Genomic DNA, 57,671 nt, shown 5'->3' on the forward strand with positions numbered 1-57,671 from the left:
CCCGCCACGCGTCCTCCTCACGCCTGGTCCGCGCTCCTGATGCGCGGCCAGAACAAGACGCTCACTACTGGGATAGGCTCTTAGAACCACCCCGGTAGAGTATGCATCGCCTGCTGACCGCCGCTCAGCAGCCATCCGGCGACGCTCCCTGCCGGGATAGATACTGAATGGTTTAAAACAGGATCGCGCAGCAGCGGCACCGCCGGTGATGGCGGCGCGCCATTCAGGAGCGGGAACAGAGAACGTGGTTTTTAAATGATGCTTAAATGAAAACGATTGCATAATCAATTAGACCACTTGTGGACAGCGTGATATATTCCCACTCGGAAATAATTTCCATAAGGAAATATCTCCTGTCAAGCGGCTTGTTTTGCTTGGCATGAAGATATCGCCTCATGGGAAAACGCCGGTGCTTCCCGCCGTGGGGCGGGAAATCGGCTTATTTTGAGGGGAAACGATGAAAAAAAATAGAGTTGCAAGTTGGGCAAACATCTACTGGATGTTTGCCCTTCTTTGCGTGGTGGCGGGGGTTTTCAGCAGTCCCTCCGTCACAGCGGCCGAGGCCGTTTCACTTCCGGCGTCCAATCGCCTGAAGATCAACTTGGGCGCCACGCCGTGGCGTTACAACCTGACCGACGACCAGCCTGACAATTTTATCAAGCCGGACTTCGATGACTCCCAATGGCCCACCACCGGCATTCCGCATTCGCCGAATGAGTCGACCATGTTCACCAACTGGGAATCGGGCGGCGGCGCCGGCTTCATGCTGGGCCGTGTCTGGTACCGCAAGCATTTGACTATCGACAAGAAGTATATCGGCCGCAAGATACTGGTCGAGTTCGAAGGTTCGCATACCGGCGTGCAGGTGTATATCAATGGCCAGTTCATCAAGGGCGCCAGCGACCTGAATCCGAAGGCGACCCATGTGATCGGCTTCCTGCCGTTCGTGGTCGACTTGACGCCGTACCTGAAGTTCGACGGTAGCGACGTGCTCGCGGTCAAGACCGCCTCCAACGGCGATTTCTTCTCCAACCCTGATTTTGCCGGCGGTTACCGCTTCGGCCAGGGCGACACCGGTCTGTTCCGTCCGGTGTATATGTACATCACCGATCCGGTGCACATTCCGCAAAACGTTTATCCGACCTTGAAGACCTGGGGCACGTATGTGTCGACCCGTTCGGCCAACAGTGACTCGGCCGAGATTCACGTCGAAACCAATATCCTCAATGAAAGCGCGGTCGCGAAGAGCGTCACGCTGACCACGCAGATCCTGGATAAGGACGGCAAGATCGTTGCCCACTCGGAAACGACCAGGACGCTGGCGCCGAACGCTGGTCCTGGTTTGCAAGTCAATAAATACGAGCAAGAATTGACGGTCGATCATCCGACCTTGTGGTATCCGAACAATGTACCGGATCACGGTCCTTATATGTACCGCGTATTCCATATTGTCAGCATCGATGGCGCGATCGTCGACGCCACCGAAAGCCCGCTGGGCATCCGCATCATTACCTGGAACAACGATACGCCGATCATCAATGGCGTGGCGGTCAAATTCTGGGGCGCCTCGGGCCGCTACGACTACCCTGCACTGGGTACCGCGGTACCGGAAGAGCAGCAATGGCGCGACCTGCAATTGCTGGCCGCGGCCGGCGGTAACCTGTACCGTCCAGGCCATTCCTCGTCGAGCCAGGAATTCGTGGCCGCGGCCGATGCGCTGGGCGTCATGATCATGCAGCCTAGCGGCGACGGCGAAGATGGCTTCGACCAGAATTGCTACCCTGGCGACGCCGATTCGTGCCCGGCCAATGTGCGTTACAAACACGCGCTGAAAACCGAATTGCACCGCGAAATGGTGTACCGCGACCGTAACAATCCGTCGATCCTGGCATGGGAAGCCAATAACGGCATCATGAACCCGACGCTGGCGCAAAACCTGAAGGATATCAGCAACGGCTTGGAGCAAGTGCCGGCCAAGGACGATCTGCCGGCCGTATTGGCGCGTCCGCAAAGCAGCCGCGACGCCAAGCATCCTGAAAACGGCGACTTCCTCAGCTGCACCCGTCAAAGCTGCGAAATCAACCTGAAGCGCGACCATCCGGACATTCCAACCTGGAATGCCGAATCGTGGGGCGGCGGCGGTTTCCGTGGCGGTTACGACTATGAAATCAAATTCGTCGCCGAGTATCTGAAGGACTGGAGCGAAGGCGTGGCAGCCAAGGCCTTCGGCCTGGCCCAATGGTACCTCGCCGATACGCCGGGTGAAACCGGCGCGCATGCCGACGGCAGCGATCCGAAGCTGGTGCGCGGTATCGCCGATTCGATGCTGGACCAGAACCGTTTGCCGAAGCTGATGTATTACGCCTATCAGGCTTCGTGGACGCCGTTCGAAGTGAAACCGGTGGTCGCCCTGGCCAATAGCTGGAACCGCAGCGGCCAGGTGCGTGTCAACGTATTCAGCAACTGCCCGGCGGTGCGCCTGAAAGTCAACGGCGAGCAGCAAGGCGATATCCTGGTGCCGAACCCGATCGACTCGAAAGTCACCGACATCAGCCAGGACACCACCCAATTGCCGTTCCAGGCCCATTGGGATGGCGTGCAATGGAAAGAGGGCACCGTGACGGCGGAATGCCTGCCGAACGTCGACAAGTTCGCCCAGCCGGTCGCGATCGACCAGCGCACCACCGCCGGCCAGCCGGACCATCTGGAACTGATCGCCGAGCAAGGCTTGCAGCGTCCTGACGGCAGCCGCTTCCAGGTGACCGCCAACGGCAGCGACGCCGCTTTCATCACCGCCCGCGTGGTCGATGCCAACGGTATCGTGGTGCCAACCGCGACCAACAACATCACGTTCGCGGTCAGCGACCTTGGCAATTATCGCGGCGGCACGCAACAGCGCGTGACCTCGGCGGATGAACTGGCGCGCATCGGTTTCCTGACCGCGTCGCAAGCGGCCGAGATCAACGATGAAAAATCGACTTCGCCGACCCGCGAAGCGTCGATCCGCAAGATGATCAGCTACCACTCGCCAGACTCGCCTGAACTGGCGGCCGAAGCCGGCCTGCAACGCATCGCCGTGCGCAGCCGCTTCAAGGATGGTCAAGTGACGGTCAGCGCATCGTCGCCAGGCCTGGGCAGCGCCCAGACTACCTTCCAGATCGTGCCTGTACCGCTCGGCACGACCCAGGATGCGGCCGCGCCGGTCGTGGTGGTGCAACCTGCCGGTCAATTGATCAGCGCCGGAGAGCAAGCCACCTTCTCGGTCACCGCATCGGGCGCCGGCCCGCTGTCGTTCAAGTGGTATCGCGACAACGCCGAAATTCCTGGCGCCACCGGCAGCAGCTATGTCACGCCGGTCACCACGACCAATGACAATGGCAGCAGCTATAAAGTGTATGTGTCGAACAGCGTGGGCAATGTCTACTCGCAAGCGGCGACGCTGCAAGTAGTGCCGCCGGTGCCGGCATCGATCGCCACCGGTCCTAAAGCGTTGACCTTGCCGGTCGGCCGTACCGCCAAGTTTACGGTGACGGCTGAAGGCTCGCCGACGCTGCGTTATCAGTGGTACCGCAACGACCAGCTGATCGCCGGCGCGGAACAGAGCAGTTTCACCACTGCCCCTGTGACGCTCGACGATAACGGCGCGCAATACAGCGTGACGGTCAGTAACGCCTTGCTCACAGTCACTTCGCCGAAAGCCTTGCTGACGGTGGTGGCGGCGGTCAAGCCGGTATTTACCGAACAGCCAAGCAGCAAGATTGCGCAGATCGGCCAGTCGGTCAGCTTCAGCGCCACGGTAACCGGTTCCAAGCCGATGCATTTCGTCTGGAAAAATAACGGCAACGTGGTGGCGACGGCCGATGTCAATGTCGACAAGGATGACCCGACCGGCGACAAGCCGTCGACCAGCATCTTTACCATCAGCTCGGTGAAAAGCACCGACCTGGGCAACTACACGGTCGAGGTATCGAACGCGGGCAATGCCGCCAACGAAGTCCTGACCAGCAAAGTGGCCGCCTTGACGCAAGCTCCTCCGGGTGAAAATCTGGCGTTGCACAAGTTTGTCAGCGCGACCAGCTTCCAGGACAAGGATGGCATGCCTGCCTCGGCGCTGACCGATGGCGACACGCTGACCCGTTGGAGTTCCGATCAGAAAGATGGCGATACGGCCAGCGTGCTGCTCGACCTGGCGACCCCGGAAACCTTCAACCACATCCTGTTGCGCTGGGAAGCGGCATATGCCTCCGAGTACAAGATCGAAGTGTCGAACGCCAAGGACGACCCTAGCTCGTGGAAAGAGATTCATCACCCGGCCCAAGCCACTGGCGGCCTGGACGAGTTCACCTTCGAACCTGTCTCGGCGCGTTATGTGCGCCTGACCGGCATCAAGCGCGCCAGCGATTATGGTTATTCGCTGTTTGAAATCGAAGTCTACAATGTGCCTGGTTGCGGTCCGAACCAGCGCTACAACGTGCTCGACGCCGACAATGTGCTCGACAACGCCAGCGGCCTGACATGGCAGCGGCGGGTCTATGCGCTGCCGAACCAGGATGGACAAGCGCAATTTACCCAGCCTGTCGCGCAAGCGTATTGCCAGGCAAAAAACATGCGTTTGCCGACACCGGAAGAAGCATTGGCGATCAGCAAGTACAACACGGCAAGCTGCGCCTTCCCGGGCCAATGGAATACCTGGACCTCGAAACTGGTTGAAAACGACAACCAGTACGCGTACACCGTCGGTTCGGATGGCTTGCTGAGCCAAAGCCTGGCCACCAACGCGCCAGGCAAGGTATTGTGCGTCAGCGGCGAAAGTCTGGTGCAGGCGCCGGTATTGACCTTGCAACCCGTAAGCCAGACTGTTGCGGCAGGCGCGCAAGCGCACTTCTCGGCAGCGGCAAGCGGCAGCAATGTGATCTACAACTGGTTCCGCGATGGCGCCCTGGTGTCGACCAGCTCGCAGCCGCTCTACGATACCCCGCTCGCCAAGGCTGGCGACAATGGTTCGAAATACCAGGTCAAGGCCAGAAACGTCAGCGGCGAAGTCAGCAGCCAGATCGTCACCCTGTCGGTAGTCGGCGCGGTTGATCCGGGCAATGGCAACAACGGCAACAACGGTAACAATGGCAATAACCAGGCGCCTGCGCCTGTCATTACCAGCGCACCTGCCAGCCAGACGGTGGCACTGGGCGATGCCGCGCAGTTCACGGTCAAGGCGAACGGCAGCGGTACCCTGGCGTATCAATGGTATCGCGACGGCCAGCCATTGACCGGCGCCACCAGCGACAGCTACACCATTCCCGCGGTCACGCTGGATGACAATGGCGCCACCTTCACGGTGACCGTCACCACCAGTGCCGGCGGCAAGGCCAGCACCCAGCCTGCCACCTTGCTGGTGCAAGATGGCGCGCCGGCCGACGATGTCAACCTAGCGCTGAACAAGACCGTATTGACCAGTGCACCGGTCGAGAACGAGAACTTCGGCAAGGCGTCCAACGCTGTCGATGGCGATCCTGCGACCCGCTGGGCGTCGGACTTGCACAACGAGACTTCCTGGATCACGATCGACCTGGGTTCGCCGCAAGCGGTGACCAAGGTGGAACTGGACTGGGAAAACGCCTACGGCAAGCGCTACCTGATCCAGGTTTCGCAAGACGACAAGGCGTACCGCACCGTGTACACGCAAAATACCGGCCGTGGCGGCAATGAAGTGCTGTCCTTCCCGACCGAAACCGTGCGTTATGTGCGCATGCAAGGCGTACAACGCAACACCGACTACGGCTACTCGCTGTTCGAGTTCAAGGTGTTCGGTCCGAAGCTGGCGATTGTCGACCAGCCGAAGACCCAGACCGCGGTGGTTGGCCAGGTGGCCCACTTCGCTGTCAAGGCCAGCATTACCGACGGCGTGTCTTACCAGTGGTTCAAGGGGAATCAGCAAGTGCAGGTCACCAGCGATCCGGCGTATCAAACGCCGGCGTTGACCTTGGCTGACAGCGGCGCGTTGTACAGCGTCGTGGTGACCCAGGGCGAGCACTCGGCCAGCAGCACCAAGGCGTTGCTGACGGTGTTGCCGAACGCAAACACCCGTGCCAACCTGGCCCTGAACAAGCCGGTCACCAGCAGCGGCGCCGAAAACGACGGTTTTGCAGTGGACCGCAATGCGGTCGACGGCAATACCGACTCGCGCTGGTCGTCGAACTTTGACGACAATGCGTGGATCGCGGTCGACCTCGGCGCACCGGTGCCAGTGTCGCAAGTCGTGTTGAACTGGGAACGTGCATACGGCAGCCGCTATCTGATCCAGACCTCGCTTGACGGTCAGCAATGGAATCAGGCAGCCAAGCAGGACGACGGCAAGGGCGGCATCGAACAGCTGTCGTTCGCTACCACCACCGCACGTTTTGTCCGCATGCAAGGCGTACAACGTTCGTCGCAATACGGCTACTCGCTGTACGAGTTCGAAGTCTACGGTTCGGGCGACGTGCAAGTGCCGCCACCACCACCGCCGCCGCCAACGCCAACCCTGCCCGTGATCAGCGGACAGCCAGGCAACGTCAGCGTACTGGTGGGCCAGACCGCGCATTTTGCGGTCAGCGTCACGGGCGGCACGGCGCCGTTCAGCTATCAGTGGTACAAGCGCGGCCAGTTGATCGACGGTGCGGTTTCCGCCACCTACGATACGCCAGCCGCCGTGGCATCTGATGATGGCGCGACGTTCAGCGTGGTCGTGTCGGTCAAGGGCTTGACGGACACCGTGAAATCGAAAGAAGCCACGTTGACGGTCAATGCCGGCGGCGGCAATGGCGATTACACGATCTACCCGGGTTTCGTCGGCGTGGATCTGCAAAACAATACCGGCGGCGCATGGCGCGACGACCAGGTCTATATTGCCGTGATCGCCCGCAATCCTGCCAACGGCCATTTCTCGTATCTGAAACCGGATGGCACCATTGTCGAAGCGCAATTGACCGACAACGATGCTCCTGGCCATTTGACCAAGAACGGCCAGAACTACAGCAACTACTTCTTCACCTTGGCCCAGAGCAAAACGCTGAAATTGCCGAAGCTCGATTCAGGCCGTATTTTCGTGTCGATGGGTAGCCCGCTGTTCATCAAGATCCTCGCGGATGGCAATCAGCAAGTTGGTTTTGCCGGGCCGAATGTGTTGAACCCGACCGACCCGAATACCGACGTGTATTTCGATTGGTACGAGTTCAGCTACAACGACAACGGCTTGTGGACCAATACCACCCAGGTCGACCAGTTTGGTCTGCCGCTGCTGCAGGATGTGTACGGTTCCAACCGTACCTTCCATCAGCAAACCGGTATTACCGAAAGCCGCGCCTCGCTGTTTGATGCGTATCGCAAGGAAATGCCAGCCGAGTATCTGGTTGGCGAACAGTCCGGCTTCCGCATTTTGGCGCCGGCCAAGACCACCTTCGACGAAGGCCAGGTCAATGGCCATTACTTTGACGCGTATGTCGATCAAATCTGGGATTACTACCGTACCACCTCGTTGACGGTGCGTATCGGTGGCCAGAAATTTGTCGGCCGCGTCAATGGCGGCGACCAGTTTGTGTTTAACGAAGTCGACGCCAACACTGGCGCCGTCATCGGTACCGACACGTACGTGGTGGCTCGCAAACCAACCACCCAGGAAATCTTTGAAGGTAAAGGCGTCCTGGCCAGCGGCAACGATCACGAGAAGCAGATCGAAGCACAGCTGTGCGCGGCGTTCAATCGTCACGTGGCGGGCGATGCTGCGAATTGGGCTCAACCGGCCGCCTTCTACGGCGCCGCACCGTCCAATGCGTATGCGAACTTCTTCCACAAGCACAGCGTCGGCGGCAAGGCTTATGGCTTCGCTTACGACGACGTGTCCGACGAAAGTTCGACGGTACAAGCACCAAAACCAGAACACATGGTGCTGGGTATCGGTTGGTAAGTAATCTCCTTGCCAAGTAGTTAGAACGATCCCTTGCCCTGCCGCAGCGACAACGCTGCGGCAGGGCTTTTTTTATGGGCGCGGCAAAGCAGCCTTGCTGGATAGCAAAGGACAGCGGCAGGAAAGAGGGGCGGCGTTACGGGGGGAAACCGGCCCGGACTTGTCGCCCGGGCCGGCTGGAACAGCGGAAGATTAGCGGTGCACCGAGTTCAGCTGGCGCGAAATGATGTCGTGGTTGAGCCAGATTACCGGCGCGGCCGGTTTCGACATTTCATGGAACATCAGCGGGCCGGTGCCTTCCAGTACCAGCGAGCTCAGATGGTCGGTGATCAAGGCCTTGCGGTCCTTGTGCAGCTTGGTGATGTCTTCCGAGGTGCCGATCATGACGTCGGCCAGTTCCGGCGTATTGTCCATCGGCCAGGCCGCGAAGTTGCGGAATACCACGCTGGTGGCGTCGCCGTTGTAGGCGGCGATCTTGTCCAGCAAGTCTTGCAGCGACACACCGTCTTCCAGCAAGGCCTGGCACGCATCCCATTGCTGCTGGGCCCATGCCGCGCCGCCTTCTTTTTTCAGCGCATTGAGCAGCGGGAACAGCGACAGTTCCACGCCGACGAAGATGTCCGACGAATTGGTGCGGATTTCCGGGCAATTGAACACGCTGGCCTGGATGCCTTTGTCCCATGCCGCCTTGGCGATGTTTTCCAGGCGCATCTTGGCCAGGCCCTGGGTATAGTTGCTATAGGTTTGCCACTGGTATTGATCGTCGATCAGGATTTCGGTGCCGTGGTAGCCATAGGCGCTGTAACGCACCTGGCCGCCGGTTTTTTCGAGGCGGGCGCGGATCGCCGCGCTGCCTTCGATCAAATGGCCGAAGGTGTTGGCGGTCACTTCGTCGAAATTCATCAGGATCAGCTTGCCCAGGTCGCTGTCGAGCAGTGCGCGCGACGACATGAAGCGTTCGCCGCGGCCTTTGTAGATACGGTTGGCGATCGCCAGGAACACTTTGACTTTCGGAATGCCGCCCGCCATGGTGTGGGCAAAATACACATTGCTGCCGTCGGCGATCAAGCTGTCGAGCTCGGCCATGGCCTTGGCCACCGACGCGCTGAAGCGCGCCACGCCGGCAGTGCGGCAACGCTCGATCTGGGCCCAGTCGAGTTTGTCTTCTTGCCAGCTTTTCAGCGTCATGTCGGCCAGCAGCGCGGTCGGGGTCGGTTCACCGGCCGGCGCGTCGAGGTCGAAACCGGCCATCAGCGGCACGTTGATGATACGGCCGCCCAGGTTGGCTTCGGCTTCGGCCAGTTCTTCCGCATTCAATGGACGCAGCGCCAGGTTTTCATCGCGCCGGCCGACGGTCATGCCGATGATGTTCATGCCCGCCTTGCGTGCTTCGTCCAGCAAGCCATTGACGTAGCCGCGGCCGAACAGCTCGCCAAACAGCACAAAGGTATCGCCCTTGCGGAAGATGTTGTTTTGCGGAATGTCTCTTAAGGACGTGATTTCGGTCATAGTATTCAATTCATTCAAAAATTAACAAAAAATGATTGCTGGCTCAACTTGATTGCTGGTTCAACGGTACAGCCGCAATTATGCGCCATTTCAAGGCAGAAACCCACGTTACGCACACAGTACCGCCTGAAAAGGGTGATTTTTACATAACAATGGCCGTCTTGGCTGTTTTAAAATAACTGTTGCTGGCCGCTGATCAGCGTCGCAAAGTCGTCGCCGAGGAACGGCAGTATCGCGTCCGCCACCGGTTGCAGCTGGCGCGTCAGATAATGTTCATAGTCGATAGCCGAGCGCTGGGTTTCCAGCGGTTCCGGTCCGGCCACCGTGATCACATAGCTGATCCAGCCGCCGTTCTGGTATTGCAGCGGCCGTCCTTGCTGCCGGTTGTATTCGTCGGCGCTGCGCGCCGCGCGCACGTGCGGCGGCACGTTGCGCTGGTAATCTTCGAGTGGCCGGCGCAGCCGCTTGCGGTACACCAGCAAACTGTCGAACTCGCCGCGGGTGGTGCGGCTGACGTAGTCGCGCACATACTCGCGGTACGCTTCGCGCTTGAAAATGCGCTGGTACAGCGCTTGCTGGAATTGCTGGGCCAGCGGCGTCCAGTCGCTGCGCACCGTTTCCAGGCCCTTGTAAATCATTTCTTCGCTGCCGTCCGGCTTGCCTGCCAGGCCGGCATAGCGCTTTTTACTGCCCAGTTCGGACCCCCGTATGGTCGGCATCAGGAAGCGCCGGTAATGGGTTTCGAATTCCAGTTCCAGCGCATTGTCGAGGCCGAATTCCTCGCGCAGGTGGCGATCCCACCACTGGTTGACGTGGGCCACCAGCGCGCGGCCGATGACGGCCGCCTTGTCATCGGTATGCGCGTGTTTCAGCCAGACGAAGGTGGAGTCGGTATCGCCGTAAATCACTTGATAGCCTTGCGCCTCGATCAGTTCGCGGGTGCGGTGCATGATTTCATGGCCGCGCAACGTGATCGACGACGCCAGGCGCGGATCGAAGAAACGGCAGCCGCTGGAACCGAGCACGCCGTAAAACGCGTTCATGATGATTTTTAATGCCTGCGACAGCGGCTGGTTATGTTCGCGCTTGGCCACTTCGCGGCCTTGCCAGACTTGCTTGACGATGGCTGGCAGGCAGTGTTGGTCGCGCGAGAATTGCGCGCCGCGAAAACCCGGCACGGTATCTTGCGCACCGTCGCGGGTGCCGGCCACCAGCCCGACCGGATCGATCAAAAAGGTGCGGATGATCGACGGATACAGGCTTTTGTAATCGAGCACCAGCACCGAATCGTACAGCCCCGATTGCGAATCCATCACAAAGCCGCCGGGACTGTTTTCGCCGGAAATATCGCCCAGGTTGGGCGCCACATAGCCCTGGCGGTGCATCAGCGGCAAGTACAAATGTTCGAACGCGGCGACGGAACCGCCGCTGCGGTCGGTCGCCAGGCCGGTCACGCTGGCCCGTTCCAGCAAGAAGGTCAATAGCTCGGTCTTGGCGAAGATGCGCGTCACCAGCTCGCAATCCTTCAGGTTGTAGCGCGCCAGCGCCGGCTTGTCTTCGGCGAAGCGGCGGTCGATTTCGGCCATGCGCTGGTAGGGATTATCGATCGACTTGCCCTCGCCAAGCAGGGTTTGCGCCACATTTTCCAGGCTGAACGACGGGAAATTCCAGGTCGCCGATTTCAATGCCTCGATGCCGTCGATGATCAGCCGGCCGGCCGCCGCCGCAAAGAAATGCTGCTGCTTGCCGCCGTGTTCGCGCCATTCCATCGCGCTGCCGTCGCGTCCCAGGCGCAGCGGAATATGGTAGCGCTCGGCATGCTCGCGCAATACGCGCAAATCGAACTGCACCAGGTTCCAGCCGATGATGGCGTCCGGATCGTGCCGTTCCAGCCACTGGTTCAGCCGTTCCAGCATCAACGGGCGGTTGTCGCAATATTCCAGCTCGAAATCGCGCGCCTGCTCGTGGTTGCCGTTTGGCGGGCCCAGCATATACACCTGGCGCTGGCCGCAGCCTTCCAGCGCGATCGAATACAGCTCGCCGTGGGCGGTGGTCTCGATATCGAGCGACAGCAGTTTCAAGCGCGGCCGGTAGCCTGGCGCCGGTTTCAGCTGGCCTTCCAGCAGCGGCCCCTTGCCACCGGGGCCAGGCTGGCCGCCGAACCGGACCGGCGCCGTGATGAAACGCTCCATCAGATAGCGCTCTTGCGGCCGGATATCGGCTTCATAGACATCGACGCCATGTTGCCGCAACAGCTTTTCCTGTTTCAGCAAATGGCGGTATTGCTGGCAATACAGGCCCAGCACCGGGCGATGGCGGAAATCCTGCAGCGACAGCGGGCGCAGTTCGATACGGCGGTCGTCTTGCAGCACGGCTTCGGCCCGTTCGCGCTGCTCGGCCGGAATGAAGGCGACCGACGGCTGCATCGGCAGGCGCAGATGGCGCGGGCCGTTTTCGGTCGCCAGCCAAAAGTCGACTTCGGTGCCGGCCGGCGTATCGCGCCAGTGCCGCGTCAAGATAAAACCCTGTTGTAGTTGATCCACCGGACTGCCTTTTTGTCGTTGCCTGAATACCGGGACGGTTCGGCATATTAAAGCAAAGATTGTTGCCAGTTCATGTTGCACTCCAATACGTGGCAGCCATTTGTATTGGTACACTAAGGAACTTGATAAAAAACCATTCCAGGAGAGCGTATGCAGCAGATGAGCTATGTACACGGCGCACACGACACCCCCTTGATCGGCGACACCATCGGCGCCCATCTGGACCGCATGGCGGCCCGCTTCGGCCCGCAAGCGGCGCTGGTGGTGCCGCACCAGGACGTGCGCTGGAGCTACCGCCAATTCCATGACAAGGTCAATCAACTGGCGGCCGGCTTGTTGAAGCTGGGCTTGCGGCCGGGCGAGCGGGTCGGCATCTGGTCGCAAAACTGCGCCGAATGGGTATTGACCCAGTTCGCCACCGCGAAGGCCGGTTTGATCCTGGTCAATATCAATCCCGCCTACCGCCGTTCCGAGCTGGAATATGTGCTCGACAAGGTGCAATGCAGTGCGCTGATCCTGGCGCCGTCGTTCAAGTCCAGCGACTATATCGCGATCTTGCAAGATGTGGTGCCGGAAATTCACCACAGCCAGCCGGGCCGGCTGCAATCGGCGCGGCTGGCCCATTTGCGCCATGTGATCCGTCTCGGCAATGGGAAGACGCCGGGCATGGTCAATTTCGACGACCTGCTGCAAGGGATCAATGGCGCCGATATCGCCGATCTGGAAAGGATCGCCGCGATGCTGCAATTCGACGACCCGGTCAATATCCAGTTTACTTCCGGTACCACCGGCGCGCCGAAAGGGGCGACGCTGACGCATCACAATATCCTGAACAACGGTTTTTTCATCGGCGAGGCGATGCGTTTGACCGGGCACGACCGGCTATGCATCCCGGTGCCGCTATACCATTGCTTCGGCATGGTGCTGGGCAATCTGGCTTGCGTGACGCATGGCGCGGCGATGGTCTATCCGGGCGAGGGCTTCGACGCCAAGGCGGTGCTGGAAACCGTGCAGGCCGAACGCTGCACCGGGCTGCACGGGGTGCCGACGATGTTCATCGCGATTCTCGACCATGCCGATTTCCAGCACTACGACTTGTCGACGTTACGCACTGGCATCATGGCCGGTTCGCCTTGCCCGAAAGAAGTAATGACCCGCGTGATCGACTCGATGCACATGGCGCAAATCACGATCGCGTATGGCATGACCGAAACGTCGCCCGTCAGTTTCCAGAGTTCGGTCGACGACCCGGTCGACTTGCGGGTATCGACCATCGGCCGCATCCATCCGCACCTGGAAGTCAAGATCGTCGATGCCGAGGGCAACATCGTGCCGCGCGGTATCAAGGGCGAATTGCTGACGCGCGGCTATTCGGTGATGCGCGGCTACTGGGGCGACGTCGAAAAAAGCCATGAAGCGATCGATGCGGCGGGCTGGATGCATACCGGCGACCTGGCGGTAATCGATGATGATGGCTTTTGCAGCATCGTCGGCCGCTCCAAGGACATGGTGATACGGGGCGGCGAAAACATTTATCCGCGTGAAATCGAAGAGTTTTTATACCGTCATCCGAAAGTGCTGGACGTACAATGTGTCGGCGTGCCGGACGCCAAATATGGCGAGGAATTGTGTGCCTGCATCATCTTAAGGCCCGGCATGCAAGCGGACGCCGACGAAGTACGCGCCTTTTGCAGCGGGCAAATCGCCCACTACAAAATTCCGCGTTACATTCGCTTCGTCGACGCCTTCCCGATGACGGTGACCGGCAAGATTCAGAAGCATGTGCTGCGCCAGCAGGTGGCCGGCGACCTCGGTCTGGCCGCCGGCCTGGTGTAATTCATGGCTGCCGGAGCAGGTCCAGCTGCGGCAGCATTTCGACGCTTTCCTGATCGTTCGGATCGGTCCGTGCAATCAGCACCACCGCCGGCTCCGACGCATGCGGGTTGTACGGCAGGTGCGGCATATTGGCGGGAATATAGAAAAAGTCGCCGGCCTCGATTTGTTCGTGGTGTTCCAGCCGGTCGCCATACCAGACCGCGGACACGCCGCTGATCGCATAGATGGCGGTTTCGTGCATCGCATGTTTATGCGTCTTGCCGCGCACGCCGGGCGGCAGCGTGGCCAGCTGCATATGGATGCCGGTGGCGCCGACCGACTGCGCCGAAATGCCCACTTGATAATTGAGCCCTTGCTTGCCGGTGAAGCTGTCGGCGGCGCGCAGCCGCTTGCAGTCGCCGCGGCGCGGCAGATCGCCGGGTTGTTGATTGATATCAGTCATGTTTATACCTTCAGTTCGTAAAAATGGACAGACGACGTTTTGTGCAAGCCGATCCGTTCGTATACCGGCGCGCCGGCCATCGTCGCGTGCAGTATCGCGCGGGTCAGTCCGGTCGCCTTGGCGCCTTCATGCAATGCCTTGCGGGTCACGGCTTCGCCATACCCCTTGCGCTGCGCATCGGGATTGGTGGCGACCAGGGCGACGAACAGCCGGCCGTCGACCGCGACCGAGGCGGCGCACGACACCGGCACATCGTTTTCCAGCGCCAGGTAGGCGTGGATGCCTTGCTTCCACAGTGCCGAACCTTGCAGCCCGTCGCGCGCCGCTTCCAGCGGCATGCCATAGGCGCGCGCGTTGATGTCTGCGTAGGCCAGCAATTGCTCCTCGGTCGTGACGCGGACAAAGCGCAGCTCAGGATGATGCGGTTCAGGAATAGGGAGGATGTCGCCAGCCATGCCGAAGCCGGCCAGCGCCAGCGTCAGGCCGGCTTGTTCTATCGTCTCGGGCAAAGCATCGCGGGCGGCAGGGTCCAGCAAGTCTTCGAACAGCCAGATCAAACCGGGCTGCTTTTTACTGCGCATCAGCTCGACGGCTTGTTGCAGCCGCGTTTCAAGCAACTGGCGGCTCACGTCCTGTTCGATCAGCGCGATGCAGCTCCAGAATCCGAACTGGCTGTCGGCCCAGCGGATCGCCATGCCCGGCTCGTCGCGGACATCGCCGTTGCGATCTTTGATGAAGATACTCCAGGCGTCGCAAAGTTGTTGGACAGATTCAATTACTTCAACAGATACGTTGCTCATGATTTGATGGGGGAGGAGTGAAGGGATAACCGTTAATGTCGATAGAGCTTGCTCATGACATACGATCCGGCCTTCATTTTAGATGCAATTCCCCACCTGCGTAGTCCGCCGCTCCATTCCTGGTGAATTGAGCATCGACCGTGCAAAACTGTCATGTCATGTCATGGCGCCGGCGTTCAGCGACGGTATGAGCTTCGCGCCGCACGCTGTGACATCACCGTAGGCATACGAGCGGCCCATGTGCCTTGCGCCGGCGCCATCCGGCTGGATTGCAAAATCGCCTGTGCATTTCGCGCAATGCGTCATGTCTCCAGCGAGCGCGGCGGCTTTACCCATGACGATGGTGCCGGAGGACGCCCCGATGACTTGCCCTCCATGGTCGGTCTGGTCACCCATGCGGATGACGCCGCGTCCTTGGTGTTTCATGGTTGACTCCTTGCTCATTTATGGCTATGCCAGTTTGACGCCCAGGTCGTCCATCAAACGCCTGCCCCTTGGTCAGCCATACCTGTCGCCAATGCTGGTTGACGATGGCCTGCAGCGGATGCGAGGCGTCTACCCACGGCTGCCACACGCCGCTGGCGGGACAGGCATCGTCGGCAGGGCAAGCCATCAGCGGCGCATCATGCTGTACTGCGCGCGTCAGGCCGGACACGGCGCGCGGCGCCACCGCAGCATCGTCGTGCCATTGCGTGTCCCGGCGCTGCCAGAGCACGCCGAAGACAGGACTGCGAGATGAAAGGGATGGTCAAATTCAATTTGTAAGGCGTTCGCACAATCCTTGCATCCCAATTTGACACCATCATGCAGTACCTTGAGAGCACGCGCCTTTGTTTCACTCGTCCGATCACCAGTTCTGGTGCCATTGGGGAGCGCGGATAGGCATGCAAATAATGCAGGTGATCCGCAGCTGGGCCGTATCCCTGCGCACCGTCAAATGTCAAATGACGGGGCTGGTGTTGTCGCCGAGGTATTGATGAGGGGAAATATTCTGCGGAAACGAGGAGTGCCGCCTATCTGGTCCGGGATGCCGGATCAAGCCGGCATCGATGGGCGGCACTCCATGGGGAGAACCCGACGCCATGGAGGCGTCAGGCAGGCAGCTTGACCTCAGGCGAGGGAGGGGGCCATATGCTGTTCCAGCAGCGCAAACACGGCATCTTTCGACAACACATAGCGGTCGAGCAAATCCTGCTTGATCAGCTCGATCACATCCTTGTAATCGGCGATGGCCGTCAAAGTGTAGTTATATAGTTCGTCGGCCTTGGCTTCGACTTGCAGCAGCGTATGGTCGGCGCCATTGTCGTGTTTCAACTGGCTGTAATCGAGCTTGGAGCGCGAATACATCGACAGCTTGTTGACCATGGTGTCGAGCAGCGTGGTGGCTTTCTGGATGTCGTTCTGGCTGCCGATGGAAATGCCGCGCGCGCCGTAAAACAACTCTTCCGCCGCCACGCCGCCGTACAGCTGGATCACGTCGCGCTCCAGTTCTTCCAGCGTGCGCAAGGCCATGTCGTCGCCGGCCGACAGCACGTAGCCGAGCGCGCCCAGCTTCGACACCGATTCGGTGCTGATCTTCAGCAGATGCGACTTTTGCTTGATATCGGCCAGCGGCATGCCCTGCCGCAAATACGGATCGATCTGCATGAAGAAATGTCCCAGTTCGTGCAAGGCCACCCGTTCGCGCTGCAAGTTCTTTTCGGCGCTGGCGGCGCGGTCGGTCAAGCCGATGGTGGCCCGCTCGAAGGCGCGGAACAGCAGTTCGGTATCGATCAAAACATGTTCCTGGATCGCCATCATGCTGGCCCTCTCGGCCACGGTTTCCAGCAGGGCCGGGCTGAGGTTGGCCGTGATGTCGGCGACTTGCCCCAGGTCCAGATGATCCCAGTCCACGCAGCCTTTTTCCTTGCGCGATAAAAAGCTGTGCAGCAAGTCGCGGCGCTCGGCTTTGTTGGGCAGGCGGAAATTGATTTTCACCGGGAAACGGCGCAGCATCGCTTCATCCATCTGGCTCGACGCATCGTCGAAATTGGAGGCGACCACCCAGATCACGCCGCTACCTTGCTCGCTCTTGACGCCGTCCAGCAAGCCCAGCAAGGTGTTGGCGGTATCGTCTTCCCATTTCTTTTCGCCGCGGCCGCGCGGCATGAACAGGGTTTGCGCTTCATCTAGGAAAATGATGCAATTGCCGCGCGCACAAGCTTTGCGGTACAGCGCATTCAAGGCCTTGGAGCCGCCGCCGATATAACCCGATTCCAGCGCCGAGCCGGACGCCTGGATCAGCGGTACGTTCAGCCGTTTCGCCAGGTAGCCGGCCAGCTTGGTCTTGCCGGTGCCGGCCGGGCCGGTCAGCATGACGTTGAACGGCTTGTCGATATTATGCGAGCGGTACAGTGCGCGGTTGCGTATCATGTCTTCCAGGTGCAGCACTTCCTGCTTGATGTCTTCCATGCCGATCAAGTCGTCCAGGCTGCCTTTCAACTTGTCGGGTGTGATCACGCTGGCGCTCAAGCCCATGCCGGGTATGCCGAATTTCAAGACGAACAGCATCAACAGCACCAGGAAAATGTCGAAGGCGTGGCGTTTCAGCAGTGCGCCGGCCGCTTGCAGCGGGCCGTCGTCGGCGTCGAGCAGCACGGCCTTGTGCGCGGCCAGGTAATCGTCGCTGGCGATGGCGTACGGAATCGCGTTGCGCAACAGGATTTCGCGTTCCAGGCTCAAATGGGACGTGGCTGGCACCTTAACCACATGCAATTGCTTTTCATCCTTGAACTTGAAGATGTAGCGCGGCGCATCGGACAGCGGCTTGGCCACCACCAGATACTCCAGGCGCTGCTCCTGCCCGGCCAGCGCGGTGATTTCGGCAATGTTTTGCGAACGCAGCAGCGGACTGGCGTCTTGCGGCACCTCGTTCGACAGATACATGGCGCCGGCAATCGACAGCACCAGCAGCACGGCCAGCGTCAGGCGGACATAGGTGTTGCGCAGTGCAAGCCGGAGTTGATAAAGAATAGGCATGGCAATACTCGATGATAGTCGGGCTTGCTGGGGCAGGGCAGAACCGGGCGATTATTCGGGATGAGTGCGCGGGGCGGCAAGATGGTGTGACGGCAATTTCATGCGGCAATGCGCTCGGTGTCCACTATAACCCGATGGCGTGCAACGTGCTTGCCGCTGCGTATAAATAATTACTCTGCGCAACAAGTGTAGTCATATTGATAATGATGTCACCTTCTTCCACCTATAAAAAATGCCCCGGGCGCAAGCGCGGCCGGGGCGGTCTTGACGGCGTCAGGGCTGTGTTATTCGGCGCGCTGGAACAGCTGGAAGCGCTCCACGTCATCCGACGGGCGGCGGCCTTCCCACAGCTTGATCCACTCCTTGCCCTGGTGGCCAGGCAATAGTTCCTTGCCGTCGCGCATATCGGTGCTGTCTTGCAGCAGCAGCAGCTTGCAATGCTGGTGGCGCACGCCGGAAAACGGCAAGTGGCCGTAATACACGAACGATGCGCGCTGGGCCGGGCCAACATTGGTATTAATGCAATTATCGCCGGGCGGCAGTTTGTTGGCGATCTGCGACGCGACGATCGCGTAGCTCTTGCTGTAGTTGAGTTCAGGCAAGAACAACGTCATCAGCAAGACCCAGATCAGGATCAGGCCGCCGGACGACAGCACCACCGCGCGCCACAGCACCGCCGGCTGGCGCGAAATGCGCCAGTGCACCAGTGCGATCCAGCCGGCGGTGACGCCGGCGGCGACGAAGAAGGACACCAGGTCGAGTTCCGGCGTCATGCCGGGCACCAGTTTCAGCACGTTGTTGGCCAGCTTTACCGGCCAGCCGGTCAGCTTGGCGAACCACAGCAGCCACAGGATGCCGGCGCCGATGGTCAGCACCATCACCGAGAACCAGTCGATGGCGTTGATGGCGCCGCGTTTCATCGTCAGCAGGCCGAACGCGGCCATGACGGCCAGCGGCGGCAGCAGCGGCAGCATCTGGCTTTGATCCGGGTTCGGGTGAAACAGCGCCAGCAGCGTCAGCATGGCGACGAAGGTCAGCGGCACCACGATGTGCAACACATGGTGCTGGCGGCGCCAGGCGTACACCGCCCAGGCGGCGAACGGCCATGCTGGCCAGCAAAACCACATGCCGACGCGATAAAAGAATTGCAGCGATTTGAGGCTGGGCAGGCTCAGCTGATTACAGTTCCAGGCCATCCACGCTTGCAGTGGGGAACGGTTGAACGGCCGCACTAATTCGCCCGGCAGCAGCCAGATCATGGCGATCAGCGCGGCCAGGCCGATCGCCAGCGCCAGGTGGCGCAGCGTGCGCCAAGCCGGCAGGCGCAGGAACAGGGTGCACAGGAACAGCGCGATGGTCAGCGCGGCCGGTGCGATCCAGCCGCGGGTCAGGGTCAGCACGCCCATGCTCAGGCCCATCAGCGCGGCATTGCGCAGCGATGGCAGTTCGACATAACGCACCGCGCGGTACAGGAAATACGCCAGCAGCGAGACTTGCAGCGTTTCGGCCGTGTTTTCATGACTATGCGACAACAAGCCGAGGCAGCCGATATAGATCAGTACGGCAGCGTCGGCCAGCGTGCGGCCAAAGTCGTTGGGCTCCGGCTGGCCGCCGAAGGCCAGCCTCAGCGGCTGGGCATCGCTGCGCCGGCCCAGGTTGAAAGCAGTAAACCAGACCGACAGCACGCCTATCATGAAGATACCGATGGTGGCCATGCGCGCGCCAAGCACGTCGCCGAGCAGCCAGCCGAACAGCTTGATCGAGGCGGCGCCCAGCCAGAATGCCAGCGGGCCTTCCTCGGGCATCGACAGGCCGGCGATATTCGGCCACAGCCAGTCGTGCAAGCCGCCCTGGGCCATGGTCCACATGATGCCGAAACTGGCGGCGTCATCGTTTTTCCATGGCTCGCGGCCGATCAGGCCGGGCAGGATATAGAGCAGGCCGAGCGCGAACAAGGCCCAGCGTGGCAGCGCGAGGGTGGCGGCAGCGGGAAGGCGGACTGGCTTCATCAATCAGTAGGCAAAAAAAGAGGTAGACGGGAGTATGAAGGAAAACCGGGAAGCAAACAAAAAAAAGGCAGCCGTAGCTGCCTTTTTTATCGTAGAGGTAAGAATTAACCTGCTGCGACAGCGGTTTTCGAACCGACGGAACCGAATTTTTGACGGAATTTTTCGACGCGGCCAGCGGTGTCGACGATTTTGTGCTTGCCGGTGTAGAACGGGTGCGATTCAGCCGAAACCTCGATCTTCACCAGTGGGTATTCTTTACCTTCGTGGGTGATCGTTTCGCGGGTCTGGATCGTCGAACGGGTGACGAATTTGAAATCGCACGACAGGTCGTGGAACACGACTTCGCGGTAATCTGGGTGAGTATTTTCTTTCATGTGTACCTCTGATAGTTTGGTAGCCAAACGGCACTTCGTCGGTCGTCTTGCTTCTTGACCCGATTGCCGATCACTTGCCAGGGTTTAAAATAATGCAACCGCAGATTATACGGCGCTTTACCGTTGCGCGCAACGAAAAAGGCCGCCCACAGGGAGCGGCCTTTGCATGAACAGTTCTGCAGCAGATAAAACCGTAGCGAGCAGGCCCGATATACGGCTGAGTAGCGGAGCTGTACGAATGTACAGCGAGCAACGGAGGCCGTAGAGCGGGTCGCGCAGTAGGTTTTATCCGCCGCGGCGCATCATGTCGAAGAACTCGGCGTTGTTCTTGGTCGCTTTCATCTTGTCGAGAATGAACTCCATCGCCTCGATCTCGTCCATCGAGTACAGCAACTTGCGCAGGATCCAGATTTTTTGCAGCTGGTCTGGCTTGATCAGCAACTCTTCGCGGCGCGTGCCGGATTTGTTCAGGTTGATCGCAGGATAGACGCGTTTCTCGGCCAGGCGGCGTTCCAGATGGACTTCCATGTTGCCGGTACCTTTGAATTCTTCAAAGATCACGTCATCCATGCGCGAACCGGTTTCGATCAGCGCGGTGGCGATGATGGTCAGCGAGCCGCCTTCTTCGATGTTACGGGCTGCGCCGAAGAAACGTTTCGGACGTTGCAGCGCATTCGCGTCGACACCGCCGGTCAGTACCTTGCCGGAGGCCGGGATCACGGTGTTGTAGGCGCGCGCCAGGCGGGTGATCGAATCGAGCAGGATGACCACGTCTTTTTTCATTTCGACCAGGCGCTTGGCTTTTTCCAGCACCATTTCAGCCACCTGCACGTGGCGGGTGGCCGGTTCGTCGAAGGTCGAGGCGACCACTTCGCCGCGTACCGAGCGTTGCATCTCGGTTACTTCTTCCGGGCGTTCGTCGATCAGCAGCACGATCAGCGTGATGTCCGGGTGATTCGCGGTGATGGCGTGGGCGATGTGCTGCAAAATCACGGATTTACCGGATTTCGGCGACGCCACCAGCAAGCCGCGCTGGCCTTTGCCGATCGGGGCGATCAGGTCGATGATGCGGCCGGTGATGTTTTCCTGGCCATTCATTTCACGTTCCAGGCGCAGCGGCTCGTTCGGGTGCAGCGGCGTCAGGTTTTCAAACAGGATGCGGTGTTTCGACATTTCCGGCGATTCGCCGTTGACCTTGTCGACTTTCACCAGGGCGAAATAACGTTCGCCATCTTTCGGGGTGCGGACTTCGCCTTCGATCGAATCGCCGGTGTGCAGGTTGAAACGGCGGATTTGCGAAGGGGAAATATAAATATCGTCGGTGGACGCCATGTAGCTGGCGTCGGGCGAGCGCAGGAAGCCGAAGCCGTCGGGCAGCACTTCCAGGGCGCCGTCGCCAAAAATCTGTTCGCCTGATTTCGCGCGTTTCTTCAGGATCGCAAACATCAGTTCCTGCTTGCGCAAACGGGCCGCGTTGTCGATATCAAGACCGATCGCCATCTCCAGCAGGGCGGATACGTGTAGGGCCTTTAATTCAGATAAATGCATAGTGTGTTGAGTGTCCCGAGACGGGAAGTAAAGGTAGGGGAGGGGACTGCGTGGTGTTGATCAAGTGGGAAGGGGTGTCAGCCCGGTTCCCGGCCAATCAGGCGGCGCTGCGGGCGCCTCGCCGCCTATGGTAGCGTAATTAAATGTTGCTGTCGATGAAAGAGGTCAACTGGCCTTTTGCCATCGCGCCCACTTTTTGCGCTGCCGCAACACCGTTCTTGAACAGGATGAGCGTCGGGATGCCGCGGATGCCGAACTTGCCTGGAACGGCCTGGTTGGCGTCGACGTCCATCTTGGCGATCAGGATCTTGCCGTCGTATTCCTTGGCGACTTCTTCCAGGATCGGGGCGATGGCCTTGCATGGTCCGCACCATTCAGCCCAGAAGTCCACCAGGACCGGACGATCGGATTTCAGGACGTCTGCTTCAAAAGATGCATCGCTAATGTGTTTGATATTTTCGCTCATATTTTCCTCAAATGAGGGTGGGATCAATAATGCCTGGAGATTAAGCCGATTACACTATACCTGCCGGTTCGCCATCCACGCTTCCTGAAGTACAGCTAGCAGATTGTGGCGATGTGCACAAATTCAATGTTATTGGAAGGTGCGACCAGAGGTAAGCAGGCGGGGATGGCTGAAATAATAACCCATTTTTTATAAACGTGGAGATTATTGCGGAAAATCTTGCCGAGGTTTGTTTTAGAACAAGTCGCAGTCGTTTTCCGACGCGTCGCGATGTTGCGGCGCGTCAGCCGGCCAGCCTAGGCCAGATCCTTGTGGGCCAGTGCCGCGCCGCTGTCCAGTTGCAGCTTGATGACGGCTTCCAGGTCACTGCTTTCCAGCGGTTTCTTATAGGTGCCGAGGATGCGCAAGCCATTGGCCTGGGCCAGCCGCTCGGCCGCCATGCGCACCGCCGAATGCATGCCCGACAGCAGCACCACGCCGCCCCGGAAGCCGGTTTCCGCTGCAGCGCGCAAAAATTCGATGCCATCCATATCCGGCATCGACAAGTCGCAGATCAGCACGTCCGGCTGGTGTTCGCGCAGCGTGCTGAGCGCCAGTTCGCTGTGCGATTCGCAGCGGATGTCGAAGGCGCCGATCTCGGCCAGCATGTCGCACAGCACGTCCAGCATGAAAATATCGTCGTCGAGCAATAGCACGCGCAGCGGCGCGGCATCGTGGCGCTCGTTACTGAGATGAATCATTATTATTCCTTTAGCTGCTGTTGATGGCGCTCTACACGGCGCCGCTTGTTTCAATAAACCTCTGTCTCACTCTGGAATTCAATCGTCATTGGCAAAGCTGGTGTTGTTCATGATTTGCTCGGTGACCAGTTCCAGCAACACCCACAGCCGCGCCAGGATTGCGCCGGCCTGCGTGCTATCCTCGGCGCCGCCGGTCAGCGGCAGGGTTTCCAGTTTGTGGCACAGCTCGGACATGCCGATCGCGCCGACCGTGCGCGCCGACGACTTGATGCGGTGGCCCAGCTCGCGCATGTGATCGATGTCGCCGCGCGCCAGCGCCTTGTCCATGTCGGTAAAACCGTCCTGCGTGGTCTGTAAAAATTTAAAGGCGAATTTGCGCACTTTTTCGGGATTGTAACTGAGCAACTTTGCCAGGATGCTTAAATCGATCACGTCGGGATCGCCGGCCAGCGTGGTCTTGAAGGCGGCCGGCGCCTTCGGCCGCACCGGCGGCGGCGCGCTGCGTTCCGGCAGCCAGTTGGCGATGGTGCGGTACATCATCGGCGGCTGGATCGGCTTGGAAATGAAATCGTCCATGCCGGCGTCGAGGCAGCGCACCCGGTCTTCGCTGGTGGCGGTGGCGGTCATCGCCAGCACCCGCAAGCCGGCCAGGCGCGGGTCGGCGCGGATGCGGCGGGTCGCTTCCAGGCCATCCATCAGCGGCATTTGCACATCCATCAGCACGCAGTCGAACTGGGTCTGGCGCAACAAGTCGAGCGCCTCGACGCCGTTGTTGGCCAGGCACACGGTGGCGCCCGCTTCTTCCAGCATTTCCAGCGCCACTTGCTGGTTGAAGGTATTGTCTTCGACCAGCAAGATGCGCGCATGTTTCAGGCTGGACATCAGCGCCGCCGCGTTGGCGCTTACTTGCATCGCCGCCGCCGCTTCGCTGACATGGTCGACCAGTTCCGGCTTGCTGCGCGTCGAAATGCCGAGCCGGGCGGTGAACCAGAAATTGCTGCCGGCGCCGGGGCTGCTGTCGACGCCGACGTGGCCGCCCATCAATTGCGCCAATTGCTTGCAAATCGCCAGGCCCAGGCCGGTGCCGCCGTATTCGCGGGTGGTCGAGGTATCGGCTTGCTGGAACGACTGGAACAGCCGGCCCATTTCTTCCTCGGTCAGGCCGATGCCGTGGTCGCGCACCTCGAAACGCACCACGCAGCTGGTGGCGTCGCCGATCACCTTGATGACTTTGATGGTGATGCTGCCCTGTTCGCTGAACTTGATGGCGTTATTGGTATAGTTGATCAGCACCTGGCCCAGCCGCAGCGGGTCGCCGACCAGCGTCGCCGGCAAGTCCGGCGCCAGGTCGAACACCAGCTTCAGGTTCTTGCTGGCGGCCTTGGGTGCGATCACCGTGGTCAGGGTTTGCATCACATGGTCGAGGCTGAAGTCGATGCGTTCGATTTCCAGCTTGCCGGCCTCGATTTTCGAAATGTCGAGGATGTCGTCTATGATGCCCAGCAAATGTTCGCCGGCGAAACGGATTTTTTCGAGGTAATCGCGCTGGCGCGGGTCCAGGTCGGTCTTCAGCGCCAGGTAGGCCATGCCGATCACGCCATTCATCGGCGTGCGGATTTCATGGCTCATGTGGGCCAGGAAGCGCCCCTTGGCCTGGCTCGCTTCTTCCGCCACCTGCTTGGCCTGGTCGAGCTGCTCGGTGCGCTGCGCCACCCGTTCTTCCAGGTGTTCATTCAATTCGCGCAGCGCGCTTTCGCTGCGCTTGTGGTACGTGATATCGGTCAGGCTGGACACCACCATGCCGACTTCGCCGTATTCGTCGCGGATCGCCTCGGTATTCACCGACAGCCAGGACAGGCTGTTGTCCGGTTGCAGCACGCCCATCACCACGTCGCGCATCGCCTGGCCGCTGGACAGGGTGATGTGCACCGGGTGGCTGGCTTGCTCGAAGACAGTGCCATCTTCGCGCACCGCCTGCCACAGGCCGTCGCGGCCGGCGCTGGCGGCCAGCATGCGCGCCGCCGCCGCGTTGCTTTCCAAAATGTGGCCGCTGCTGTCCTGTACCAGCAAGCCATTGGTGACGGCGTCGAACACCGACGCCATGCGCTGGTTGGAATTGCGCAGCGCCACCGCCGCCAAACGGCGTTCGGTGATGTCGGTGATCATCGCCAGCGTGCCGCCCGGCTCGCCGTTTTCGGCCTGGATCGAGGTGGTCGACAGCAAGCCCCACAGGCTGGAGTGGTCCTTGCGGAAAAAACGGAAATCGACCTGGCCCGGCTGGTCGGTCGGCGGGCGGCGCAAATGCTGCTCCAGTTGCTGGCGGCCTTCGCGGTCCATGTATTCGGACATCGGCCGGCCGACCATTTCCTGCACGGTGAAGCCGAGCATGCGCGCCATCTTCGGATTGACGAAGGTGGTCTTGCCTTCGGCGTCGGTCATCCAGATGCCTTCGGCGGCGGTTTGCACGATCAGCCGGTAACGTTCGGAACTGGCGTGCAGCGCCTCCTCGGCGCGCTGGCGCTGGGTCATGTCGCGCAGCGACACGATCGAAAACACCTGGCCCGCCATGCGCACCGGCGACAGGTTGACCTTGGCCGGGAAGTGCGAACCGTCGCGGCGCCTTGCGGTCAGCACCCGGCCCGGCAAATAATGGCGCTCGTGGGCGCCGGGGATGGTTTCCGGCACCAGTTGTTCCAGCGACAAGCCGATCAATTCCTGCAAGGGATACGAAAAGCAGCGTGCGCTGATCTGGTTGGCGTAGCGGATGCGTCCGCCGATGTCGGCCACCAGCATCGCTTCCGGCGCCGCTTCCAGGATCGCGCACATGTGCGCCTCCTCCTCGGCCTTGCGTTCGCTGATGTCGCTCAGCGTGCCGGTGGCGTACAGCGCGCTGCCGTCGGCGTGGCGTTCGATGACGGTGCCGCGCCCGAGCAGCCATTTCCAGCCGCCATCGGCCATGCGCAGCCGGAATTCGATCGAAAACAGCGGACTTTTCTGGCCGGGCGCCTTGAAGTGCAGTGCCGCATCGTTGCGCATGCGCAACTGGTCGTCCGGATGGACTTGCTTGATCCAGTTGCCGGGGTCGATATTGAGCGGCGCGCGCGGATCGCCCAGCAGGGTCCGGTAGCGGCTGGAAAACTCCAGCGCGCGGGTCGGGAAATGCCAGCTCCAGATCGCTTCGCCCGAACTGGCCAGCGCGATGCTGGCGTGTATTTCCGCTTCATCCAGGCGTTTACTGGCGGCATGCAACTGCTGGGCCACGCGGCGCGTGCGCCATAGCGCCAGCGCCGCGACCACGGCGGCGGCCACGGTGGCGTACGGCCAGGCATCCCATGGTGCCGCGATACCGGCGGCCATGGCGGGTTGGCTGATCATCAGGGAAGCGCATGGTAGCGCTCCGAGCGCAAAGCGCCGCGGACGGAGCGCGCCAGAACGCGTGAAACTGCAATACAACAAGTGCTTCCCTTTCAAGGGCCGGGTTGATCGTTGAAAATCCTTGCAAATCCATCCAGGTCACTGCAATCAGGCAAGTTTTACTAACGCGACTCCAATTGCGTGCTGATCAGTTTGCCATAGTGCCGGCCGGGCCAAGCATACTATCTTTCAAGCAACTATAGCATCGAATTTTTAACGGCAGTGTTAACTTTCGGCCGCTTGTGGCTAGCTGGAAAATCGGCTAATTCTTCCATCATATCGGCCAGTTTTGGTGGTAATTTATAATATTGGGCGAGAATATTTTGGCGCCGGCCTGCTATCGCAGCGATACCGATCGGGCGGCTATCGATGGCGTAGCTGAATTTTGCAAAAATCAGGCAAAGCTGCCGGCGAATTGATAGCGGTGTCCCGGGTGCCACATGGTGGCGACCGACGCCACCTGGCCGTGCGAACGGGTCTGGCGGCGCAGTACGAGACAAGCCTGGCGGGTGTCGATGGCCAGCATTTCGGCGATGTCGCGCGGCGCCGACAGCGCTTCGATGCTGTAGGTGGCGCCTTGCAGCGGCGCGGCCGCCATCAGGTATTCGTTCGGCGTGATGCTGGAAAAATCCTGCACCATGTAATCGGGCGCGCACGCCGGGTTGACCCAGCGGTCCTCGACCTGGATCGGCACGCCGTTTTCAAAATGCACGATCAGCGAATGGAATAATGGCTGTTCCGGGAGCACGCCGAATTGCTTGGCCAGCAAGTCGGACGCCTTGCTGCGCTCCAGCAATTGCAAGCTGCTGCGGTGGATATGGCCGCGGGCGCGGATTTCATCGGCGATGCTCTTGATTTCCAGCAGCGTGGCTTGATATTTTTGTTGCGCGACATAGGTGCCGGAACCCTGGCGCCGGGTCAGTATCTGTTCGGTGGTCAATTCGCGCACGGCGCGGTTGACGGTCATGCGCGACACGCCGAACTGTTGGACCAGCGCTTGTTCGGATGGAATCACATCGCCTTCCTTCCAGCGTCCGCTGGCGATGCCGGCCAGCAGGAAATCCTTGATGCGCTGGAAAATCGGGGTACTGTCCAGTTTAGTGTCTTGCTGCTGACTGTCTGGTTGACTATTTTGTTGATGCTCTTGCGTAATGTGATCGTCCAAGCTGTTCTCCGAAGGCCGCGACGGCCAGACAGCGGCCCAAGTGGCGATTTTATCATTGCCGGCCATCATGAGCTGTCCTGATGGGGGCACGCGATGAATTCAAAAGCAAGAGCCGGAGTGCCGGCCGCCGCCATGTCGCCTATCATGGATGCAATCGGCACAGTCCCAAGGAGTACACCATGCGTCCGCCAAACCAGCTACCCCAGTCACACCAGCCACCCTACCTGAACGACGAGCAGCGCTGGGCTGCGGTGCGGCAGCGCGACAGCCAGGCCGACGGCCAGTTTTATTATTCCGTGCGCAGCACCGGCGTGTATTGCCGGCCCTCTTGCGCTGCGCGGCTGGCGCTGCGCGGCAACGTCGCTTTCCACGACAGCTGCGCGGCCGCCGAACAGGCCGGTTTTCGTCCGTGCCGGCGCTGCAAGCCGGAACAGCCGCCGCTGGCCGAACGGCAGGCCGCGATGGTCGCCGGGATTTGCCGCCTGATCGATGACAGTGAAGACGAGCTCGACCTTGACAGCCTGGCAGCGGCCAGCGGCATCAGCCGTTTTTATTTCCACCGTATTTTCAAGGCGCACACCGGCATCACGCCGAAAGCGTATGCGGCGGCGCGCCGCGGCGAGCGGCTCAAGCACGAACTGGTGCGGGAGCGCAGCATCACCGACGCGATCTACGCGGCCGGCTTTCATTCCAGCGGCCGGTTTTACGCGGCCACGCCGGGCTTGCTGGGCATGACGCCGGGCGCGTTCCGGGCCGGCGGCAGCGGCATGGCGATCCGCTTCGCCATCGGCGCCTGTTCGCTGGGCGCGATCCTGGTGGCCAGCACCGACCAGGGCATTTGCGCGATCCTGATCGACGACGATCCCGAGTTCTTGATCCGCGATTTGCAGGACCGGTTTCCGCACGCCGAATTGCTGGGCGCCGACGCCGCCTACGAACACATCGTCGCGCGCGTGGTCGGGCTGGTGGAAGCGCCCGGCATCGGCCTCGACTTGCCGCTCGACGTGCGCGGCACCGTGTTCCAGCAGCGGGTGTGGCAAGCGCTGCGCGCGATTCCGGCCGGGCGCACCGTCAGCTACGCCGAGCTGGCCGCACTGGTCGGCGCCCCGAAAGGCGCGCGCGCCGTGGCTGGCGCCTGCGCCGCCAATCCGCTGGCGGTGGCGATTCCCTGTCACCGGGTGGTGCGCAACGACGGCGCGTTGTCCGGCTACCGCTGGGGCGTCGAACGCAAGCAGGCGCTGCTGGAGCGGGAGGCGGGCGATAAAAACCGCTGACGGATTTTTATTTGATGGTATTGCATGGCATCATAGATGTCATCGTATAACTATTTCAAATCCGTCATGTTGCCGATTGTTCGCCTGCTCTTCATTTTGCTGATCGCCCTGCTGGCGCCAGTCTCGCACGGCGCCGACGCCGATGCCCTTGCCGCGCCGGTAGCCAGCGCGGTCCCTGCCGAAGCCGCCACCGCGCCGCTGATATTCGCCAACCGGCGCATCTTTACATTCCGCACCACGCTGGCCGGCTATCCGCCGGCGGAGCGCGCCGCCGGCGCGTTGCGGCGCCTGAAAACGGCGCTGGCCAAGGGTGGTCCCATGCAGGCGGAAACCCGCGGCATCCCCGAGGGCAGCCAGGTGCTGCTGGATGGCATGCAGCTGTTCGTCGTGATTCCCGGCGATGTCAACCAGTTGTCCGGCGATACCACGGCCAGCGTCGCGCAAGCCGCCGCCGAACAATTGCGCCTGGCGCTGACCGAGCATCGCGAGCAGGGCAGCTGGCGCTACCTGGCGACGGCCGCCGGCCTGTGCCTGGCCGCGACGCTGGCTTATCTGCTGGTCTTGCGCGGCTTGTCGCGGCTGCACGACTGGGCGGGGCGGCGCAGCGCGGTCTTGCTGGGCAGCCGCTTGCGCGATGTGCGGCTGAAAAACGTGCGCGTGCTCGACGCCGAGCATTACGTGGTGTTCGTGCGCCAGTTGTTCAACCTGGTGCTGTGGTGCTTGCGGCTGATGGCGACGTATGTGTGGGCGGCCTTCGCGCTGGGCCGGATTCCGTACACCCGCAGCTGGGGCGAAAGCTTGAACGGCTATCTGCTCGATATCGCTACGCAGGTCGGGCGCGCCGTGCTCGACGCGGTGCCGGGACTGGTGCTGGTGTTGATCATCGGCGCCATCGCGCGGCTGGTGGCGCTGACGGCGGCCTCGTTTTTCAAGCGCGTCGAAAGCGGCGAATTGAACATCGGCTGGCTGGACCGCGACACGGCGCTGCCGACCCGGCGCATCGTCACGGTGGTGATCTGGCTGTTCGCGCTGGCGATGGCGTATCCGTATCTGCCCGGCTCGCATACCGCCGCGTTCCAGGGCGTGTCGGTGCTGGTCGGCCTGATGGTGTCGATCGGCGCATCGAGCATCGTCGGCCAGGGCGCCAGCGGCTTGATCCTGATGTACACGCGGGCGCTGCGCAAGGGCGAATATGTGCGGGTCGGCGACAGCGAAGGCCCGGTGGCCGAAGTGGGCATGTTCGAGACGCGGCTGCGCACCGGCATGGGCGAGGAGATCGCGCTGCCGAATGCGTGGGTGATGGCGCAAACCACCAGGAATTATTCGCGCGCCCATGCTGGCGCCGGTTTTGTGCTCGACACCACCATCACGGTCGGTTACGGCACGCCGTGGCGCCAGGTGCACGCGATGCTGGAACTGGCCGCCGCGCGCACCGATGACATCGCCGCCACGCCGAAGCCGTACGTGGTGCAACTGGCCTTGCAGGATTATTACGTACAATACCGGCTGGTCGGCTACGCCAGGGCGGAAATGCCGCGCCAGCGGGCCGAGGTGCTGAACCATCTGCACCAGCACATCATCGATGTGTTTAATGAATTCGGCGTGCAAATCATGTCGCCGCATTACCGCAGCGATCCGCCCGAACCGCAGGTGGTGCCGCCCGAAGACTGGCATTTGGCGCCGGCCAAGGCGCCGGACTGATTGAAAATGCTCACTCAATAAAAATACTGAATGAATCACTTACCGGAAAACCTGATGCAAGCCGCGTCGCACAGCCTGGCCGACGCGCTGATAGCCGATCCTTTTTATCGCAGCGTCACGCGGGCTTGCGATGGCGACGAGGCGCGCCGCCTGCAAATGCTGGCCGCGTATTTCGAACTGGCGCTGGTCGAAGGCCGGCAAGTGGGCCGGGTCGACCTGGCCGATGCCGACGGCAGCGGCGCGGCGATCTGGACCACCGATACCGATCCGGCTTTGCGCGCCGCGGCTTATGCGGCGCGCGAACGGGCCTTGCGCGATCTGCTGGGAGCGCAAGGCTACGCCAATTTCAGCGCCATCGTCGACCATATGGAATCCAACCTGGCCGGATGGAACCTGGCATCGGCCTGGTATCTGTCGATCGCCGGCATCCAGTCCGGCGCGCAGGGACGCGGGCTGGGCGCGGCGCTGCTGGCCGGCGGCCTGCACGCCGTCGACCGGGCCGGCGCGGCCTGTTTTCTGGAAACGTATAACCAGCGCAGCCTGCCGTTTTACGGCCGCCTCGGTTTCGAGGCCAGCGCGAAGTTTTTCGAGCCGGTCACGGCCCGCGAGTATTGGCTGATGGTGCGCCAGCCGCGCAGCGGCAATCTTCCCCCTTTGTCCAGGTAAGGAGCAGGCATGAACTTACGCTGTACGCAGGCTTGGCCGGGCGGCAAGCGGGTGCATAAAAAGGAGTCAACCAGGGTCTGAATGTTACATGGCCGCCGACTGCAAAAACGGTTGACTTAGTTGTATAGACAACCTATCCTTGATGTACCGAGGGGCGTTGTGGCGCCCATCCGAACCGATACGAGGAGACAGCATGAGCAATCACAATAGCCTGGACAGCGATCCGCGTTTCGACGCCAGCCGTGAAATCCGCGCCCCGCGCGGCAGCGAGCGGGTCTGCAAAAGCTGGCAAGCCGAAGCCGCTTACCGCATGGTGCAAAACAACCTGGATCCGGAAGTGGCGGAAAACCCGCAACACCTGGTGGTCTACGGCGGCATCGGCCGCGCCGCCCGCAACTGGGCGTGCTTCGACCAGATCCTGGCGTCGCTGCGCGAGCTGGAAGATAACCAGACCCTGCTGATACAGTCCGGCAAACCGGTCGGCGTCTTCCAGACCCATGAAGACGCGCCGCGCGTGCTGATCGCCAATTCCAACCTGGTGCCGAAATGGGCCAACTGGGAACACTTCAATGAACTCGACCGCCAGGGGCTGTTCATGTATGGCCAGATGACGGCCGGCAGCTGGATCTATATCGGCACCCAGGGCATCGTGCAAGGCACTTACGAAACCTTTGCCGAAGCCGGGCGCCAGCATTTCGGCGGCGACTGGGGCGGGCGCTGGATACTGACGGCAGGCCTGGGCGGCATGGGCGGCGCGCAGCCGCTGGCTGCGACCATGGCCGGCGCCGTGTCGCTCAATATCGAATGCCAGCAAAGCAGCATCGACTTCCGCTTGCGCACCCGCTACCTCGACAAGCAGGCGGCCAGCCTGGACGACGCGCTGGCGCTGGTCAAATACCACACCGAACGCAAGGAAGCGATATCGATCGGCTTGCTGGGCAACGCCGCCGAGCTGCTGCCGGAGCTGGTCAGGCGCGCCAGGGAAGGGGGGCTGGTGCCGGACCTGGTCACCGACCAGACCTCGGCGCACGACCTGCTCAACGGCTATTTGCCGCGCGGCTGGAGCGTGTCGGACTGGAAGGCCGCGCAGCAAGACCCGGAACGCCACGCGCGGCTGGCCCAGGCCGCCGCCGATTCCTGCGCCGCGCACGTGCAGGCGATGCTCGACTTCCATGCGATGGGCGTCAAGACCGTCGATTACGGCAACAACATTCGCCAGGTCGCGTTCGACCAGGGCGTGGCGAACGCCTTCGATTTTCCCGGCTTCGTGCCGGCCTATATCCGCCCGCAATTTTGCGAAGGGCGCGGCCCGTTCCGCTGGGTGGCCCTGTCCGGCGATCCGGAAGATATCTACAAGACCGACGCCAAGATCAAGGAACTGTTCCCGGAACATAAGCAAGTGCACCACTGGCTGGACATGGCGCGCGAGCGCATCGCCTTCCAGGGCTTGCCGGCGCGGATCTGCTGGCTGGGACTGGGCGAGCGCCACCTCGCCGGACTGGCGTTTAACGAGATGGTGCGCAACGGCGAATTGAAGGCGCCGATCGTGATCGGCCGCGACCATCTGGACACCGGCTCGGTGGCCAGCCCGAACCGCGAAACCGAAAGCATGAAGGACGGCACCGATGCGGTGTCCGACTGGCCGCTGCTGAACGCCATGCTGAACACCGCCGGCGGCGCGACCTGGGTCTCGCTGCACCATGGCGGCGGGGTCGGCATGGGTTACTCGCAGCATGCCGGCATGGTGATCGTCGCCGACGGCAGCGAAGGCGCGGCCAAACGGCTGGCGCGGGTGCTGGTCAACGACAGCGGTTCCGGCGTGATGCGCCATGCCGACGCCGGTTATGAAACGGCCGCCGACTGCGCCAGGCGCAACGGCCTGATACTCCCTATGGTCAAGTAAAACAGAAAGCGAACATGAAACAGAACGACTCTGGCTGGACCCTGAAACCCGGTGCGATGACGCTGGCCGATTTGCGCGCCGCGTGGGCCGCGCCGGCCAGACTGACCTTGGCGCCGCAAGCCTACGGCGTGATCGAGGCGTCGGCCGCCGCCGTGCAAGCCATCGTCGCCAAGGGCGATGCGGCTTACGGCATCAACACCGGTTTCGGCTTGCTGGCCAAGACCCGCATCCCGGATGAAAAGCTGGAGCAGCTGCAGCGCAACCTGATCTTGTCGCACTCGGTCGGCACCGGCGAATTGCTGTCCGACGCGGTGGTGCGGCTGATCATGCTGATGAAGATCGGCAGCCTGGCGCGCGGTTATTCCGGCGTGCGTCCGCTGATCGTCGATACCCTGATCGCGCTGTACAACGCCGGCATCATGCCGGCGATTCCGGCCAAGGGGTCGGTCGGCGCCTCGGGCGACCTGGCGCCGCTGTCGCATATGACGCTGGCGATGCTGGGCGTCGGCCAGGTGCGCGTCGACGGCAAGCTGCTGCCGGCGCAACAGGCGCTGCAAGCGGCCGGCATTACGCCGGTGGTGCTGGCCGCCAAGGAAGGGCTGGCGCTGATCAACGGCACGCAAGTGTCGAACGGGCTGGCGCTGCATGGCTTGTTCATGGCCGAGCGCCTGCTGGAAGCGGCGCTGGTCACCGGCGCCTTGTCGCTCGACGCGGCCAAGGGCAGCGATGCGCCGTTCGACGCGCGGGTGCACGCGGTGCGCGGCCAGCCGGGCCAGATCGCGGCGGCCTCGATGTACCGCCAGTTGGTGGCGCACAGCGCGATCCGCGCCTCGCACCTGGAAGGCGACGAGCGGGTGCAAGACCCGTACAGCCTGCGCTGCCAGCCGCAAGTGATGGGCGCCTGCCTCGACATCCTGGGCAATGCCGGCCGCACGCTGCTGATCGAAGCGAACGCCGTCACCGACAATCCATTGATCTTCCCGGACAGCGGCGCGGGACTGGCCGAAATCGTCTCGGGCGGTAATTTCCACGCCGAGCCGGTGGCGTTCGTGGCCGACTCGCTGGCGCTGGCGATCGCCGAAATCGGCGCCCTGGCCGAGCGCCGCATCGCGCTGCTGATCGACGCCACCTTGTCCGGCTTGCCGCCATTCCTGGTGCGCGACCCGGGCGTCAATTCCGGCTTCATGATCGCCCACGTGACGGCCGCCGCGCTGGCGTCCGAAAACAAATCGCTGGCGCATCCGGCCAGCGTCGACAGCCTGCCGACTTCCGCCAACCAGGAAGACCACGTCAGCATGGCGACGTTCGCGGCGCGCCGCCTGGACGACATGGCGCACAATACCGCCGTCATCGTCGGCATCGAATTGCTGGCGGCGGCCCAGGGCATCGATTTCCACCGGCCGTTGAAAACCTCGCCGCACCTGGAGCATGTGCACCAGCAATTGCGCCAGCAGGTGCCGTTCTTCGATACCGACCGTTTCTTCGCGCCGGATATCGAAGTGGCCAAGCAAATGGTGTTGCAGGGCGAATTGAGCGCCTCCTGCAAAAACCTGTTTGCGCCGCTGTACGCTTGAAAAGAAAAGACAAAAACCGGGAGACATCACCATGGATTTTCGATTTACGCAGGGCTGCATTCCCTTGCTGGTATCGATGCCGCACGTCGGCACCGATATCCCGGACGACATCGCGGCCCGCATGACGTCGCAAGCGCTGCTGAAGGCCGACACCGACTGGCATCTGGTCGCCCTGCATGAGTTCCTGGCCGGGATGGGCGCGTCGACACTGTCGGCGCGCTGGTCGCGTTATGCGATCGACCTGAACCGGCCGCGGGAAAACACCAACCTGTATCCGGGCCAGGACACCACCGGCCTGTGCCCGGTCGACACCTTTCACCGCGAACCGCTGTACCAGCCGGGCCAGGCGCCGGACGAGGCGGAAGTGCAGCGCCGTCTGGCACTGTATTGGCAACCGTACCACCAGCAACTGCGGGCCGAGCTGGACCGCATGCTGGCCATCCACGGCCGGGTGGTGCTGTGGGATGCGCATTCGATCGCGTCGGTGGTGCCGCGTTTCTTCGACGGCAAGCTGCCCGACCTGAACTTCGGCACTGCCGACGGCGCCAGTTGCGCGCCCGGCCTGCAGCAGGCGGTGACCGGCATGGCATTGGCGCAGCAGCGGTTGACCGTTGCGGTGAATGGCCGTTTCAAGGGCGGCCACATCACGCGCCATTACGGCCAGCCGTCCTCCAACGTGCATGCGATCCAGCTGGAGATGTGCCAGTCGCTGTACATGGATGAAACGGCGCCGTTCGCTTATCGTCCCGATTTGGCTGCGCAGGTGCAGGGTTTGCTGCGCCGGATGATGCAGGCGGCGGCTGATTGGGCCGTGGCTGGCGGTCATCCGTGACGGCGCTGTTTGCGCGCCACGCGCTGCTGCCGGACGGCTGGGCCAGCGACGTGCTGCTGGAGTGGAACCGGCAGGGCGACCTGACCGGCGTCAGCGCGGGAGCCGTCGCGCCGGCCGCCGTCGAGCAGGCCGAATATGTCTTGCCGGGCATGATCAACCTGCATTCGCACGCGTTCCAGCGCGCGCTGGGCGGCTTGACCGAAAAGGCCGGCGACAGTCCGGACAGTTTCTGGACCTGGCGCGACCTGATGTACCGCTTCGCCCGCAATATCACGCCCGACCATATCGAGGCGATCGCGGCGCAACTGTTTTCCGAATGCCTGCGCCACGGTTATACGGCGGTGTGCGAATTTCACTATGTGCAGCGCGATCCGCACGGCGCGCTGTACGCCAATCCGGCTGAAACCGCCGAACGGGTGATCGCGGCGTCGCGCCTGTCCGGCATCGGCATCACGATGCTGCCGGTGCTGTACAGTTATTCCGGTTTTGGCGAAACCCCGCTGAAACCGGAACAAGCCCGCTTCAGGACCGACGTCGCGGATCTGCTGTCCATCGTCGAGGCGCTGGAGCCGCTGCGCGACGGCCAGACCGAAGTCGGCGTGGCGCCGCATTCGCTGCGCGCCGCCTCGGCGGCGCACATCAATCAATTGCTGGCCGCCTTGCCGGCCGAGCGGCCGGTACATATCCATATCGCCGAACAGCAGCAGGAAGTGGCGCAATCGGTGAACTGGAGCGGCCGCCGGCCGGTGCAATGGCTGCTGGAACAAGTGAAGGTCGATGCGCGCTGGTGCCTGGTGCATGCGACCCATTTGCTGCCCGATGAAGTGGCGGCACTGGCGGCCAGCGGCGCGGTGGCCGGGCTGTGTCCGACCACCGAGGCCAACCTCGGCGACGGCCTGTTTCCGCTGGCTGACTTTATCCATGCCGGCGGCCGTTTCGGCATCGGCAGCGACAGCCATATTTCGCAGGGAGCGGTGGAAGAATTGCGCTGGCTGGAATATGGCCAGCGGCTGCATCAGCAGCGCCGCAATGTCGCCAGCAGCGGCAAGATACGCAACGTCGGCGATTTCTTGTGGCGGGGCGCCTTGCAGGGCGGCGCGCAAGCGTCCGGCCGCCGGCTGGGTGCGCTGGCCGTGGGCAAACGGGCCGACCTGATCGTGCTCGACGCCGACCATCCGAATCTGCACGGCGTGGCGATCGACGATGTATTGGGCAGCTTTATTTTTTGCGGCAACGACAACCTGGTCGCCGACGTGCTGGCCGGCGGCCAGTGGCTGGTGCGTGGACAGCGCCATGTGGCGCAGCAAGCCATCACGGCGCGCTACAAGGCGACGCTGGCCCAATTGCGAAAGTTTTGAGATGGCCAGACTGATTCCTCATGCAAGTTTACTGCCCGCGGCGTGGAAGAACGGCGCCGGCAGCACCACGGAAATCGCGGTCTTCCCGGACGGCGCGGGTTTCGACGATTTCGACTGGCGCATCAGCCTGGCGACCATCGCCCAAAGCGGGCCGTTTTCGGTATTTCCCGGCATCGACCGCAGCCTGATGCTGGTCGATGGCGACAGCGTCGCGCTGACGCTCGATGGCGAGCGCAGGGTAGCGTTGTCGGCCGCACAGCCGCTGCTGTGGTTTCCCGGCGAAGCGGCGGTGACGGCCGACGTAACATCGGCGACTACCGACTTCAATGTGATGACGCGGCGCAGCCGCTGCCGCCATCAGCTGGAGCGGGTGATCTTGCCGGCCCGGCTGGCCAGGCGCAGCGGCACCACGCTGTTATTTTTGGCCGATGGCGGGCGCGCCGAGCTGCGCGGCGGTGCTGGGCACTTTACGCTGGGCCGCTACGATGCGCTGTTGCTGGACGCGGCGGATGCGCCCGAATGGACAATCGACGCGGCAGCCGGCACGCTGTTCGTGGCCGACCTGATGACTTGAAGACGAGGCAGCGCTGATGCACCACTGGGACACTCTGGTTAACAACGTTCACCTGGCGACGATGGCCGGGGGGTACGGCGAAATCCCTGACGGCGCGATCGCCGTCAAGGATGGCCGCATCGCCTGGCTGGGCCGCCAGGCCGATCTGCCCCACCATGACTACACCGGCCAGGTCATCGACGGGCAGGGCTGCTGGCTGACGCCGGGCTTGATCGATTGCCACACCCATATCGTCCACGCCGGCAACCGCAGCGATGAGTTCGAGGCGCGCCTGAACGGCGCCAGCTATGAAGACATCAGCAAGGCAGGCGGCGGCATCATGTCGACGGTGCGCGCGACCCGCGCCGCCAGCGACGCCGAGTTGCTGGCGCAAAGCTTGCCGCGCATCCTCAGCCTGCTGGCCGAAGGCGTGACGACGCTGGAAATCAAGTCCGGTTATGGCTTGTCGCTGGAATCGGAAGCCAAGATGTTGCGCGTGGCGCGCCAGGTCGCCGGCCTGCTGCCGGTGACGGTGTCCACCAGTTTCCTCGGCGCGCATGCGCTGCCGCCGGAATATGCCGGCCGCGCCGACGATTACATCACCTTGGTGTGCGAGGTGATGCTGCCGGTCCTGGTGCGCGACGGCCTGGTCGATGCGGTCGACGCCTTTTGCGAACGGATCGGCTTTTCAGCCGCGCAAACCGAACGGGTGTTCCGCGCCGCGCAACAACTGGGGATACCGGTCAAGCTGCATGCCGAACAACTGTCCGACCAGGGCGGCAGCGCATTGGTGGCATCCTACGGCGGCTGGTCGGCCGATCACCTGGAATACCTGTCCGACGCCGGTATCGCGGCGATGGCGCGGCATGGCACGGTCGCCGTGCTGCTGCCGGGCGCCTATTATTTTTTGCGCGAGACCAGGCAGCCGCCGGTCGCCGCCTTGCGCGCGGCCGGCGTGCCGATCGCGCTGTCGACCGATTGCAATCCCGGCACGTCGCCGCTGACCTCGTTGCTGCTGACGATGAATCTGGCGTGCACGCTGTGGCGCTTGAGACCGCAAGAAGCGCTGGCCGGCTGTACCGTCCACGCGGCGCGGGCGCTCGGCTTGCAACATGAGACAGGAACCTTGGAGGTCGGGAAACGGGCCGATTTTGCGCTGTGGAAAATTGCCCGGCCGGCGGATTTGTCGTATGCAATCGGCTTGAATCCCTGCCGCGGCGTAATGCATGGCGGCGTCTGGCGCTCAGCGGTGGTAAGCTTGCCAGCCTGACCAATCGATCCCGGAGTATGCGTGCGCGCTCAACCCGACGCTGGAAATACCGCCGGCTCCTTGTTTTTCCTGCTGTTTAGCTTGTTTTTCTGGTGCGGCAGCGCTGCCGCAGCCGACAGCGGCACCTTGAAGATAGGCTCGAAGCGCTTTACCGAATCCTATATCCTGGGTGAAATCCTGACCCAAACGGCCGCGCCGGTGGTCAAGGTCGAACACCGCCAGGGCCTCGGCAATACCGCCATCGTGCTGGCTGCTTTGCAAGCCGGCAATATCGATGTGTATGCCGAATACATGGGCACCATCAACAGCGAAATCCTGAAACACGATACACCGGCCACGCTCGACCAGGTGCGGCGCGAACTGGCGCCGCTCGGCCTCGGCGTGGCGGTGCCGCTGGGCTTCAACAATACCTATGCGCTGGCGATGCGCAAGGACGCCACCCAGCGCAGCCTGGCCGACCTGGCGCAATCGCCCGGATTGAAATTTGGCCTGTCGCATGAATTCATCGGCCGGGTCGATGGCTGGCCCGGGCTGGCCAAACGCTACGGCTTGCTGCAGCGGCCGAGCGGCCTGGATCACGGCATCGCCTACGAGGCGCTGGCCCAGCGCCAGGTCGATGTGATCGATATCTATTCGACCGACGCCAAGATCAGCCAGTACGGCTTGCGCGTGCTGGACGACAACCAGGGATATTTCCCGCGCTACGATGCGATGCTGCTGTACCGGCTGGATTTGCCGCGGCGTTTCCCCGCCGCATGGACGGCGCTGCAAACGCTGGCAGGGCGCATCAGCGCCAACGACATGATCGGGCTGAACGCCGCCGTCGAAATCGACGGCAAGAGTTTCGCCGGCGTCGCCAAAAACTGGCTGGCGGCCGGTGGCACGGCGCCAGCCGCGGCCGGCACGCCAGCCGCCAGGCGCGGCTTGCTGGCCAAGATCTTCGACGACAGCCTGTGGAGCATGACGCGCCAGCACATCACGCTGGTGCTGCTGTCGGTCGGCCTGGCCTGCGCGATCGGCATTCCGCTGGGCGTCATGGCGGCCTTCCTGCCGCGTTTGCGGCAAAGCGTGCTGGCGCTGGTCGGCGTGCTGCAAACGGTGCCGTCGCTGGCGCTGCTGGCGATCCTGATCCCGGTATTGGGCATGATCGGCACGGTGCCGGCGCTGATCGCGCTGTTTGTGTATGCGCTGCTGCCGATCGTGCGCAACACCTGCACCGGCATCTTGCAAGTGCCGCAAGGCTTGCGGCTGGCCGCGCTGGCGCTGGGCTTAAGCCGCCGCGACCGTTTGCTGTATGTCGACCTGCCGCTGGCCTTGCCGGTGATATTGGCCGGCGTCAAGACAGCGGCGGTGATGAGCGTCGGCACCGCCACCATCGCCGCCTTCATCGGCGCCGGCGGTTATGGCGAACGCATCACGATTGGGCTGGCGCTGAACGACAACGATATGTTGCTGGCCGGTGCGATACCGGCCGCCTTGCTGGCGCTGCTGACGCAAGGATTGTTTGAAATGATCGAGCGCTGGGCGATCCACGGCCCGCGCCGCTAGTCCATCGATGGATGCGAGGCCAGGCAGGCCCGCGAGGCCGTCACAGCGAGTGCAGCTTGGAACGCACGGTGACGACGGCCTTGTGTAATATTTTTTCCGCTTGAAAATCATTCTCGCGTTGCGCCGCAATGGCTTGCAAGTCGCGCGTGTAGCGTTCCAGCCGCGACCGCAGATACGCCCGGTACAGCAATACGGTGAGGGATTTGGCCGATGTTTTCATGGGCAGGCTCCTGACGGATGTCGATGCGCCATTTTCTGTGAGCGCCGCCGCTTCGCCTTTGCGAAAGATCAATTCACGCGCATGCGCAAAAAAGCCGCTGTTTCGGCAAAGCTTGAGGCCACGCAAATGCCGAACGATGAAAACTGCCACACTGGATTTTCGTCTTGGGCACATTGTTCGCCCCATCCGCCATTGCGGCATGCATCGAGCCTGCCGCGCGAGGAGATATGCATATGTTTGTCGCTATTACTTTTGTCAGCTGCGTGGCTTGTATCAAGGCGTATCAACTGTGGATCAAACCCCGGCGCGAAGCCGGCGAGGCGAGTGCTGCACCGCCGTGTGTTGGCATGCTGGGAGGGTTAATTGAGCCCCGCAAATAATTCAAAAAGCACGCCGGGTAACACCTGGTAACCCTATGCATGCCAATTGTAAGGTCGGGTAAGCAATTGTAAAGTAGCGCCAGTTCAAATAATCGACGGAGTATATTGAAATCGTTGATTCAATCTCCCCTCCCACTTGACAATGGGTTGCCCACGATCCGCTAGCTCGTGGGTTTTTTTTGCCTGTGAACCTCAGGCTTCCACGGCGGTATTGGCGACAGCCGTCTTGCGCGGCGCCGGATTATTCGCCTTGAGCGCCCATGCCACGCTGGACAGGCACAAGATCATGCCGGCCCATTCGCTCGGTCCTGGCCGGTAATGCTCCATCTGGATCGACAATAAAACCGAAATGACAGGCGTTACGACGCCGATATACACGGCTTTTTGCGAACCGATACGGTCGATCAGGGTGAAATAAGCGTTGAAAGCGATCACCGATCCAAAAATCGCCAGGTAAAACAGGCCGGCCCAATAACTGGGCCTGGACGGCAATTGCCATGGCTGGCCGGTGATGGTGGCCCACACCGCCACCATCAGGCTGCCCCAGAACATTGCCCACGCCATGGTCAGCATCACATTCGACGAATGCTGGCGCACCTTGACCACCAGCACGTTGCCAACCGAACTGGAAATGGTCGCAACCATCGCCAAACTAAAGCCCAGCAAGAAATGACCGCTGCCGCCGTGGATGATTTCCTTCCAGGCCGACGCAATGGAGTGATAAAACAACAGTGTCACGCCGCACATCGCCACCGTTGCCGCGCACCAGGTGCGCCAGGTCAGCGGCGTGCCAAAGGCGATGCGGCTGCAAATCGGATTCCAGAACACCATCAGCGCAAACAAGACGCTGACCAGCGCGGACACCAGATATTGCTCGGAACCATAAGTACACACATAGCTGAGGGCGAAGGTGGCAAACCCTTGCAACATCATCCAGTACTGGGTTTTCCAGGACAGGCGCAAGCGGTCGCCGCGGAAATAACATAAGGCGAACAGCGCGGCCGAGGCCAGGCCGAAACGGTACACCACCGATATCGCGGGCGCGACTTCGCCGAGTTGCAAGGTGATGGCAAAAAAAGTGGAACCCCAGATCAGGGAGGCAATAAGGAAGAGGAGAGGAGATGACATATGGCAAGTATACGTGTTTTTTGGCTCGCCGATGCCGTGGCTGCCAATCACCTTGCCGTTGCGATGTTTAGTTTGAGCAAGCTCAGGAAATTAACATAAGAACACTATTTTGCCATCATATCAATTATTATTAATTATGCAATTTGTTATCCGGGGCCATTTGAAAGGCACGCCATGAGCATGACACTGAAGGTCAAGATCATCATAGTGATTGCTTACACCGCCGCCAGTACTGTGCTGGCGATCGATGTTATCTCGCCGTCAGCCTTGCCGGTGGCGGCAAGGCTGTTCGGCTGACCGGCGGGATTAATGCGTGACGCGGGTTTTGCGGCCGTCGGACAGCAAACGTACACGCTCGCCCGGACGGAATGCTTCGTCAGCATCTTGCACGATAGAACGCAATTCGCCGTTATCCAGGCGTACCGTGATTTCAAAACCAGGTTTGTTGTTCACGTTCGCTTCGACGTTTTGGCCGACCGCGCCGCCGGCGATCGCGCCAATGATGCTGGTGGCGATCGAACCCTTGCCGCCGCCAACGGTCGAGCCGGCCAAGCCGCCCAGGGCCGCGCCAGCCAGCACGCCGGTGCCGCTGGAGCCTTTATCGATCGTCACCTGGCGCACCGATTCCACCGTGGCAAGGCGAACCGATTGCTCGCTTTGCGCCTGGCGGGTGGTGTAGACAGTGTTCGAATTCGGTGCGACAGCGCAACCGGCAAGAGTGGAAATCAGGGCGATGGTGATCAGTGCTTTCATGCTTAACTCCAATGGACAAAATTTTTATATGGCTGCCGATTGCGTCGATCGGAAGGCTGGCTGTGAAATAATTATAGACTGCACTATTTTGCTCTGATAACTAATTAGTAAGGAACTGTTACTGTCAGGATAGTTGTTCTTTTGAAATCAATAACTGATTCTCAGGCGCCGGTACAAAAAACTCAGTACGAACAGCGGCCCGATCAGCAGAAAGCGCACATCGTCGAAAAACGACGGTTTTTTGCCTTCTATCTTATGGCCGATGAACTGGCCTATCCAGGCCAGCACAAAAATCCCCAGCGACAGCGGCAACACGATTTCCGGCGGCGACAGCAGCAGCAAACCCAGCATGACCAGCGCCATCAGCAGCATGCCGGCCGCAAACGGTTTCGACAGTTTGTAATAGTAATACAGTGCGGCCGCGCTTGTCGCCAGCGTGAGTAACGGATGTATGCTCCACAACAAACCCAGTAAAGCAAACACGATTGCCGGCACGCAAACGAAATGGATCAATTCATTGGTCGGATTCGCGTGATTTTCACGGTATTGCAACAGCAGGCTATCGATGGTGCGAGGCATGGCAAGTCTCCATCATTGATTATTTTGCATTGCCTTAAATTCTACACCGTAATTTTTGCCATGCTCGTATCGCTAGCCTGTCCGGTAAAATGGCGGCCTATGCCGAACCACTCCCCTACTTCCCTGACTGGCCTGGCGCCAGTCGTCGCGTCGAATACCCGCATCTTGATACTGGGCAGTTTCCCCGGTGCGGCATCGCTGGCGGCGCAGCAGTATTACGCGCATCCGCGCAATCAGCTGTGGCCGATTATGTCGGTCTTGACAGGTGAGGCGCTAACGGCGCTGCCGTATGCCGAGCGCCTGCCGCGATTGTTATCGCACGGTTTCGGTTTGTGGGATGTGCTGGGCGCGTGTCAGCGCGAGGGCAGTCTCGATTCCGCCATTCGCCATCCCGCCGCCAATGATTTTGCGCGCTTGCGGGTATTGTGTCCGCTGCTGGAAACGGTCGGCTTTAATGGCCAGACGTCCGGCAAGTTTGCACCGCAATTTGCCGGGCAGGGCTACCGGACGCTGGTGCTGCCGTCGACCTCGCCGGCCCATGCGACGCTGTCGTTCGAACAAAAGCTGGCGCTGTGGCGCCAGCTCGTGACGTAATTTATAGAATCCATGACTTTAAAAATATCCAGAATCCTGCACGCAGGCTACGTGTTCGAGTGCGACGATACGCTGATCGCGTTCGACCCGATTTTCGAAAATCCCTTCAGCCGCAATTGTCATGCTTTTCCCGCAGTCCGCTTCGATCACGAACAGATCCGCAAGGTGCGTTTTTCCGCCGTGTTCATTTCGCATTTTCACGACGATCATTGCTCGCTCGACAGCCTGGATTTTCTGGATCGCAATACGCCGATCTATCTTTATTGTCTGTTCGAGGAACTGTTCGCCATGGTCAGGGAGCTGGGCTTCGTCAACGTCTACCAGTTGCAAACCAACGTCGCTGTCCATGTCGGACCGTTCGAGATTTATTCGCGCGAAGCCTTGGATGCGGATGTCGATTCCATGTTACAGATCAAGGCAGCGGGCGTGAATGTCCTCAACGTCGTCGATTCGTGGATAGCCCCCGCGACACTGTCCGCGCTGGTGCGGGAGGCGCCGTGGGACATGGTGCTGTGGCCATTCCAGACCATGCGCGAAATTGAAGTGTTGTCGCCGTCCAGGAATCCCGCTACGCCGCCGGAATTGCCGGCCGACTGGATCGAGCAACTGAAGGTATTGAATCCGAGATATGTGGTGCCCAGCTCTTGCCAATTCCTGCAGGAATCATGGTCCTGGTATAACCACGCCTTCTTTCCGATTACTTACCGGCAGTTCCAGCAAGAGGTGAGCGCCGCGCTGCCGGCTGCGCAGGTGCTCAGGTTGAATCCCTCGGTATCGGTGACGCTGGATCGCCAGTCGTTGCAGGCGGCGCCTGCGCTGAGCTGGGTTGTGCCTGTCGGCGAGCAAGATGTCGATTATCGCTACGATGGCAATGCCACGCCGCCGCGTACCGCCGACATCGCCTGTCATTTCCCGCCGCTGACGGAAGCGCAGACCGAGCGGGTGATGGATTACTGTCAGGCTGGTATGCTGGAAGCCTATCGCCAAACGGAACTTGCGCCAGACAGTTTTTTCGGGAAAACCCGCGTCTGGCGCTTATCGGTGTATGACCATGCAGGGATAGCCACGCATTTCCGCTACCGGCTGGACGGCGCTGACATGGTAGCGGCGGCCGATGAAGGGGAGGGTTTGTCCTGGACTACCGAAGTTCCGGTCGCGAAGTTGTATGCGGCCCTGGAACTGGGCGAATCGCTGACCTCGATGTATATGCGCATCAACGATGCGGTGTTCGATGCCGAGACGGAACAGGACTTGGAATGGGCGGAGGTGGTCGATGATCCGTTGATACGCTGTCTGTTTAACGATGTATTCGGTGCTTACCAGGCTGCGCAGTTACGCCGGATAAAGGCGTGCCGATCTTTAAGATGCGCCCAAGACCCGGTCAAGCGCTGAGCGGCACAATATTCAGCAATTCCTGGCGCATCCATGCATGGGCATCGGTGCGCAAATAATTGCTGTGGCAATACACTTTGATGGCGTAGGGCGGGATCGCGAACGGCGCCTGGTAGATGCTGACCGGGGCCGCCGCGCTCAGCGTCTGCGCCGCCTGGCGCGGAATGGTCATGATCAGTTCGCTACCGGCGATGATGAACGGCGCGGCCAGCACCGTCGGCAGGTGCAGGCTGACTTCGCGCTTCAGCGCGAGCCCATCCAGCACATGGTCGACCATGCCGCGGGTTTCATTCCATGGCGTCACCACGGCATGCCGTTCTTGCAGATAATTGTCCAGCGTCAGTGATCCCCGTATGCGCGGATGATGGCGGCTGGCGATGACCACGTAATCGTCGCTCAGCCAGTCGAAGTCTTCCACGCCGTCCGGCAAGGGATCGCGTTCTTCGCTATAACCCAGTGCAAAGTCGATGCGGCCGGCCGCCAGTTCTTCGATCGACACTTTTCGGCTGGAATAGATGATGCGGATGTGCACCTGCGGCGCCACGATGTGCAGCCGCGCGATCAGGCTGGGCAGCACGGCGAAGGTGGTGTAGTCGGTGGCCGAGAAAACGAAGGTGCGCTGGCTGGTCGCGGGATCGAAGCCGTGGCTCGCGCTGATACTGTCTTGCAACAGTTTCAAGGCGCCGGCAATCGGCGTCGCCATCTGTTCGGCACGCACGGTCGGCTGCATGCGCTGGCCCTGGCGCACGAATAATTCATCGCCCAGCGTGCTGCGCAGCCGCGCCAGCGCGTGGCTGAACGCGGACGCGCTCATCGCCAGTTCATGGGCGGCGCCGGTAACCGAGCGCCGCCGGTACAGCGCATCGAAGACGGGTAAGAGATTCAGGTCGAGGCGACGCAGGTCGGGATGCATGGTTTTCATTATATTATGAAATAAATGCACTGGATGCAGTATCGTCGCGGCGCTATGATACTTTCTGTTACGCCACCTTCAGCGTAAGCCCCATCGATCATCAGGAGTGTTATTGTGAGTATTCAAATCCGCGACGCGGTACAAGCGGACGCAGCGCTTATCCTTGGTTTCATCACCGAATTGGCCATTTACGAAAAGGCGGAGCACGAAGTCGTGGCCAGCCTGGCCGATATCGAACACAGCCTGTTTGCCGCCGGCGCCACCGCCCGCGCGCTGATTTGCAGCATCGACGGCAAGCCGGCCGGCTTTGCCGTGTATTTCTTCAGCTATTCCACCTGGCTGGGCCGCAAGGGCCTGTACCTGGAAGATTTATATGTATCGCCCGAGCATCGCGGCGCCGGCGCCGGTAAATTATTGCTGGGCCACTTGGCTTGCTTGGCGCGGGATAGCGGTTGCGGCCGCTTTGAATGGAGCGTGCTGGACTGGAATGAACCGGCGATCCAGTTTTACCGCGCCATCGGCGCCACCGCGCAAGATGAATGGGTGCGCTACCGTATCGCCGGCGATGCCTTGGTGCAATTTGCCGATGAGCATGCCAAGCTGGCCGGTTCGCTCCACGCTTGACAGCCTGCTGGGATAGTTTTTACTGCAAGGAATACGGCTGAATTTCAACCGGCTTGCCTTGGCCATCGAACTTCAGCGTTACCGACAGATCCGACACGCCGATGGTCGCCAGCGCATCGCAGATATCGTCGACTTCCACTTGCAGGTCGGCCGCCAGGTCGAGCGGTTTTTCGGAGCTGGCCAGCAGGGCGCCATCGGCCGCGTAGAGATTGACGCGCAGCAGCATGTTGCCGTTGATATCGGCGGGGCCGACGATGGCGCTGACTTGGCCCGCCTCCAGCTTGCCGGTTTCCAGCGCCTGGTTAATCTCGGCCATCATTTGCAGCATGAAATATTCCGCCATGCCTTGCTCTTTGCCTCCGTGGAATAAATCCTGGTACAGGAAGTTCAATTGCAATGCCGTGCCGGCCGGCGCCAGGCAGCGTTTCACCAGCTCGGCCACGTCGCCGGTCCATTGCTGGTAACGCGCCATGCGCGCCGCGAAATAGGCGTCGGCCGCCGCTTCGTCCGACGGCACCTGGTAAAACGGATCGTCGGCCCGTTTCAGCGCAAAACCGAGCAGGAAGCGCAGCTCGACCGCGTTATCTTGGGCGCCGAACGCGGCGCCGCTCCAGCCGGTAATGCTGCGTTCCAGACCCGGCGTGGCGCTGATTCTCTTGTCGGTCATCGAGGCCCAGGCGTCGCGCACCATTTCATTCAAGTGGCTGTAGGTAATGTTGTCGATTTCCGCCAAGTCATATGCGTGGTTGATCAGCACCACCTTGGCCTTGGCGCTTTCCAGCTCGGCTTGCTGGAAACTCTGGACCAGCGCTTCAAACGCTTGCTGGTCCTGGAAACCCTGTTCTTCCTTCAAGCCGCCGGTGCTGTGCACGAACAGCGGCACCACGAAGGCGTTGATTTCCATTGCCGGCGCACCTACGCGGCGCACCACCACGGTCGATGCGGCTTCTTCGATATTGCTGCGCAGGAATTGATACGCTTCGACGTCTTCGTACTTGGCGCGCTCGATCGCGTCGTACAAGACTTCATCTTTCTTTTGATTCAGGTTTTTGCGGATCAAACGCTGGAAATCGATTTCCTTCTGGCGCAGCTCCTCGCTCTTGGTGTCGCTGTCCTCTTGCTCGACCAGGTCGAGCGCCAGGTCGCACAGGGATTGGGTGAACGCTTCATCCTTGTCTTCTGGCGTATTGCTCGATTTGCGGGGAACGGGGCGCTTGTTTTTTGGCATGTTTATTTGATTAAAAGTGCAACTGCGAGTGCGGCCGCCGTGGCGCGCCGAAGGAAGGCCGGATCAGGTCTGGCTTAAAATCAGGTATCGGTATCGAACATTTCGTGCAATTCGTCGAGCAAGTCGGTCGCTTCTTCATGCGTCAAACCGAGGTGCCGGCAGGCGCGGTCGCCGCCCTTGTCCCATTCCACCGAGCTGCTGTTGCCATGGTAGCGCTGTATGCCTTTTTCGGCCAGCAGCGACGCCGCCACCAGCGAACGGATCGCGTCGTCGGTCGATGAGTCTTCCAGCACGCGGTAATCGTGGTGCAGCAAGATGGCCCAGGAAACATCGGCCGACAAGCCCCAGTTGCGGGCCAGCAAACAGCCGATCGCGGCATGATTGGTCTGGTGGCGCGCATCTTCCACTGCCGTGAAAGCGTTCTCGGGATCATTGCTGGCCGCCGCGAAGGTATGCACGTAGTCAGTAAAACGGTTCATCAGCAAGGGCACGCCGATATCGCAAAACAGGCCGAAGGTGTGGGCGATATCGGGCGGGGCCAGGCGCAGCTTGCGCGAGATAAACACCACGGCGCGCGCGCGTTTGGCCGACGTGTCCCAAAAGTGATTCAGCGCGCCGCTTTCGGCGTCGATCGCCTGGCGCGCCAGCAAGCCGGTCATCAGCGCGCTGCATTGGTTAATGCCAAGGAAATTGATGCCTTGCTCGACCGACTTGGCCTTGCGCGCGGCGCCATAAAAAGGGGAGTTGGCCAGTTTCAGCAAGGCGCCGGACATGCCGACGTCGTCGCCGATGATTTGCGCGATGCGGCGCGGCGACGGATCTTGTTGCGCCAGTTCGCGTTGCAGATCGACAAGCAGGCTGGGGCGGGGAGGAATACGGATCGACCGCATCAACGCATCGACCTGATCAACATCAACTGCTATCGCCATTGCGTTCCCTGCCGCTTTCGTCATTATCTTCTTTGAATAAAATGAATTGGTATGCATGCCGCGCAACAACAGAAACCGCTCGCCGGCCTGTTTGATGCGGCTTCGATTATCGCCGTTTATGAGCGGCAATAGAGTCAAATTATTACTGATTTGTTTAAAAAAGAAAGATTTTATAGCCATACCGTGTTGCGAAACAGTTTTTTATCATGTCACGCAGATACCTTTTCTTTTTTGAAAATGTTTTAAAAGTAAGTATTTGGCAAGGCGAGCTGATCGTGCAAGGTGGCATACAATAACTGCATGAACTCTCTCCTGGCTGGTATTGATTTTGGCGCCGACTCTCCCCAAGTGGCGCAGCAACTGATCGGCGTGACCTTGCTGGTCAATGGTGTCGGCGGGCGCATCGTCGAAACCGAGGCGTATGACTTGCTGGATCCCGCCTCGCATACTTTTGGCGGACCGACCACGCGCAATATCGCGATGTTCGGGGCGCCGGCACACGCTTATATCTATCGTTCCTACGGCATGCACTGGTGCCTGAATTTTGTATGCCGTGAGCATGGGCATGGTGCTGGCGTACTGATCCGCGCGCTGCAGCCGCTGGCCGGACTGGACCTGATGCGCCAGCGGCGTAAATTGCCCCCCGACGCCGATGCGCGGCTGTTGTGTTCGGGGCCGGGCAAGGTGTGCCAGGCGCTGGCGGTGAATATCGCCTCGAACGGCAAGGCGCTGGACCAGCCGCCCTTCGAGTTGATCGCCGCCGCCGGTCCGGTCGCCGTGCTGGCCGGACCGCGCATCGGCATTTCCAGGGCGGTCGAGATGCCGTGGCGGTTTGTGCTGGCCGGTTCGCGTTTTTTAAGCAAACCGATGAAAGTTTAGTTCTCAGAGCCTATCCCAGTAGTGAGCGTCTTCTGCCGGCAGTGCATCAGCAGCGCGGATCAGGCGTGAAGAGGAAGCGTGGCGGGCCACGCGACGACGATCAACGCAGTCCCCGCTGCTGAGGGGCGCCAGCAGGGGACGTATTCATCTACTGGGATAGGCTCTTACTAGGCTTCCAGTTTGGTGCCAGACAAATGCTTGTCCGCGCGCCGGTCCTGGCCGCGCATCCGGCTGGCCGCCGCGCGCCGTTCGATATCGGCTTGCTGGCTTTTGGGCGACGCTTTGTTCGGCCGGGTTGTATGCACCACCAGCGCGCTCTTGGCCAGCGCATGGTCCAGCGTAAAGACCGACACCGCCGTGGACAGTTTGACGGCCTGGTCTTGCAAGCTGGCGGCCGCGGCGGCAGCTTGTTCCACCAGCGCCGCATTTTGCTGGGTCACATCATCCATCTGGGTCACCGCCTGATTCACCTCGGCAATCCCTTCGGCCTGTTCCGCGCTGGCTGTGCTGATGCGCTCGATGATTTCATTGACTTGCTTGACCGAGGTCACGATGGCGCCCATGCTGTTGCCGGCCTCATGCACCGAGGCGCTGCCGCCGTCGATGGTGGTGACCGACGTGGCGATCAGTGCCTTGATTTCCTTGGCGGCGGCGGCCGAGCGGTGCGCCAGCGTGCGCACTTCCGACGCCACCACCGCAAAGCCCCGGCCCTGTTCGCCGGCTCGCGCCGCTTCGACCGCGGCGTTCAGCGCCAGGATATTGGTCTGGAAGGAAATACCGTCGATCACGCCGATAATATCGACGATCTGGCGCGAATTGGCGCGTATCGTTGCCATCGTCGTTACCGCCTGGTCCATCGCCTGGCCCCCCTTGATGGCCAGCGACGATGCTTTTGCGGCCAGCTCGCACGCCTGGCGCGCATTGTCGGCATTGTCCTTGACGGCCACGGTCAGGGTTTCCATCGCGCTGGCGGTTTGCTCCAGCGATCCCGCCTGCATTTCGGTGCGGGCCGACAAGTCCATATTGCCGACGGCAATTTCATGCGATGCGGTATCGATCGACTGCACCGAGGAGCGGATGGTGCGCAAGGTCTGGTTCAGGTTGGCAATGCTTTGGTCGAGGACACGCGATGTTTCGGCGATTTCATCGCTGCCCTGGTTCTGCGCCGCCACGGTCAGCTTGCCGGCGGCCAGGTCGACCACCACGTCGGAAATGCCGCGGATCTCACGTAACATGGCCTTGCGCACTGTCATCGTGACGACAATCGACAAGGCAATCGACAGCAACACCAGCAGGCACAAGCTCAAGCCCAGCGTATGGAATTCCGCGGTTGCTTCCTGATGGGCCTGGCTACTGAGGGTTTTTTCCAGCGTGGACAGTTTCACCAGTTGTTCATTCAACTGGACAAACTGGGTTTCAGCCTTGCTCATGGAATTGGCGGCGATCGATAAATCCATGTGCGCTATTTCCATGGTGTCGAGCACGGCCTTGCGGTAAGCCGACAGCGCAACCATGGCCGCATCGACCAGGCTGCGTTCGGCAGGCGAGGACACCCTGGCCAGGCTGGTCAGCTGCTGTTCGATGGCGGCGTGACGGCTCTTGATTTGCTGCGACAAGGCATCGAGCCGGTTTTGCGCAAAATTGCCGTTGATCCAGGCCAGTAATTGATAGATATTCGAATGCACATATTTGGTGTCGCCAGCCACGTCGGCCGCCGCCTGCAAATGCGTCAGGCGCACTTTGACCATGTTTTCCATCGAGGCATTCTGGCGCACCATGCCGTAATACGCGGCGCCGGAGCTGGCAATCAGCAAGATTAGCACCAGACAAGGCGCCAGTAATAATTTTGGTCCGATGCGTAATCTTTTCAGCATATTTGCTCCCGACAGTGACGATGATTACACCGCAGCAGCATTGCCGCAGCCTTGCTGCTTACTTCTTGTAAATACCGGCTTCCAGCACCACGTCGCCGACCCGCAAGATGTAGGTGGTCTTGGGTTCGATCTTGCCGGTGGTCGGATTTTTATATTGGTAATCGACCCAGCCCTTGCCTTTTTTTTGTGCCAATTCAATGATTTCGCGCCGATAGCGTTTGCCATTGGCGTCCGGCACATCGGTCAAATCCTTGCCGACGATGGAGGGATTGATCGGGTGCGCCAGCACGATGCCGGTATTGATGTCGCGCATGTCGACATACAGCGAACCCTGGACGAACTCTGGATCCTTGGCGCTGATTTTTTTCATCATTTCTTCTTTGCCGTTTGCCTTGATGAAGGCGGCGCCGCGTTCGGCCATGGCGATGGCGTCTTTTTCGCTCGGTTCGATGGCTGCGCCGGCGCTGGCAAAAAACAGGCACAGCAAAGTGCCGGTGAGTAATCGTTTCATCGTGGTGTCCCTTTGCAAATGATCAAGGCCCGAGCGTGGCCGGTTATTGCTCAGTCGTAATGTACGACGTGCCTTCTGCATAGGAGTTGCGCTAGAACAAACTTGAGGGTTGCCCGTGGGAACCATACCGATTCCTGCAATAGGTGTGTATGAATTGCAGTAATCGTTGATTTTCGGCAATTGGGGAAAATGGCGGCGGCCTATGATGAAGTTTCTTAGTGTTGCCGCCAATCGAATTGATTTTGATGAGATTGATCGAACTTGGCCACATTTGATCGAAATTACCTTCCTCTTTCATTGGAGTACGCATGAGCGCAGAGCCCGTCGCCGTCAAATTCAAACCGTACACACGGCAAACCATCAGCCAGTCCCGGCAGTGGCAATGGCTGGATCAGGAACAGCGCGAGGCGGTGCAGGTGGTATCGCACGTGTTGCCATTCCGTACCAATGAATATGTGATGGACCAATTGATCGACTGGAATAACATCCCCGATGATCCGATCTACCGTTTGACCTTTCCGCACCGCGATATGCTCGATGCCGCCGATTACCAGCATTTGCGCGACCTGGTGCTGGTGCGGCAAGACCCGGCCGAGATCGCCAAATATGTGCATGGCTTGCGGATGCGCATGAATCCGCACCCGGCCGGGCAAATGACGCACAACGTGCCGCGCGTAAATGATGCGCCGTTGCGCGGCTTGCAGCATAAATATGACCAGACCGTGCTGTTCTTCCCCAGCGCCGGCCAGACGTGCCACGCCTATTGCACCTTCTGCTTCCGCTGGCCGCAATTTGTCGGCATGGACGACATGAAGTTCGACGCCAAGGAATCGCATGAATTGGTGGCTTACCTGAAGATGCATCCGGAAGTGACCGATGTGCTGATCACCGGCGGCGACCCGATGATCATGAATACCCGTTCGCTGGCGGCCTATATCGAACCCTTGCTCGACCCGGCGTTGGAACATATCCAGAACATTCGCATCGGCACCAAATCGCTTGCCTACTGGCCGCAGCGTTTTGTGAGCGACCGCGACGCCGACGATTTGCTGCGCCTGTTCGAGCGCATCGTCAAGGCCGGCAAGAACCTGGCCGTGATGGGCCATTACAGCCACGCTGTTGAGTTGCGCCAGGACATCGCGCAACAAGCCGTCCGGCGTATCGTGTCGTCCGGCGCCACCGTGCGCATGCAGGGGCCGCTGATACGCCACATCAATGAAGACCCGAAAAGCTGGGCCGAGTTGTGGCAAACCGGGGTGCGGCTGGGCGCGGTGCCGTACTATATGTTTGTCGAGCGCGATACCGGGCCGCGCAATTATTTTGAGTTGCCGCTGGTTAAGGCACACGAAATCTTCCAGGCCGCGTATCAAATGGTGTCCGGCTTGTCGCGCACGGTGCGCGGGCCATCGATGAGCGCGTTTCCCGGCAAGGTGGTGATCGATGGCGTGGTCACCATTCGTGGTGAAAAAGTATTCGCGCTGCAATTCCTGCAGGCGCGTAACCCGGACTGGGTACGGCGGCCGTTTTATGCCAGGTTCGATGCCGAAGCGACCTGGCTGGATCATTTGAAGCCGGCTTTCGGCCAGGAAAAATTCTTCTTTGAGATGGACGAGCCGGCTGGCCACAAGGTGATCCCGCTGCAGCAGGCGCGCGGCGACAGCCATCCGCAGCATGTTGAAAATGCCGAGCGCACCGTGGCTTAAGCCGGGAGATTCCATGGGTGATGAAAAGCCGGCGGCGCCAGCGGAACAACTGTCCGGCGCCGCTGTTTTTTTCCTGGTGTTCCTGCCGTTCGCGCTGGGGCATTTTTTCTCTAGTTTGATGCGTACCGTCAATGCCGTGCTGATGTCGGACTTGTTGGCGGCAATGCCGTTGACACCGTCCGAACTGGGTTTGCTGACCAGCGCCTTTTTCTTTGCATTTGCGCTGGCACAATTGCCAATCGGCATAGCGCTGGACCGCTACGGTCCGCGCACAGTGCAATTGCTGTTGATGGGCGTGGCCGCGCTCGGTGTATGGATGTTTAGCCGGGGCCAGAATTTTACCGATTTGCTGTGTGCGCGCGCCGTCATGGGGCTGGGCTTGGGCGGGTGTTTCATGTCGGCCGTGAAAGCGATTTCCACCTGGATCGCGCCGTCCAAGTTGCCATCGGTACACGGCTACCTGATCGCCGTCGGTGGCCTGGGCGCGGCGTCGGCCACCTTGCCGGTCAAGATGGCGCTGGAGTTCACCGATTGGCGCGGCGTGTTTTACATGCTGGCCGGCGGCATCGCCATCATCGGTTTGCTGATTTTCCTGTTGACGCCGAAAGCCGCCAGCACGGTGCGCAAACCGGCCAGCCGCAGCAGCGTGCTGGACGTGTACCGCGACCCGGCCTTTCGCGATACGGTGTCGCTGATCCTGATTCCGCACACCATATTTTTTGGCGTGCAGGGTTTGTGGATCGGCAAATGGCTGAACGATGTGGCCGGCTTTTCCGGCGACGCGGTCGCTTATTTATTGTACTTGAGCATGGCGGCGATCATCTTCGGCGCCATCGGCGTCGGCATGCTGACCGAATGGCTGGGACGGCGCGGCATCCAGCCGGTCAACGTGGCGGCCGGCGGCATCGTCATTTTTATCGCCGTGCAAATCGCTTTCGTGATCAACCACGCGCCCAGTTTCCAGTTGCTGTCAGTATTGTTTACGCTGGTCGGCACGATTACCGGACTGGAATATGCGATCGTTGCGCAAAGCATGCCGCCGGCGCTGACCGGGCGCGCTTCCACCTGCCTGAACTTGCTGATCTTTAGCGGCGCGTTTGTGGTGCAAGCCGGTTTTGGCATGATACTCGGTTTCTGGCATGTCAATGCACACCAGCAATATCCGGCAGTGGCTTACCAGGCTGCGTTCGGCGTGCTGGTATTGCTGCAACTGCCGGGACTGATCTGGTTTTTCATCCGTCAATACCAGCGCGGCAGAATGGCGGAGCGCAGGCAGGCTGTGGCATCCGGTAAAATGGAGGTAACTGCAATAATTAACTCCAAGGAAGAATATGAAACTGGTTCGTTACGGCCGTCCCGGCAAAGAAAAACCGGGCCTGATCGATGAAGAAGGCAAATTGCGTGATTTGTCCGCTATTGTCAGCGATATCGATGCCGCCCAGCTGTCCGACAAGGCGCTGCGCAAACTGAGCAAGGTCGATCAAAAAACCTTGCCCCTGGTGCGCGGTAATCCCCGTTTCGGCGTGCCGCTGGCCGGCATCGGCAAATTCATCGGCATCGGCTTGAACTACGCCGACCACGCCGCTGAAGCCGGCATGGCCTTGCCGGCCGAACCGATCGTCTTCATGAAGGCGATCAGTTGCCTGTCCGGTCCGGACGATAATGTGGTGTTGCCGAAAGGCTCCAAGAAGACCGACTGGGAAGTCGAGCTGGGCGTCGTCATTGGTACCCGCGCGCAATATGTCAGCGAAGAAGACGCGCTTAAATTTGTCGCCGGTTATTGCGTCGTCAATGACTTGTCCGAGCGTTCATATCAATTGGAGCGCGGCCCGCAATGGGACAAGGGCAAGGGGTGCGACACCTTCGGCCCGGTCGGCCCGTGGCTGGTGACGCGCGATGAAGTCATCGACGTGCAGCGGCTCGACCTGTACCTGGAATTGAATGGCAAGCGCATGCAAACCGGCAGCACCGAGACGATGATTTTTCCGGTCGCGAAACTGGTCAGCTACCTGTCGCAATTCATGACGCTGGAACCGGGCGACATCATCGCCACCGGTACCCCGCCAGGCGTCGGCCAGGGCCGCAAGCCGCAGCGTTTCTTGAAAAAGGGCGACAGCTTGCGCCTGGGTATCGCCGGCCTCGGCGAGCAACAGCAAGATGTTGTCGCCTGGCAAGCTTAACAGGGACAGCATGGTCGTCTTGCTGCCGATGAGCGCTAGCGACTATCTGGCGTATCTCGCTGAAGGTATCCCACAGTACGCGGCTGAAAAAGTGTCCGCCGGAGAGTGGATGGAACACGAGGCGCCCGGTCTGGCACAAGCAGTATTCGGTCACTTGTTACCCGATGGCTTGGCGACGGTGGATCACCATTTCTTTACGATATGGGACGATGCCGAGTCGATCGCCGTCGGATCCCTGTGGATCGCGGCCAGGGAGCGCGCCGGCCGGCGCATCGCCTATGTGTATGACGTGGGGATCAAGTCCGGGCATCGCCGCAAGGGGTATGCCAGCAGCGCTTTTATTGCGCTGGAACACGAGGTGCGCAAGCTGGGACTGGCTGGCGTGGAACTGCATGTGTTTGGGCACAATGCATCGGCGCAAGCCTTGTATGCCAAACTCGGCTATCAGCCGACCAGCATGGTGATGTACAAGCCGCTTGCTGACTAAGAAAAAGCGGGTTTCTCTATCAAGAGAAACCCGCTTTTTTTGTCATGGAGGATGGCTTAAGCGGCCAGCACTTTCTTCAGCCAGATGCCAATATCGTCAATTTCTTCCTGGCACAGCGAATGTTGCATGCGATATTCATGCCATTCCACTTTGTAACCCAGCGCCGCCAAGGCGTCGCGCGATTGCTCGCCGCGGTTCAAACCGACCACCGGATCGGCGCTGCCGTGCGCCATGAAAATCGGGGTCGCCAGGCTGGCCGGCTGGATTTCGGCGGCGGTCTTGTCGGCCAGCGGCAGGTAGCCCGACAAGCACATCAAGCCCGCCAGTTGTTCCGGATGGCGCAAACCGGTTTGCAAGGTCATCGCGCAGCCTTGCGAAAAGCCGGCCAGGATGATGCGGCTGGCTGGAATGCCGCGTGCCTTTTCGCGCGCGATCAGCGCTTCGACTTGCCGTTGCGACGAGCGCAAGCCCGCTTCGTCTTCGCGCCGCACCAGGTCGATGGCGACGATGTCGTACCAGGCGCGCATCTGGTAGCCGCCATTGACCGTCACCGGGATCACGTTGGCGCTGGGGAAGATGAAGCGGATCGCCGGGCAGCCCGACAAGTCCAGTTCTTTCACCAGCGGCACGAAATCATTGCCATCGGCGCCCAGGCCATGCATCCAGATGATAGCGACGGTCGGGTTCGGCGCGGAGTCGAGTTCTATGGTTTCCAGCAATGTGCTCATGAATTTTCCTGTGGTGGAGTGGACGCCGGGCGCAGCGCCGATTTGGGACGGAAGGCTTTACAGACGGCCGGGTCGGTTTCCATG

General features: G+C 60.8%; 45 protein-coding genes (1 of these 45 running past the window's edge). 21 read left to right on the top strand and 24 right to left on the bottom strand.

Features of this window, described 5'->3' with window-relative positions; translation table 11 throughout:
• Positions 1-601: 601 nt before the first annotated feature.
• Entirely contained in the window at positions 602-7,942 is a 7,341-nt protein-coding gene (locus GJA_RS02795) for a beta-1,3-glucanase family protein (RefSeq protein ID WP_051780199.1), read from the top strand.
• Positions 7,943-8,134: 192 nt separating this feature from the next.
• Here the strand turns inward: GJA_RS02795 and GJA_RS02800 are convergent, their stop codons facing one another.
• Both GJA_RS02800 and GJA_RS02805 read right to left on the bottom strand, forming a co-directional pair.
• Complete coding sequence (locus tag GJA_RS02800; protein WP_038488551.1) at positions 8,135-9,451, bottom strand: enoyl ACP reductase FabMG family protein; 1,317 nt, start codon at positions 9,449-9,451, stop codon at positions 8,135-8,137.
• Between the two features lie 170 nt (positions 9,452-9,621).
• A complete protein-coding gene (locus GJA_RS02805; RefSeq protein ID WP_038488553.1) occupies positions 9,622-11,994 on the bottom strand; it encodes a DNA polymerase II in 2,373 nt (790 codons plus the stop codon).
• 150 nt (positions 11,995-12,144) lie between these two features.
• On the opposite strand from GJA_RS02805, the gene GJA_RS02810 reads away from it, so the two are divergent.
• Positions 12,145-13,830: an AMP-binding protein gene (locus GJA_RS02810; RefSeq protein WP_038488556.1), complete on the top strand. Its 1,686-nt coding sequence runs from the start codon at positions 12,145-12,147 to the stop codon at positions 13,828-13,830.
• Position 13,831: 1 nt separating this feature from the next.
• On the opposite strand, the gene GJA_RS02815 is transcribed toward GJA_RS02810, so the two are convergent.
• From GJA_RS02815 to hutC, 11 genes are all read right to left on the bottom strand, one after another.
• On the bottom strand, positions 13,832-14,272 hold the full coding sequence (locus GJA_RS02815) for a cupin domain-containing protein (RefSeq protein ID WP_051780201.1): 441 nt from the start codon (positions 14,270-14,272) through the stop codon (positions 13,832-13,834).
• A 2-nt stretch (positions 14,273-14,274) separates the two neighbouring features.
• The gene (locus tag GJA_RS02820; protein WP_197539774.1) at positions 14,275-14,967 is read right to left on the bottom strand and encodes a GNAT family N-acetyltransferase; all 693 of its coding nucleotides are present in this window, start codon (positions 14,965-14,967) and stop codon (positions 14,275-14,277) included.
• Positions 14,968-15,228: 261 nt separating this feature from the next.
• On the bottom strand, positions 15,229-15,498 hold the full coding sequence (locus GJA_RS02825) for a PAAR domain-containing protein (protein WP_038488562.1): 270 nt from the start codon (positions 15,496-15,498) through the stop codon (positions 15,229-15,231).
• Positions 15,499-16,182: 684 nt separating this feature from the next.
• A complete protein-coding gene (locus tag GJA_RS02835) occupies positions 16,183-18,090 on the bottom strand; it encodes an AAA family ATPase (protein WP_038488566.1) in 1,908 nt (635 codons plus the stop codon).
• Between the two features lie 284 nt (positions 18,091-18,374).
• The gene (locus tag GJA_RS02840) at positions 18,375-20,099 is read right to left on the bottom strand and encodes an ArnT family glycosyltransferase (protein WP_038488569.1); all 1,725 of its coding nucleotides are present in this window, start codon (positions 20,097-20,099) and stop codon (positions 18,375-18,377) included.
• A 104-nt stretch (positions 20,100-20,203) separates the two neighbouring features.
• Positions 20,204-20,473 (bottom strand): type B 50S ribosomal protein L31, encoded by a 270-nt coding sequence (locus GJA_RS02845; RefSeq protein WP_038488572.1) that lies wholly within the window; start codon positions 20,471-20,473, stop codon positions 20,204-20,206.
• A gap of 285 nt (positions 20,474-20,758) precedes the next feature.
• A complete protein-coding gene (rho, locus tag GJA_RS02850; RefSeq protein WP_035787757.1) occupies positions 20,759-22,021 on the bottom strand; it encodes a transcription termination factor Rho in 1,263 nt (420 codons plus the stop codon).
• 139 nt (positions 22,022-22,160) lie between these two features.
• A complete protein-coding gene (gene trxA, locus GJA_RS02855; RefSeq protein WP_038488577.1) occupies positions 22,161-22,487 on the bottom strand; it encodes a thioredoxin TrxA in 327 nt (108 codons plus the stop codon).
• Between the two features lie 296 nt (positions 22,488-22,783).
• Entirely contained in the window at positions 22,784-23,227 is a 444-nt protein-coding gene (locus GJA_RS02860) for a response regulator (RefSeq protein ID WP_038488580.1), read from the bottom strand.
• Positions 23,228-23,305: 78 nt separating this feature from the next.
• Entirely contained in the window at positions 23,306-26,602 is a 3,297-nt protein-coding gene (locus tag GJA_RS02865; RefSeq protein ID WP_081905226.1) for a PAS domain S-box protein, read from the bottom strand.
• 433 nt (positions 26,603-27,035) lie between these two features.
• Complete coding sequence (gene hutC / locus GJA_RS02870; RefSeq protein WP_038498486.1) at positions 27,036-27,737, bottom strand: histidine utilization repressor; 702 nt, start codon at positions 27,735-27,737, stop codon at positions 27,036-27,038.
• Positions 27,738-27,985: 248 nt separating this feature from the next.
• Between hutC and ada the strand changes: the two genes are divergently transcribed.
• The 10 genes from ada (at position 27,986) to GJA_RS02920 (ending at position 40,485) form a co-directional block, all read left to right on the top strand.
• Positions 27,986-29,080, top strand: coding sequence for a bifunctional DNA-binding transcriptional regulator/O6-methylguanine-DNA methyltransferase Ada (gene ada / locus GJA_RS02875; RefSeq protein WP_051780203.1), 1,095 nt, complete (start codon positions 27,986-27,988; stop codon positions 29,078-29,080).
• Between the two features lie 36 nt (positions 29,081-29,116).
• Positions 29,117-30,781 carry a mechanosensitive ion channel family protein gene (locus GJA_RS02880; protein WP_242404433.1) on the top strand — a complete coding sequence of 555 codons (1,665 nt, stop codon included), beginning with the start codon at positions 29,117-29,119 and terminating at the stop codon, positions 30,779-30,781.
• A gap of 30 nt (positions 30,782-30,811) precedes the next feature.
• Positions 30,812-31,447, top strand: a complete 636-nt coding sequence (locus GJA_RS02885) for a GNAT family N-acetyltransferase (RefSeq protein ID WP_051780204.1) — start codon at positions 30,812-30,814, stop codon at positions 31,445-31,447.
• A gap of 193 nt (positions 31,448-31,640) precedes the next feature.
• The gene (gene hutU, locus GJA_RS02890) at positions 31,641-33,350 is read left to right on the top strand and encodes a urocanate hydratase (protein ID WP_038488584.1); all 1,710 of its coding nucleotides are present in this window, start codon (positions 31,641-31,643) and stop codon (positions 33,348-33,350) included.
• Positions 33,351-33,364: 14 nt separating this feature from the next.
• On the top strand, positions 33,365-34,924 hold the full coding sequence (gene hutH / locus GJA_RS02895; RefSeq protein ID WP_038488585.1) for a histidine ammonia-lyase: 1,560 nt from the start codon (positions 33,365-33,367) through the stop codon (positions 34,922-34,924).
• A 31-nt stretch (positions 34,925-34,955) separates the two neighbouring features.
• Positions 34,956-35,756, top strand: a complete 801-nt coding sequence (gene hutG, locus GJA_RS02900; RefSeq protein ID WP_038488586.1) for an N-formylglutamate deformylase — start codon at positions 34,956-34,958, stop codon at positions 35,754-35,756.
• Positions 35,753-37,114 (top strand): formimidoylglutamate deiminase, encoded by a 1,362-nt coding sequence (locus GJA_RS02905; protein ID WP_038488587.1) that lies wholly within the window; start codon positions 35,753-35,755, stop codon positions 37,112-37,114. The genes hutG and GJA_RS02905 overlap by 4 nt, the downstream gene beginning before the upstream one ends.
• A gap of 1 nt (position 37,115) precedes the next feature.
• Positions 37,116-37,688: a HutD/Ves family protein gene (locus GJA_RS02910; protein WP_038488589.1), complete on the top strand. Its 573-nt coding sequence runs from the start codon at positions 37,116-37,118 to the stop codon at positions 37,686-37,688.
• A gap of 16 nt (positions 37,689-37,704) precedes the next feature.
• Entirely contained in the window at positions 37,705-38,937 is a 1,233-nt protein-coding gene (gene hutI, locus GJA_RS02915; RefSeq protein WP_038488592.1) for an imidazolonepropionase, read from the top strand.
• 60 nt (positions 38,938-38,997) lie between these two features.
• Positions 38,998-40,485, top strand: a complete 1,488-nt coding sequence (locus tag GJA_RS02920) for a glycine betaine ABC transporter substrate-binding protein (protein ID WP_422567925.1) — start codon at positions 38,998-39,000, stop codon at positions 40,483-40,485.
• A gap of 40 nt (positions 40,486-40,525) precedes the next feature.
• On the opposite strand, the gene GJA_RS28160 is transcribed toward GJA_RS02920, so the two are convergent.
• Both GJA_RS28160 and GJA_RS02930 read right to left on the bottom strand, forming a co-directional pair.
• A complete protein-coding gene (locus tag GJA_RS28160; RefSeq protein WP_242404434.1) occupies positions 40,526-40,855 on the bottom strand; it encodes a hypothetical protein in 330 nt (109 codons plus the stop codon).
• 422 nt (positions 40,856-41,277) lie between these two features.
• Positions 41,278-42,213 carry a DMT family transporter gene (locus GJA_RS02930; protein WP_038498504.1) on the bottom strand — a complete coding sequence of 312 codons (936 nt, stop codon included), beginning with the start codon at positions 42,211-42,213 and terminating at the stop codon, positions 41,278-41,280.
• A 174-nt stretch (positions 42,214-42,387) separates the two neighbouring features.
• On the opposite strand from GJA_RS02930, the gene GJA_RS28465 reads away from it, so the two are divergent.
• A complete protein-coding gene (locus tag GJA_RS28465) occupies positions 42,388-42,510 on the top strand; it encodes a hypothetical protein (RefSeq protein ID WP_277914389.1) in 123 nt (40 codons plus the stop codon).
• 9 nt (positions 42,511-42,519) lie between these two features.
• On the opposite strand, the gene GJA_RS02935 is transcribed toward GJA_RS28465, so the two are convergent.
• Entirely contained in the window at positions 42,520-42,966 is a 447-nt protein-coding gene (locus GJA_RS02935; protein WP_038488594.1) for an outer membrane lipoprotein, read from the bottom strand.
• A 147-nt stretch (positions 42,967-43,113) separates the two neighbouring features.
• On the bottom strand, positions 43,114-43,545 hold the full coding sequence (locus GJA_RS02940) for an Mpo1 family 2-hydroxy fatty acid dioxygenase (RefSeq protein ID WP_038488597.1): 432 nt from the start codon (positions 43,543-43,545) through the stop codon (positions 43,114-43,116).
• 99 nt (positions 43,546-43,644) lie between these two features.
• On the opposite strand from GJA_RS02940, the gene GJA_RS02945 reads away from it, so the two are divergent.
• Together GJA_RS02945 and GJA_RS02950 are read left to right on the top strand one after the other, a co-directional pair.
• Entirely contained in the window at positions 43,645-44,139 is a 495-nt protein-coding gene (locus GJA_RS02945; RefSeq protein ID WP_038488600.1) for a DNA-deoxyinosine glycosylase, read from the top strand.
• 12 nt (positions 44,140-44,151) lie between these two features.
• Positions 44,152-45,531 carry an MBL fold metallo-hydrolase gene (locus tag GJA_RS02950; RefSeq protein ID WP_051780207.1) on the top strand — a complete coding sequence of 460 codons (1,380 nt, stop codon included), beginning with the start codon at positions 44,152-44,154 and terminating at the stop codon, positions 45,529-45,531.
• On the opposite strand, the gene GJA_RS02955 is transcribed toward GJA_RS02950, so the two are convergent.
• Positions 45,521-46,444 carry a LysR family transcriptional regulator gene (locus GJA_RS02955; RefSeq protein WP_051780209.1) on the bottom strand — a complete coding sequence of 308 codons (924 nt, stop codon included), beginning with the start codon at positions 46,442-46,444 and terminating at the stop codon, positions 45,521-45,523. The genes GJA_RS02950 and GJA_RS02955 overlap by 11 nt on opposite strands.
• 114 nt (positions 46,445-46,558) lie before the next feature.
• Here GJA_RS02955 and GJA_RS02960 point away from each other — a divergent pair, with 114 nt between their 5' ends.
• Entirely contained in the window at positions 46,559-47,068 is a 510-nt protein-coding gene (locus tag GJA_RS02960) for a GNAT family N-acetyltransferase (RefSeq protein ID WP_051780211.1), read from the top strand.
• A 19-nt stretch (positions 47,069-47,087) separates the two neighbouring features.
• Here the strand turns inward: GJA_RS02960 and GJA_RS02965 are convergent, their stop codons facing one another.
• Entirely contained in the window at positions 47,088-48,296 is a 1,209-nt protein-coding gene (locus GJA_RS02965) for a hypothetical protein (RefSeq protein ID WP_038488605.1), read from the bottom strand.
• Between the two features lie 80 nt (positions 48,297-48,376).
• Positions 48,377-49,225, bottom strand: a complete 849-nt coding sequence (locus GJA_RS02970) for an HDOD domain-containing protein (RefSeq protein WP_242404435.1) — start codon at positions 49,223-49,225, stop codon at positions 48,377-48,379.
• Positions 49,226-49,525: 300 nt separating this feature from the next.
• On the opposite strand from GJA_RS02970, the gene GJA_RS02975 reads away from it, so the two are divergent.
• The gene (locus tag GJA_RS02975) at positions 49,526-50,104 is read left to right on the top strand and encodes a DNA-3-methyladenine glycosylase (RefSeq protein ID WP_038488610.1); all 579 of its coding nucleotides are present in this window, start codon (positions 49,526-49,528) and stop codon (positions 50,102-50,104) included.
• A 167-nt stretch (positions 50,105-50,271) separates the two neighbouring features.
• Here GJA_RS02975 and GJA_RS02980 read toward each other — a convergent pair whose 3' ends face one another.
• A complete protein-coding gene (locus GJA_RS02980) occupies positions 50,272-51,978 on the bottom strand; it encodes a methyl-accepting chemotaxis protein (protein WP_051780214.1) in 1,707 nt (568 codons plus the stop codon).
• A gap of 58 nt (positions 51,979-52,036) precedes the next feature.
• A complete protein-coding gene (locus GJA_RS02985; protein ID WP_038488612.1) occupies positions 52,037-52,489 on the bottom strand; it encodes a cache domain-containing protein in 453 nt (150 codons plus the stop codon).
• 308 nt (positions 52,490-52,797) lie between these two features.
• Between GJA_RS02985 and GJA_RS02990 the strand changes: the two genes are divergently transcribed.
• The 4 genes from GJA_RS02990 to GJA_RS03005 are packed head-to-tail and all read left to right on the top strand — an operon-like array spanning position 52,798 to position 56,859.
• On the top strand, positions 52,798-54,192 hold the full coding sequence (locus GJA_RS02990; protein WP_038488614.1) for a KamA family radical SAM protein: 1,395 nt from the start codon (positions 52,798-52,800) through the stop codon (positions 54,190-54,192).
• Between the two features lie 13 nt (positions 54,193-54,205).
• On the top strand, positions 54,206-55,579 hold the full coding sequence (locus GJA_RS02995; protein WP_051780216.1) for an MFS transporter: 1,374 nt from the start codon (positions 54,206-54,208) through the stop codon (positions 55,577-55,579).
• Positions 55,524-56,372, top strand: coding sequence for a fumarylacetoacetate hydrolase family protein (locus GJA_RS03000; protein ID WP_038488617.1), 849 nt, complete (start codon positions 55,524-55,526; stop codon positions 56,370-56,372). Before GJA_RS02995 ends, GJA_RS03000 begins: the two co-directional genes overlap by 56 nt.
• A gap of 10 nt (positions 56,373-56,382) precedes the next feature.
• Positions 56,383-56,859 carry a GNAT family N-acetyltransferase gene (locus tag GJA_RS03005; protein WP_038498522.1) on the top strand — a complete coding sequence of 159 codons (477 nt, stop codon included), beginning with the start codon at positions 56,383-56,385 and terminating at the stop codon, positions 56,857-56,859.
• A 56-nt stretch (positions 56,860-56,915) separates the two neighbouring features.
• Here GJA_RS03005 and GJA_RS03010 read toward each other — a convergent pair whose 3' ends face one another.
• Complete coding sequence (locus GJA_RS03010; RefSeq protein ID WP_038488622.1) at positions 56,916-57,587, bottom strand: alpha/beta hydrolase; 672 nt, start codon at positions 57,585-57,587, stop codon at positions 56,916-56,918.
• Positions 57,584-57,671, bottom strand: partial view of a molybdopterin adenylyltransferase gene (gene mog / locus GJA_RS03015; protein ID WP_038488624.1) — the 3' portion only. The gene runs 536 nt beyond the window's last position; 88 of the gene's 624 nt are visible here — the last part of the coding sequence; its start codon lies off the right edge, out of view; its stop codon occupies positions 57,584-57,586. Before mog ends, GJA_RS03010 begins: the two co-directional genes overlap by 4 nt.

The organism is Janthinobacterium agaricidamnosum NBRC 102515 = DSM 9628 (assembly GCF_000723165.1).
Classification (GTDB): domain Bacteria; phylum Pseudomonadota; class Gammaproteobacteria; order Burkholderiales; family Burkholderiaceae_D; genus Janthinobacterium; species Janthinobacterium agaricidamnosum.

Coding starts and splice junctions, on each gene's coding strand:
- GJA_RS02910 (WP_038488589.1), top strand. CDS start 37,116: ATGGCCAGACTGATTCCTCATGCAAGTTTACTGCCCGCGGCGTGGAAG.
- GJA_RS02885 (WP_051780204.1), top strand. CDS start 30,812: ATGAATCACTTACCGGAAAACCTGATGCAAGCCGCGTCGCACAGCCTG.
- GJA_RS02825 (WP_038488562.1), bottom strand. CDS start 15,498: ATGAAACACCAAGGACGCGGCGTCATCCGCATGGGTGACCAGACCGAC.
- hutI (WP_038488592.1), top strand. CDS start 37,705: ATGCACCACTGGGACACTCTGGTTAACAACGTTCACCTGGCGACGATG.
- GJA_RS02965 (WP_038488605.1), bottom strand. CDS start 48,296: ATGCCAAAAAACAAGCGCCCCGTTCCCCGCAAATCGAGCAATACGCCA.
- GJA_RS03010 (WP_038488622.1), bottom strand. CDS start 57,587: ATGAGCACATTGCTGGAAACCATAGAACTCGACTCCGCGCCGAACCCG.
- GJA_RS02810 (WP_038488556.1), top strand. CDS start 12,145: ATGCAGCAGATGAGCTATGTACACGGCGCACACGACACCCCCTTGATC.
- ada (WP_051780203.1), top strand. CDS start 27,986: ATGCGTCCGCCAAACCAGCTACCCCAGTCACACCAGCCACCCTACCTG.
- GJA_RS02990 (WP_038488614.1), top strand. CDS start 52,798: ATGAGCGCAGAGCCCGTCGCCGTCAAATTCAAACCGTACACACGGCAA.
- GJA_RS02985 (WP_038488612.1), bottom strand. CDS start 52,489: ATGAAACGATTACTCACCGGCACTTTGCTGTGCCTGTTTTTTGCCAGC.
- GJA_RS02845 (WP_038488572.1), bottom strand. CDS start 20,473: ATGAAAGAAAATACTCACCCAGATTACCGCGAAGTCGTGTTCCACGAC.
- GJA_RS03005 (WP_038498522.1), top strand. CDS start 56,383: ATGGTCGTCTTGCTGCCGATGAGCGCTAGCGACTATCTGGCGTATCTC.
- GJA_RS02865 (WP_081905226.1), bottom strand. CDS start 26,602: ATGATCAGCCAACCCGCCATGGCCGCCGGTATCGCGGCACCATGGGAT.
- hutH (WP_038488585.1), top strand. CDS start 33,365: ATGAAACAGAACGACTCTGGCTGGACCCTGAAACCCGGTGCGATGACG.
- GJA_RS02955 (WP_051780209.1), bottom strand. CDS start 46,444: ATGCATCCCGACCTGCGTCGCCTCGACCTGAATCTCTTACCCGTCTTC.
- GJA_RS02930 (WP_038498504.1), bottom strand. CDS start 42,213: ATGTCATCTCCTCTCCTCTTCCTTATTGCCTCCCTGATCTGGGGTTCC.
- GJA_RS02835 (WP_038488566.1), bottom strand. CDS start 18,090: ATGCCTATTCTTTATCAACTCCGGCTTGCACTGCGCAACACCTATGTC.
- rho (WP_035787757.1), bottom strand. CDS start 22,021: ATGCATTTATCTGAATTAAAGGCCCTACACGTATCCGCCCTGCTGGAG.
- GJA_RS02995 (WP_051780216.1), top strand. CDS start 54,206: ATGGGTGATGAAAAGCCGGCGGCGCCAGCGGAACAACTGTCCGGCGCC.
- hutU (WP_038488584.1), top strand. CDS start 31,641: ATGAGCAATCACAATAGCCTGGACAGCGATCCGCGTTTCGACGCCAGC.
- GJA_RS02880 (WP_242404433.1), top strand. CDS start 29,117: ATGTCATCGTATAACTATTTCAAATCCGTCATGTTGCCGATTGTTCGC.
- GJA_RS02815 (WP_051780201.1), bottom strand. CDS start 14,272: ATGACTGATATCAATCAACAACCCGGCGATCTGCCGCGCCGCGGCGAC.
- GJA_RS02950 (WP_051780207.1), top strand. CDS start 44,152: ATGACTTTAAAAATATCCAGAATCCTGCACGCAGGCTACGTGTTCGAG.
- GJA_RS02840 (WP_038488569.1), bottom strand. CDS start 20,099: ATGAAGCCAGTCCGCCTTCCCGCTGCCGCCACCCTCGCGCTGCCACGC.
- GJA_RS02940 (WP_038488597.1), bottom strand. CDS start 43,545: ATGCCTCGCACCATCGATAGCCTGCTGTTGCAATACCGTGAAAATCAC.
- GJA_RS02800 (WP_038488551.1), bottom strand. CDS start 9,451: ATGACCGAAATCACGTCCTTAAGAGACATTCCGCAAAACAACATCTTC.
- GJA_RS02970 (WP_242404435.1), bottom strand. CDS start 49,225: ATGGCGATAGCAGTTGATGTTGATCAGGTCGATGCGTTGATGCGGTCG.
- GJA_RS02975 (WP_038488610.1), top strand. CDS start 49,526: ATGAACTCTCTCCTGGCTGGTATTGATTTTGGCGCCGACTCTCCCCAA.
- GJA_RS03000 (WP_038488617.1), top strand. CDS start 55,524: ATGAAACTGGTTCGTTACGGCCGTCCCGGCAAAGAAAAACCGGGCCTG.
- GJA_RS02820 (WP_197539774.1), bottom strand. CDS start 14,967: ATGGCGATCCGCTGGGCCGACAGCCAGTTCGGATTCTGGAGCTGCATC.
- GJA_RS28465 (WP_277914389.1), top strand. CDS start 42,388: ATGAGCATGACACTGAAGGTCAAGATCATCATAGTGATTGCTTACACC.
- GJA_RS02935 (WP_038488594.1), bottom strand. CDS start 42,966: ATGAAAGCACTGATCACCATCGCCCTGATTTCCACTCTTGCCGGTTGC.
- GJA_RS02945 (WP_038488600.1), top strand. CDS start 43,645: ATGCCGAACCACTCCCCTACTTCCCTGACTGGCCTGGCGCCAGTCGTC.
- trxA (WP_038488577.1), bottom strand. CDS start 22,487: ATGAGCGAAAATATCAAACACATTAGCGATGCATCTTTTGAAGCAGAC.
- hutG (WP_038488586.1), top strand. CDS start 34,956: ATGGATTTTCGATTTACGCAGGGCTGCATTCCCTTGCTGGTATCGATG.
- GJA_RS02860 (WP_038488580.1), bottom strand. CDS start 23,227: ATGATTCATCTCAGTAACGAGCGCCACGATGCCGCGCCGCTGCGCGTG.
- GJA_RS02980 (WP_051780214.1), bottom strand. CDS start 51,978: ATGCTGAAAAGATTACGCATCGGACCAAAATTATTACTGGCGCCTTGT.